We start from the raw sequence: 57671 nt of genomic DNA, 5'->3' as shown, positions 1-57671 counted from the left end.
TCTAAATTAAGCTTTTTAATTCAAAAAGATTTTCGTTGATACTAAATTGATACTAAAAAGATATACAAATTTAAACCACAATAAAATAAGGCAGGCGAAGAAGCCCACAAACCATCTTTGATTTTTAGCCGAACTATTACTCCTAAAAACATCAATAAAGCCAAGCCTCCCGAGGATATCAGTAACATAATGTTAGACATTAATCCTACCAATAAACCTAAACCTCCCAAAATTTCTAAAACAGCAGTAAGTGTTCCAAATCTACGCAGTCCAAATCGTATAAATTCTTCTTTCATTTTTGAAGTTGTAAAATAAGCTACACCGTAAGCTAAAAAAGAGAGACTTGAAAAAAGAATTAAAACTTGTAATAAACGCATTAGGCAATTAAATTAAGAGTTACGCCAGCAATAAAAAGACATAGTAGCAAAAGAAACAACGAGGGTATACGTTTTTGCCAAGGGTTATTCACTTTGAAATGAAAATACTGTGCGCTTATCATAAGGAAAGCCATCAAAAGTGCGGGAATTAGAACCAGTGAAGGATACCAGATACCAGCCACAAGTAATGTTGCCAAAGCTATTTTAGTGGCCCCTACAATCGTGCGTGTTAGATCACTTAAGCCATATTGTTTAAATTCTTTCACGATATTATCGAAACGAAATACCCATACAATAATAATAGAAATAGCAACAATCAGTTGCGCAATAATTGATAAATTTACCATCTTAGTTTTTTTAAATTTCCGTACTCATTTGGCTTTTTAGATGCTGCCCCGTTATTTTTAAGTGATTTCTGGTCTTCACTTTATAATTCGCGTCTGTGATTACTTTTTACAATGGCCCTATAATTTTATGTTCACTTATTCGAGTCATAACAGCGTTTCGGTTAAAAAGTCTGGCCAACCTTGCTTCTGGGTGTCATACAATTACTCGTGGACACTTCGCAAACTCGTACTTTTCATTAGAAAAAACGAAGTTAGGAAAAGAAACATTCTGAAAATTAAAACGTAACCACGAGATGTAAAATGTATTTCAATCATACGATACTGTTTTATTTTTCGACTTCGTTACTTATTCAGAAAAGAAGAATACATCCATACCAATTTTTCTTGCAATCTTATGTAGTCACTCATTAAGGCGTTCGTTCCTTCGTCTTGTGCGTCGTCAGAAATTGTAAGTAGCTCTCGTTGCAGTATTATTATGGTTTGAAATGAAGTTAAAATATCTTCGACCGCTTTTATACCATCACTCACTAGAACACTTTCTTTAATTTTAGATGTACTACGGTAGTCCGTGTAGTTATGCTTTGGCGTATGTCCCAATGTTAAAATTCTTTCTGCAACTTCGTCTATTTTCAACAGCAAGTCATTATATAGTTCTTCAAACTTTACATGAAGTTCAAAAAATTTTTCGCCTTTAATATTCCAATGATAACCTCTCGTGTTTTGGTAAAATATGGAATAGTTGGCCAAAAGATCATTTAGTTTTTCGGCCAAATGTTTTGCTTTGTCAGTGTCAAGTCCAATTCGATTTGTAGTATTCATTTTATATATTTTGGTGAATGATTTGAATTATTTGTATAAAAGTAGCACTTATTTTTTCAATAAATGTAACAAAGGCTACACAAGTGTAATATTCTACATTTATTATTTTTCACTGTTTGTAGTATGCCATTTTACGCTGGTAAATAAGTTTCCCCTGCTTCATCAAATTGGAGATTTTACTACAGAATATTATTGCCGAAACCAGAATGTAAATAAAAACGGGAATTTCACTGAATTCCAGCTAGCTCAAAATGGCTGTTAGCCTAGGTATTTTTACGATATCCAAGTATCTTCCATTTTTTCGATTATCCACTTTCCGTTAATTTCCATTATATATATTCGGTAACCTCTTCCGCATCTTCCATAATAACTAAAACTACCTTCTAAAACTCCATTTTTTTTATTCTTGTCGAATTTTATTCTTGAAATTTCAAGTAAACCAGAAAATACAAAATTATATTTTTGTTCATATAATAAAACTCTATGATGTTTTAATAGAATTTCTGCTTTTGGAAATTCAGATATATCTTTTATTTTAAATTTTCTATTTAATTTAATTTTTGAAAAGTCAAATTTAAAATTACTGTAATTTGAATTTAATAATTTTGATTCACCAGCTAATCTTCCTTGTCCATAATTTAATAAATATTGGTCGAAACCAATAATTATTTTAGATGTATCATTATCAACTCTTTTTTGTTCTGCTTTCCACTTCTGATATTTAATTCTTTCTTTACTTGTAACTTTTGAAGTGTCAACTTTTATAATTTCTCCTTTATTCCAAGTTTCTATTCCAAATGTCGGTGGTGGGTTCATTTTCCTACTATCAAGACAAATGGAGTCAACTATTTTCGGAAAAATTTCAGTCATACATTTTTTTCAAATTCTACTTCATCAATTTTCTTTTCACAGTTCATAAAAAGAATTAAAAATGTTAGTAACAATATTGTTTTTAGCAGTTTTTTCATAATTTGTAGGCTAAAGTCAGTTCCTCTAAAAACCTTTTAAGTTTCTCAAACTGTGTTGTGAATTGGTAAATATAGTTGATTTGTCGTACAAAAGAAAGTCTCTGTAAAAAGAGGCTGATAATAATTCGTGAATAATTTCAAGTGGCAAAATGCCCTTAATAGTGCTTCAATACAGTTTAAAAACACTATCAATAAGTTTTAACTCATTTGGATCAATCAAGTTGAAGATTCTCTTGAGATCGTTGGCAGTAAAAATGAGTCCAACATCGGCAGAGGGTAATTGAACCGGATTATAGATGCTTCGGTTTCGTTTTTAAAGAAAGTAGGTACTCGTTGAAAACGAGCACAAGAGTGAATATTTCTTGCGAAACGTGAATGTGAATTTAGCACAAAATCTCCAATCTTGGGAAACGGCTGTTGTGCGATCGTGCTTATTCTATATCAATAATAATCGCAATATTTTCTTTTATTTTTTCTATCAAATCAGTTGGTAATTTTCCAACCTTTTTAATCAATCTTTTGTTGTCGATTGCTCGAATTTGGTCAATCATTATGTCGCAATTATCGTGTAAATTTGCTATTCCTTTCTTAAGATGAACTCTTAAAATTTCAGAATCATCTTGAACATTTGTAGTTATTGGACAAACGATTGTTGATGGGTGTGATATTTTATTTAGTAAGTTTGTTTGAACTATAAGGACTTGTCTAGATTTACCTGCTTCAGTTCCTATTTGTGGATTCAAGTCAGCAATCCAAATTTCATATTGATTAATCTGCATAGTCAATTCTTTCAAATTCTTTTAAAATGTTCATTGACTCTTTTTTGACTAACTCGGATTCGGCTTTAAGTTGTTTTTCTAAAATTTGTCTTTTCTGTACTTTATTATAATATTCAATTGCTTCGTTGATATATCTATTTCTAGAAATACTGATTCTAGAAAGAATTTTTTCAGTTTCTCCGAATATTGAATCATCTATTTTAAGCGATACTGTTTTCATGTGTTGTAATTTGATATTACAAAGGTATATCTTTTTTAGATATCAAATTGTTTAACGCGATTTTTTTCGCATTACCGCTAACGTCAGTTCGTCTAAAAACCTTCAAAGTTTCTCAAACTGCATTGGGAATTTGTAAATATAGTTGATATGTCGTACAAAAGAAAGTCTCTTTAAAAAGAGGCTGACAATGATTCGTGAATAATTTTAAGTGGCAAAATGCCCTTAATAGTGCTTCAATACAGTTTAAAAACACTATCAATAAGTTTTAACTCATTTGGATCAATCAAGTTGAAGATTCTCTTGGAATTGTAGTAAGTAAAAATGAGTCCCACATCGTCAAAGGGTAATTGAACCGCATTGAACCTGATTTGATTTTCTTTTTAAAGAAATTAGGTACTCCTTGAAAACGAGGACCAGAGTGAATTATATCTGGCACGATTGGAAAAAACCCGAAAGGAAAAGGAAAAACCTGATCGTATTGGGCGTTGACCAAGAGTATGACTTTGCTTGGATTCGAACCAGGAACGGAGGTTGGGCGATAGCGTAGAGTCTCATTATAGAAACAAATATTACGCTTAAACGCTTGGAAAAACGAGGGTAACAATCATTGACCGATGTTTACATCTAACTCAATCCATCTCTCTGCGAACCGTGTCGTCCCAAAACACGAGATGGTGTGCGAGGCGCACTCCGTTCCATTAGGTGGGGAGCCGTCTACGCGATTGTACGGTTATTCTTCTCTGTCCACAAAGCGATTTACATTAGTTTGTGTGCCTGTACAAGATCGCACTATTTAGTTTTTAATAAGCTAACTATTTTACTGTATAATATTCTTTCATCAAGAGGTTTTGAAATATAATCATTCATTCCAGCAAGTTTACATTTTTCTAGATCAACTGTTGTCACATCTGCTGTTAGAGCAATAATTGGAATATTTGAATTCAGTGTATTTCGAATATATTCTGTGGTTGCAAATCCATCCATCACTGGCATTTGTAAATCCATTAAAATAATATCGTAAATCTCTGTTTGCATTTTTTCAATTGCAATTTTTCCGTTGTCGGCAATATCATGCTTAAATTGGAAATCGTCTAAAATTATTCGCATCAACATTTGATTGAGTTTAACGTCTTCAACCACTAATACTTTTATGTCCTTAATTTCACTGTATAAAATATCCTCTGTATCTGTTAGTTTAATTGCTGTAAGGGCTTTTTTAAAAGTTAAAGAAAAACTAAAAGATGAACCTTCATTAACTTTACTTTTTACTGAAATTGTTCCGCCTTGTTTTTCTACTAACTGTTTACAGATCGCAAGACCTAATCCTGTTCCTCCGTATATTCTTGAAGTGGAACTTGTTGCTTGCTGAAAATTTTCAAAAATGGATTCTATTTTATCTTCTGGTATCCCAATTCCTGTGTCGGTTATTGCAAAATCAATGGTCACATTCTCTTCGTCTTCCTTCAACAAACGAACCATTATGTTAATTTTCCCTTTGGTTGTAAACTTTAAAGCATTACTCAAAAGATTTAAAATAATTTGCTGCAAACGCACTGCATCGCCCAACAATAACTCTGGAATATTTTTATCGTATTCTTCAATCAACGCTAAATTCTTTTCCTGGCTTTTCAATTCAAACAATAGAATTATGTTTGATATTAATAAGTCCATTTTGAATGGTGTCTCTTCAAATGTCATTTTTCCTGTATCTACTTTTGCTAAATCAAGTATATCATTAATTAGGACAATGAGTGCATCACCACTAGTTTTTATGGCTTTTACATATTCTTTTTGTTTTACCGATAAATCTGATTTTAGTAACACTTTTGTAAATCCAACAATGGCAGTCATTGGTGTGCGGATTTCGTGGCTCATGTTTGCTAAAAATTGTTGCTTGGAGTACAAGGCAGTTTCTGCTTTTGCATTTGCTTCTGTCAATTCTTCGCTAAATCTTTTCTGTTCATCAATATCGGTATTTGTTCCTATCCATCGCTCAATATTTCCTTTGGCATCTTTTACAGGATAGGCACGGGTTAAAAACCAATAATATTTGCCATCATGCCTGCGAAGCGGGAAGGTCAATTCCCAGGCTTCGCCTTTCTTCCATGCTTCTTTAATAAACTCCACAACTTTATTTACGTAGTCGGGATGATGGACTTTTTCCCATCCCCAACCTTGCATTTCTTCCAGCGTGGTTCCAGTGTAATCATGCCATCGCTGGTTATACCAGTAAATCCATCCGTCACCACTCGCGATCCATGCAAGATTTTGAATGCTGTTTGCAAAAGTGCGGAATTGGTTTTCGCTTTCTGCAATTTTTTCTTCTGCTTCTTTCTGTTCAGTAATGTCTAAGCTTATTCCGGTAAGCGTTATAGATTCTCCGGCTTCGTTATAATGGTACCGGCCAACGGCTTTCATCCAGCGAATGACTTTGTCATTTGCTCTTTCAATCCGGTATTCTACTTCATAAATAGAGTGATTTGTTCTTGCTTCTTCTACTTTTCTAAAAGTATTTTCTTTATCCTCATTAACAATAATTTTATACCAGTCTACATATTCAAGGTCTTCTTGCTTTTCATCATATCCCCACATTTTTTTATGCAGGGCACTCCATTCTAATTTTTGTGTTTTTATGTCTAACGACCAGGTGCCAACATTTGCCGAATCGGTGGAAAGCTTTAAGTGCGTGGCCATTTTTTCTAATGCTTCTTCCGATTTCTTTTTTTCGGTAATGTCTCTTGAAACGGAAATGAGCTGCTGCACGGGTTCACCAGGTTTACCAATAGGCGATAACACCACATCCCACCATTTGGGTGTACCTTTAACAGTAGGGCAAAATGCTGTGAAGTTTGCGGTTTCTCCTGTCAATGCTTTGTCAACCGAAGCTTTTACTAATGCTTCATTTTCACTGCCCCAAAGCGTAAACCAATTTGTGTTTTTAACCGTGGAAAAGTCATCTATCTCCATCTGGCAAAGCCCATTGAAGTTCATAAATTGAATACGACCTTCCATATCTAATACTTTTAAACAATCAGGGCTACTTTCTAAAATGGTGCGGTTAAACTCTTCGTTTGCTTCAATTTGTTTTTTTGCAAGCACTTGTTCGGTTACTTCAAAGGCGAATACGGTAATGCCTGTAATGGTTTCATCAAAATCCTTGTAAGGCTGATATATAAAATTGAAATAAGCATCAACGGGTATTCCGTTGCGCACCAGTATGGTTTTGGTTTCGGATGCTTCAAAAGGAACTCCGGTAGCGTAAACACCGGCAAGCAACTGAGGAAACACCTGGTCTTTTAATTCGGGTACTCCTTCTAACAGCGGTTTATTAAGTATAGTAGTTCCTTTTCCCAGCACATTAAACATTGAATCATTTGCAAATTCTAATACCATTTCAGATCCTTTAAAAATAGCAATTGCCATAAGGGATTGCGAAAGAATATTGCTGAGAAGCTTTTCGCTTTCTTCAATTTGTTTGCGGGCGTTCACAGAATCTGTTACCTCTGTTGTTACTACTGTGATGCCGTAAATTTTATTGTTTAAATCTCGCAATGCTTGATAAATCGAATTAAAGTAACCATTTTCTATTTTTCCATTACGGTTAACTTGAAGTAGTATTTCATTAGAGATAAATTGGTTACCAGTACTATACACTTGGTCGAATATTTGTTTTAAGCCAACTTCCAATTCAGGTGAAATTTCTAAAAGAGTTTTATGAAGTACCTCCTCCTGTGTTTTTCCCCAAATTTCGAGTGCAGTTTTATTAACTGTTTGTAAAATAAAAGTTGGACCAAGAAATGTGGTTATAGCTACTGGAGCTTGCGAAATAAGGCCTTGGAATGTCAATTCAATAGCATCCATAGACAATGGCTCTGTGTGATGTGCTTTGCCCTGATTTTTTTTGTCCATTTTATTTTTTTAATAGTTTATTCTTTTTCTAAGCAGTTCTATAAACTAAACCTTCGGTAGTGTTTTTCCTGAAAATGTTACTCCTGTGTAAATATATATATAAAACCAATTAAGATGACAAAAAAAAGAAGATGAAGTAGTTGTACCAACTGCTATCATCAGGCGAGCCGTTTCAGAAGTTCCTGATTTTGATGATTTATTTCATGGTTTTAAACGAACTACTTCCGTTTTAGGCAGAAGTGAAAATACCTGTAGAAACTACGGTCAGCATTTTGCGGCTATGGCATTGCATTTCGGAAAAATCCCAACGGAGTTAGAAATTGAGCAAGTGCAAGAATACTGGTTTATGCTTCAAAAACGCTCAAAAACGCCTTCGCAAACGTACTTTAAACATTGTGTTTATGGTCTTTGATTCTTGCTTAAATCAGAGGGCTTGCCTTATGAATACCTACATTTACCCCCGATAAAGCACGATCAAAAAATCCCTACGATTCTCAGTAAAGAAGAAGTTTGGCGGTTGCTTACTAGTTGCCAACTCCTGAAACATAGAATGCTTATTGGACTTTTGTATGGCTGTGGATTACGTTGCATGGAAGCCCGAAGTGTGCGTTTGCAAGACTTGGATTTTGATCGCGAGCAACTCAAAGTGGTGCAAGGCAAAGGTAAAAAAGACCGCTATGTTCCGCTATCCAAACATTTAATTAGAGGACTCTAAACTTATATTGAAGCCGAGAAACCCAAAGTGTATCTATTTAACGGACAACCTCAAGGTAGAGCAGGCGGTGATTTCGATAGTCGCTATTCCCAGCGTGGCTTCATTGTTGGCTTTTCAAGCCCAACGAAGCTTTAGCTGTTGGTGGATGTACTTCTTTTAGGTATTTAGATCCTTCTTCTTATCAGCTTTCTTTTTTGTTTGTTTTTTCTTTTGAAAAAAATCACTCAAAGCTTTTTCTTCAGCTAAAGTTAAAGAATCTAGTCCTCCAATTGTATCAATTTCTATATCAGATTTTTTCGCTTTCATAACTATTTATTTTGAAAATATTTATTGATTAATTTCAAAGCTGATTTTGTTTCAATTATCATAACTCTGCCGCCAAAATGAAAAGCTCCAAGTGTTTTTTCATAATGTTCAACTAATTGTGATTTTGAAAGGAAAGAAACATTTCCATCGTGTCCACGTTGAAAAGATAATTTACAAGCATAAGCTACTAAATTGCCAGCTACGCCAGCATAAACTTTTGTTTGTCCTTTGTTGAATGGTGCATTTTCAACAAGATGCATATAAACGTGGTCAGATTTAACTTCTAGACTGACCAATCCTTGAATGATTTTCGAATTACCCGAAATAGTTAGTTTATAAATATCTCTTACAGGATTTTTAAATTCTTCATTCCAATTAAAAAGCCAGCCATTTTTCTTTGTTACAGATTTTAAATCAGAGTTTTGAAGAATAGAAATTTCAGTCTGAAAACTGTCTCCAGTAATCACGTTTTCTATTGAGTTTGTTAACTTATCAATTACAAAATCTAGTCCTGTTTCAGCTTCTTTATCCATTCAGCTAATTTAATCAAAATATTCTAATTCTGAAAATATTACGTTTTTCCGATTTCTGTGGGCGTATATCCACCAACTTCTCGTGGCTTGCACTAGTGTTGAACTTCGTAGCCGCATATTTGCCATTAGGATAGTTTTTCTTGCGGAAAATAAACGTGAATTTACCACTTTTCTTGCCATTTCTTGTAACCGCTGTTATATGCCGTTTCTATCTTTTGTTATTTCATTAAGTGTCATTTTAGAGCATACAATAAACCAATCTCTACAATAACGCAAATGAAAAAAGAATGACTGCAAATTTGTTTGCGATTTTATATCATTTTCAATATTGTCTTTTGTGCTTGCTAACATTATGTCTGGGTTATCGTTTAGGAAATCGTCTAATTGGGATAGAATTAAATCTTCACCTTTTCCAAATTCTATGTCGTCAATTAAGTTAAAAGAAGTGATATCTTGAAGAGCCTGAAAAACGATTCCGAAAAACTTCAATTCTGACAAAATATATGTATCTACATCCCATTGTTTGATAACAATTGTTGTAGTTTTTAAATCATTTTCAACAAGAATTTTTTCAACGATTCCGTCATAATCTTCACCGCCATTTAATGTTATTTTGATTGTATTCATACTTACTTTATTAGTTGTCGTTGGCTATGCAATGGCATATAACGTTCCCTTGCTACAAGAGGTTTGGGATTAAATTAAGCCTTATTTTCGGATTTGCCTAAACTTCCCAAATACAAGACCATTTTTAAATTAAACCAAATGCCCAAATCTCTTGTAGCAAGTGTTCGCAAACGTTATTTTGTGTTCAATCCCTTATTTATAAATTTCATAAAGTTATCTTTATCAGTCAAATAGCTTTCTGTTGCAATAATATGCCCGTTTGAATCAAGGATAGCAAAATATGGTTGCATATTCACACTAAATTTTTCGATTTGTAAATTTGAATGTTTCTGCCCAATAGTTGTAATTAATATTCCGGTAGATGTTGATGTAAATTTTTCAGAATTTGCTAATTGGGTTTTATCATCTAGATAAAGACTCACAAAATAAAACTGATTTTTAAGTTTTTCGTAAATCACATCTTCAGATAATATGTTTTTTTCAATCTTCCTTGAATTTATGCAACCATAACCTGTAAAATAGATTATTAGTGGTTTATTTAAAGTATTAGCTTTTTTTAATAAATCCGCTAAATCCGCGTTTCCATAATTTGTAAAAATATCTGAATAATCCTCTGATTTTTTTAAAGTAGTAACTTTATTTTTATTTTGTTCTTCATTAAGAACCATGAAAATTTCTTTATACGTTTTTGACTCTGAATTTTCTTTTACAAAATCATGCATTTTAACTAAATAACTTTCAGAAATTTCGAGTTTTTTAAGTTTTATTTTGTCCTCATTCCAATTTTCGATTCTAGCAATCTTAGTTGAAAGTTCTTTTGAAATCAATGTTACTTCTCTAATTTTTGGATATTGCTCACTTTTTTTAAAATCCAAAAGTTTACTCAATAAAGTTCCGTAAGTTATTTTTTCATTTTTATTTTCGGATGTAAGTGTGATGAGTATTGTAGCTAAAATTGAATTGTTTGAGAAAATCTCTAAGTCAACAGAATCTAATCCACAATTTTTAAAATTAGAAAAATCACTTTGAAATTTTTCTAAGTCATTTATTTCGATATCAATTTCTTTTGATAATAATTTGTCGCATTCAACTTTATTTTGAGCAACTATATTCAAAAAAAATAATGAGAGTAATATTGTAATCGTGTTTTTCATCTATAATGTTTGCTAACGTCAGTTCGTCTAAAAACCTTCAAAGTTTCTCAAACTGCGTTGTGAGTTTGTAAATATAGTTGATTTGTCGTACAAAAGAAAGTCTCTTTAAAAAGAGGCTGACAATGATTCGTCAATAATTTCAAGTGGCAAAAGGCCTTTAAATAGGCTTTAATAGAGTTGAAAAACACGGTCAATACTTTTAGATACTGCTTTAACTCATTTGGATCAATCAAGTTGAAAATTCTCCTGAGATTATAGGCTGTAAAAATCAATCCCACATCGGCAGAGGCGTGTTTTATGGTTTTCTTGGTCATGAAATAAAAATCCCATTGCCGTTTAATAACTCCGTAGGGATGCTCCACAATGGCTTGTCGCCTGCGATAGATTTCATAGTTATTCTCGATTCGAACTTTGTTTTCGTAAATTAAGTCGGCATATTGGGAGCGTTCTATGAGTCTTCCTTTAACATTTTTAGTGCATTTCTTAAAGAGTTCGCAATTCAAACAGGCACTAGTTTTATAATGCTTCATTTGGGTTATTGATTTCCCGTTTTTTTTGGAATACCAATTCCCATTAGTGGTTAGGATTTCATTAGCGGGACACGTATAAGAATCAGTGTCTTTATTGTATTTAAAATGTTCTACATCAAAAGCAGTATCGGGTGCATGTGCGGCAACCCCTGGAATGGCAACCAAGACAGCAACGCCTAGTTTATTAGCATACTCAAACTCGCTTCCGGTGTGGTATCCTTTGTCATAAATGGCGGTAAAATTGTTATGTCCCAAAATGACTTTACTACGGCGCAGCATGCCTCCCATAGCTTTAGAATCATTTTCATTAGTGACCTTAAAATCAATTGGGATATTGTGCAAAGCATCTACTGTTGTTTGTACAGTATAGGCTACTTCAGAGATGTTATTTCGAGTCATTATTTGGCGACTATCGGGATCTGAAGTAGAGATTTGGGTAATACCGGTTGTCTCAATTGTATTCTTGTATTGAATGTATTTTTGTTTTTGGATAGTATGTTTTCTAACCTTTGTTTCTATCTTTTTCTTTTCAGTTTCATCGCCGTCCGCTTTTGCTAAAGCCAGATTGTATTCTTCTAATCTAGCATCGATATAAGCAATATGCCGTTCTATTTTACTGGGATTGAAATTGTTTTTCTTAGAGTTTTGGGCTCTAAGTTTAGTACTGTCACCCGCGACAAGGCTTCCGCCAATCAGTTCAAAATGGGAAGCCATCTTCACCGTTGCTCGAAAGACACGCGCAATGGCTTTGGGATTGTCTTTTCTGAAATTGGCGATGGTGTTGTGATCTGGAACAAGTGCTTTTAGCAACCACATGAGTTCGATGTTGCGGGAACATTCTTTTTCGAGAGTTCGCGACGAACGCATGCGATTGAGATAACCGTAAATAAAAAGTTTGAGTAAATCCGACGGGTGATAGGCAGGTCTTCCGTTTTCGACAAAGTCGAAAGCAAAACCAAAATCACTCAATTTTAAACTATCCACAAAAAGGTCGATGAGCCTAATTTCATTGTCTTGCGCAATGGCATCATCAATTGATGAGGCAAAAAGTGGCAGTTGGTTTCTGTTGGTTCCGTTGATGAATTTCATACTTAAATGTACAAAAAATCAATCGTATTACAAAATATTTTGAAAGATTTTTAATACAAATAAGTTAGCGAGAGCTAAAGAGGTTATTAGACAGTTTGACGTCCCGCTGCTTTGAGATGGTGGGGAATTCGTAACCTTTCAATTTTCTGCTTTGCAGAATTATGATGCGAAACGGTAATTCCACTAAAACCCCACTATATCAAAACAGCTGTTGGCGGTTCGGTTTTATTTATTTGTAATATTCTAGCATAAATGAATTCAAGATGTTTTTAATTTCTAATTTATAATTATCTTTTTGTTCTATTTCACGTTTAAATATTAAATGATAAATTCTGTCATCATATATAAAAACATACGATTCTATATAAAAATTTAGCATTTCATTTAAATGACTATAAGATAAAGTAAAGGCATTATATTTTGTTTTCTGATTTGCTAAGGTTGTCAGTTTTGATTCTATAGTCTTCATTTTGTACGCACGCTTGTTTTCTAGAAATTTTAAAAAAAAGTTATCTGGTAAATTGTCAATGTCAATTTTGTTATTATGTAAATTACAAATCTGTAAAATGAAAATACCTCCATTGTCTGGAGCTAAAGCACTAATTTCAGTTCCAAGAACTTGTCCTTTTTGCAAAGTCCAATTTTCTGGAATCTGAAGTCTGAAATTATTAATTTTACTATGATAATACCCAATTTCGTTTAACTTGATATCTAGACTAGAATAATCTTTAAATTCAATATTAGTTTCAACAACTACTTTTTCATTCATTTTATATTTGTTTTGAATTAGCAAACAAAACAACCAAGTAATAGATATTAAAATTATAAAAATTTTATTATTCCATTTTCTACTAAAAAGCCAATAGATTAAATACAAAATGGAACCATAAACTAAACCAGCCAACAATGCAGTTAAAGTGTAAAAAAAATAGCCATAGTCTTTATTTTCAAACGTGGAGGGAAAACCAAATATTGAAAAATTAATTAAACTCAAAACAGCCATAACTAACCACCATTTTTGAAATGGTTTATGGAAAATAGGGTGAAATTTCATTTTATATTGGTTTAAGGTTAAAATTATGTGGTTAATCATTCCGCCACTTTAATGGAATGAAAGGTTAAATTACTTTAAATACTTAAAGCCAAAATAACCTAAAATTAAAGATATTATTATGAGTATAATTTGTGCAATTAGTTTGTGGTCGGTAAATTTCCAAATCCTAAACCATATTGATTTCGGTTCGTTTTTGCTTGGAATGGCATTTGTATTATTGTTAATAGGAATTTTTTTTAAAAGTGAACCTTGATTTATTTGACCATTAACGGTAGAGTCTTTTATAGATAATTTATTTTTTACAGATGTTTTACTCTTCTCTTTCATAGATAATTGTTTTGTAAATCCGCCATCATTTAATATTTCTTTTGCTGATTCTGATGCCACATAATAAACATAACTATATTTTTGTCCGTTATCATTAATGCCTTTAGAATTAGAACGTAAAACATAACCGTTAGAAATTAAAACATCGAGAGCATATTTAGTTTCAATTAAATTTATGTTAGACAATTCGCTAATACTTTTTTTGTCTAACATAAAATTTGTTATGACTTTTAAAATACCGTTTAAAGTTTTAGTACTTACCATTAAATTATTCATTATGTATTTTAAATATAACTACTCTTTCTCCACGTTCTGCTAAACTGACCGCCAACGTTCTCGCGCCTTGCGCAGTTTGCGACTTACGAAGACGAGTATTTTCGGCTAAACGAAAATACGATAAAAAACGGTAATTCCACTAAATTAGCAAATTGCGCAAGACGTGTGTTAGCGGTTCGGGCTTCTTTGTCAGTGAAGGGTAGAAGTGTCAATTTTGCAGTTATACAATATATTGTCAAATAGATTGTGGGTTTATGATTTTAAGTTCAACAAGTCTTTTCTGTTTCCAAGGCTGTGCAGAGCCGTATTTATTTCTTTGCCCTGATTCCCAATTAAGAACTTTTACAAATGGTTTTCTTGCTTCTCCTTTTGGGTTTTCAATTGGATAAAGATTTTTCATATCTAACCAGTCGAGCACATCAAACTCAAAGTTATTCTTTTCCAATTATTGTGTCAATTCCTAGATCGCTTAAATCCTTTGACCTTGATTTTGCAAGTTCAGGTTGTGTTCCATTTTTTGTATGGTTTCTAATAAATGTGAGATTGTCAGCCAGCCAGCCACCTAATTCTGCTACTATTGGGTTAGGGTCAGTCTGCGAAGGAATCCATCTTCGTATTCCTGCTTTCAAACATTTATTTTTTAAATTTTCCAAATCAATCAAGCGTTGAATAAATCCATCTTGATTTACTATGCCACCTTCATTTTCAGATTCAGTTAAAAATTTAATTTCTTTGAGTCTTGTGATTTCATACTCAGTAATTTTTCGTCTTTTGGTTTTATAGTTTTTTTCGTTTTCCAGTTGCGCCAATCTTAACCTTTGATCCATACACCATTGTGCTAAGTCATTCAAAGGATTTTGCTTATTTTTTTTATCTACTTTAATCCAGGAAAACTCTTGATTAATTGATTTGCAATAAGTATCTAATCTTGCTAGTTTATTTTCCCATTTTTGCATCCATATAATTTCATTAGGGTTACCCCAAAAGAAATTTTCTTTATTTAATAATTCCAAGTGTTCAGGAAAAATTGCCCTAATACCATTTTCGTCTATTTGACCATAAAACTCTCTTTGTCTTTTATACCATTTATGTAGTTTGTGTGATGGAGGTATTATGGTGTTTCCATTATTTTCAATTTTGAATTGTTTAAATTCTTCAAAAAATAGTGGCCAACTTTTTTTATAATCATCAGATATTGCAAATCTGTCTTTTATTGTGTTGGAATCAGAAGTTGGATTTTTTCTTTTTTCTTTTTCTTGTTCTATTTTTAGTAATCTTTCTTCTCTTTTGCGTTCTGCTTCAGCAATTTTCTCTTCTTCTTTTTCAAATGCTTTATCAGCAATTTGATGCTTTTCTTTATATATTTTATATCTTTTTTCGTAATCTAAAATTGTTTCAAGTCTTTCAATTCTTTTTGATTTAGTTCTGAAATAATTTAGTTGCTCTAATATATCATTATGAAGCATTGAATCTATTGTTGTATTGCATTCAATTGATGTTTCAATATTTGTTTCTAAACCACCGCTTGTCAAATTCGCAGAACCAATAAATACTTTCACTTCATTTTGAGTTCTAAATAAGAATATTTTTGGGTGAAAAGTCGTTAATTTTTCTGTGTTAAGGTAAATAGTATGACCGTCATTAAAAAGTTGCTTTAAAGCACTTGGTTCGGTCTGATAAAAATTTGTCCCAACAAAGAATATAGTTTTAGTTTTTTTTTGATTTATTAATTCTAATAAACTTTTCAGTCCCGAAAATTTAAGAAATGCAGTGCAAATTGTAATTTCTTCTGCAAGTTCAATTGCATTTGAAATTTCAGTTTTGTGATTTATAACTTCGTTATTTGAAAGTAGTTTCATTGGTGGTGTCGTCTTTTAGCCTGACCGCTAACGGTTCTCGGCTTTGCGAAGTGGCGGATTTTTAGCACAAATGTTCAATTGAAAAACCGAACTTGAACCTTGCACTAAACTGTCATAGAAGCACTGAACCCGCCATTTTGCAAAACCGATGTTAGCACTTCGCCCTTCTTTTCTGTCGTGTTTGTTCGTTGTCGTTTGTGTCTGTCTTGGTGCGTTGGCTTGGTGGCTCTTTTGGATTTTTTAGGGTTGGTCTGTGCTGTTGCAAAAAATACAAATGTGCCACCAAATGCGTTGGCTATCTTATCTGTTTTTCATTTCTACACGATTTTTAATTGTCTCGGTCAAAATAGAATACAATTGTGGAAGAGAGTCTGTCTTAAAGCCGTAAGATTTTAATATTTCTTCATCGAAAGCTATCCTGTCTTTTTGTTTGTATTCGTTTTCGTAATCCTGTATTTGTCGTTTGTTAAGCGTTTCAAATTTTCCGAGGATGTTTTCTATTTGTTTTTCAGTTAGTAAACTTGGGTCGAAAATTTTCATTTTTGTCTTGAAAAAGTCAGCGTTCAAGTCCAATGCTCCCAAGTTTCTTGAAACTCCATTTAATTCAACAATCAAAAGAGAAACGATTGAATTTAGCAATGCCGATACAATTTCAACGTCTTTTTTCTTTACACGAATTGCAACCAATCTTTGATTGAGATACAAAGGCGATTTGCTGAACGAAAAGAATAATCGTTGGCTTGGATTTAGGGAAATGAAAATATTTGCCGATTGTTCAGGTGCAAGCGAATACCAAAACGGTTTTCTTGTTTTCAAAACATCGGACAATGCAATTCCTGTCTTGTTTGTAGTTGTTTCAAACTTTTTGATGTGTTTGTAAGCATTTGGATACTTTGCTTTCAATGTCTTTTCATCTTCGTTGCATACAAAAAGATTGTATTCCGATTTGTTGCTGTAAGCAACTGTTTTAAGTTCCTGACTTGTTTTTAAAATCGGCAACAAAAAGTCTTTTTCTATTTTCAATGATTTGTTTTCCTCATTGGAAATAATGTGCATTTCGTCCCAACCTGTTCGTGTTCCTCTGCCTGTATCATAAATGCTTGGAAAAGGATTTATGAGTTTTTTCTCAAAAACACCTAATGGATTTTGGCTAACAAAATAAGTTGCCCAATTTTCTTGTGAAACAAGAGAATTTTTCAAATGTGATTGCTCAACAATACTAACTATAATTGTTTTATCTGTTTTATGAAATACGTTTTTGAATTGGCCATCTTCTTGCCAATTGGCGTTTTTGGAATTGTTGCAATTATCTACTTCGGTATAAAAATCTTCAAACTGTTGTAATGAATTCTCTTTAAAAAGATTTTCCAACTTCTCGTTTACTGTAATAAATTTAGTTGGCTCTTTGCTTGCCCCTTTTTCAAGTGTTATAAAAATAGTACTTACTTTAGAATCTTTGAACCAATGCTCCGCATTGCTTTTTACAATGTATCTGATGTGAAAATTATCCAATAGGAATTTCTTGAACTGTAACCCATAATTCTTGCCTAACCAAGCGTTTGAGGTAATTGCTGATAGAGTTCCATTGTCTTTAAGAAACTTAAATGAGTTGTAAAAGCAATAAATGTAATAATCGCTTTTCCCGTTTATGTCAAACTTATTACCGTTCATAAAGGCAGTTTGGGTTTTCGCAAACTCGCTTTCAAACTGCGTATTCAAAATTTCATTCGGAATATCCTCTTGTTGAATGAAAGGAAAATTTGAAATAACAGCGTCAAATTTCGGAATGGGAATTTGATTGATTTTATCAATGTCTTTGTTGTCGGGAATTGCTATTGTCTGACTAGGCGTAATCGTGAAAAAATCTTTTCGGATTATTCTCGGAAAATTTGCTGTATCATCAACTTTCTGTTTGTATAAACTAATAACTGAAAGTGTTGCAGGAAAATGAGATATGTCGTTACCCCAAATTTGATTTAAAATTTGTTGGTGGCTTTTGTTCCCAAAAAATTGCAATGTGTTGTAAAACGAATTTAAGAAAGTTCCTGTACCTGATGTCGGGTCAATCACAACATCATTTCTGCTTTTAATTGCTGAAAATGTAACAAGATTTGCTAAAGTTTCCGAAGTAAAGTATTGCCCGAATTTTTGTTTTTCTTCTTGCGGAACTAAGTTTTCCAATATGTAGCCGATTACTTCGGTTGGTAAAACTTTAAAATCAAATTCGTTAAAAACTCCAACAAGTCTAAAGAGTAACTCATCTATTGTTTCATTGAATGGAATTTTGTCTGTAAAATCGCTTTCAAAAACAGCCTGATAATCTATTTTCTTTGCTTGATTGAAAAATTCATTTAGTTGTTTTTGAACTTGTTTGCTGTTTTTTAACTCTAATTTAGAAACTTTGCCTGACAAGTTTTCGGAAAGAGTCAAATAAAACAAAACTTTACCAATCAATTTATAGTAAGTGAACTTTGCTAAAACTTCTTCGGGTTCAACTTTTTCAACTCGTCTTGATGAAGTTGAAAGGATTTTAAGTGTAGCACTTTCAATTATTTTCCACTGATTAAATTCGGTTCTGAAAGCTTTATCATCTCCTTTAAGTTCGTTGATTTCATTTTTTAGTTGTGGAACAAAATGCAATGCAGTTTGTGTTACCGCTTCAACAATATTTGACGAAATGTTTATCGCATTTTTAAGTTCTCCATTCTCGTATAATTGTCCTAAATCGTGTAAAATTTCATTTAGCCTTTTTTGAAGTTTAGCTTCGTGTTTGTTGTAGTTGTTTCTATCGGCTAAATCATTTCTTTTTACAATGTCTTTTTCTTTTGGATAAACTTTTAGTTTCTCCAAACCTGAAAGCGAATAATTATCGTCATTGATTTTCCAAATGATTGCCTCAGTACCATTCCAAGTAACGAAAGAATTTGATTTTAAACGCTCGGCTTTTTCCAAAGCGTTCTCAAGCATTTCAGAATCGTCCGCAGACGTATCAGGAAATTTTAATTCCCAACCGTTGAAAACAACACCTGAAATTTTATCAGTAAATAAAAGAACATCAGGGAATTTTGTTCTACCTGAGGCAACTTTCAAGCCTTCATCGTTGGTGGCGTCTTGAAATATTGTAGTACTGTCATTGATGGATTGTTTTATCCAACTAATTATTTGCCCTGCCCAAGCTCTTTCATTTAACTTCATAATTCAGTGTGTGATATTTTGCAATTGGTTCTTTGAAAAGTCTTAAAGTTGACTCTTCAACTTCTTTTCTTTTTAATATTTCTTTAATTCTGTCTGAACACACTTTTATGTAATCAGTTGGTTTTACTTTATGCAATAATACATCTTCATTTTTTTCAATACCTATAAATTTTCTGTTTTCTAAAATTGCAGAAAGCAACAAGCTACCGCTTCCACAAGCGTTATCTAAAACAATATCGCCTGGATTTGTAAAAGTTTTAATTAAGTAACGACCTAATTCAATTGGCTTTTGGGTTGGATGGTAAACAGTTCCTTCTGATTCTGCTGTTTTAATGTACACAAAATCATCAATATTTTGTTCTTCGTAAAATACTATGTCATTTGGATAGCGTTCGCCATTGCTCTTTACGTGTTTTGGTTTAAAATCCCCGTAACTTCCTGTATATTGGTCTTTGCGAATACCTTTATCGTATGCCTCACCTTCGGACATCTGAGGATTGTATGTGGGTTGTTTTTTGTAAAAAACGCAAATATCTTCGTGTTTACGAAGTGGTTGTTTTTTAGCGTTTAGAAAGTTGGTTGATTTAGATTTTATCCAAGTGATTTTGTATTTAAATAATTTCTCGTTGCTCAAAATCAACTTTGCTGTAAAAATTCCCTGTGAAGTCAAAACAATTGCTCCGTCATCTTTTATTATTCTTTCGTATTCTACCCAAAGTTTCTTTAAGTCTATTACTGAATCCCATTTGTTTTGCGTTGTGCCATATGGCAAATCGCATAGAATCATATTTACTGATTTATCAGGAATTAATTGCATAACTTCTAAACAATCACCTTGAACAACTTTGTTTACGAAGTCGTCAATATTTCTTTTTTGTTTGTGTTCGTTTAGAGATAAAATATAATTATTTGTATGTGCATACCCGTTCGTACCGTATTTTATTTTTTCTTCTGCAACTTGCATTGCTTCCAAAGCGAAATCTTCGTCTTGAACTTCGTATACAAGTTTGTCGCTAAGCCATTGAACAATAATTTCATTTTTTTCAGCTTTATAATATTGACAAAGTTGGTTTACTTGTTCTCTTGTCGGCAGTCGTTTACCATTTTCAATACGACTTAACACCGCTTTACTTATGCCTGTTTTTTTGGTTAAGTCTTCTAAAAGAAGATTCCGTTCTTCTCGTATATTTTTGAATGTTGTTCCGATTGTTTGCATAATAATTAAGTTGCCAAATTTTGGCAAATTTAGTCATTTTGTTTCTGATGTCAAAGTTTTAGTTGAAAATTTTTAAGGGTGGTGGTGGGCTTTGGGTGCGGATGGGTAAAATTAAATGTGCTGCAAAAGCGTTGGGTTGTGGGTCGGCTTGCAACTCTTTTAATTTTACGAAGCGTTGGCATTTCCCTGTCATTTTTTCGGTCGTTTGTTGTCGGTCGTGTCGGTCTTTTAGGGTGAGTGCTAACGTTCCCTCGCTTGCTCGACGTTGCGGAGTTCGTAACGATAAACTTTCTAATTAAAACAAATATGATGCGAAATAAAAGTATGATTGAACCACAAGACCCGCAATGCGTGCAAACGAGTGTTAGGAGCATACCACGAACGAATATCAATTAACAAATTAAAACAAGAATAAGATGAAAAAATACCCAAGTATTGAGCAGTTTAGAAATGTGATTAGAACTGTAAAAACAAATCACGATTATCAAGGGAAAGACGAAAAAGGAGAAAGTGTTTATTCTCATAATTCAAATTACCCAACATTAAAATTTAAAGGAACTGTAAAACTTCACGGAACAAATGCAGGAATTGTAAAATATCCTGATGGTAAAATAGAATTTCAATCAAGAGAAAGAGTTTTAGAATTAGAATCTGACAATGCTGGATTTATGAATAAAATGCACTTACTTGATTTTGATAAGTTTTTTAACAAATTATCATTTAATGAATTTGGTGCAATTTATGGAGAATGGTGCGGTGGAAATGTTCAAAAAGGAGTTGCTATTAATGGATTGGAAAAAATGTTTGTGATTTTCGGTGTAAAAGTAGATGATGAATGGGTTGAAATTCCTGAAGCATTCAAAGATGAGGAAAACAAAATATTTAATATTAACCAATTTAAAACATCCGAGGTTGAAATAGATTTTAATAGTCCTGAATTAATTCAAAATAGATTGATTGAATTAACTATCGATGTTGAAAATGAATGCCCTGTTGGAAAGCATTTTGGAAATATTGGAATTGGAGAAGGAATTGTTTTTACATCAGTAGATTTCCCTGATTTAAAATTCAAATCAAAAGGCGAAAAACATTCTGCATCAAAAGTAAAAGTATTAAACGAAATTGATGTTGTAGCAATGGAAAGTATTAATGAATTTGTAGAATTGTCAGTAACCGAAAACAGATTGAAACAAGGATTGGAAGTTCTAAAAGAAAACGGAATCTCAATTGAAACAAAATCTATTGGAGAGTTTTTAAGATGGATTGTAACCGATATTTTAAAAGAGGAAAAAGATACTTTAGAAACAAGCGGATTAGATGAAAAGAAAGTGAAAGGAGCTATTGTAAATAAAGCAAGATTTTGGTTTTTAAATAATTTTTAACCACTCCAATTGGCGGTTGCTCCTAACGTTCCCTCGCTTGCTCGACGTTGCGGAGTTCGTAACGATAAATTTTCTAACTTAAATAAATATGATGCGAAATAAAAATATGATTGAACCACAAGACCCGCAATGCGTGCAAACGAGTGTTATCAGCATACCACGAATTACTAATTTAAAACAAAACAAAATGGAAAATAATATTTTAACTCCAGAAATAAAAGATAAGTTAATTTCGTGGTGCAAAGCTGAAAAATACTCACAAGGCGATAATTATAATTGCTATGTAAATACGAAAGGTAAATTTGTAGTTGGGTACTCAAACGACTACCCAATGCAACACGGTAAAGGAAAAGATTATATTTTAACTGATGAAGAATTTACATACGCAATGAATAGACCGTTGACTGAAATTGAATTAATGGAAAAATTTTGGTATCCTAAAACGATGGATGAAAGACAAAAATTATGTGATAAGTATTTTAATGACAAAATAGCCATGTGTTTATGGGATGGCGAATTAATTCATATTTTTAAAGCAGAAGCTATTAACCACAAAGTGTAGCTTAGGTTGCTGATAACTAGTATATAGGCGAAATAAAACTTCGTATATACACCCAATTCTGGGTAGATTGGCGAAGTTTTGTTTCGCTTTATTTATTTTCAAATATATTAAAAAATTCTTACAAATCATCAAAAGGACTTTTAATTTGTTGAATGCTTTTTGTACTTACATGTGTGTAGATTTCAGTAGTTTTGCTACTGTTGTGACCTAATAGTTCTTGTATATATCTTAAATCCGTACCACTTTCTAATAAATGAGTGGCATAACTATGGCGCAACCAATGTAGCGTAACGGGCTTTTTAATATTGGCTTTTACTATGGCTTGTTTTAGGATGAGTTGCAAACTCCTAGCGTCATAGGGTTGTCCTGTTCCTCGTCCTTCAAATAAATAAGCAGTTGGTTTATAAACGGTATAATAGTCACGCAGCATTTCTAAAATTTTAGGACTCAAAGGTACAATTCGGTCTTTTTTTCCTTTGGCATTTTTGAGTAATACAATATTCCTTTGCGAGTCAATATGAACGGGCTGCAGTGCCAATAATTCACCGCAACGTAAGCCGCAACTGTAAATTAATGATAGCATCATTTTATGTTTGATATTGCTGTGGGCATTCAAGATTAATTTTATTTCCTCTTTACTTAAAACATTAGGTAATAGTTTAGCTCGTTTTGGCCGGTGAATTTTGTCAATATCGATTTTGGTTTCTCTAACTGTTATGAAAAATAATTTGATAGCGTTGACCGTTTGATTCTGGTAGGAAGCCGAAAGATTGTTTTTTAAAATATACTCGTTATTATATATTATCACGTCCTCATTATTGATTTCTACAACTGGTTTTTCGCTGTGGAAAATCAAGAAAGATTTTAAGGCTTCGCTATAGGTAGTTATGGTACTTTCGCTATAGCGTTTGGAACGCATCCATTGTTTGAATTTTTGTATTTGAACAATTCCTTCGGGTGAAGGGAGCGAATATGACGGAGGTTCTATCTTGAAACGTTCTCGGTTTTCGATTGTATCTGGGATGTGCCAAACCGTTTTCTGATGACTCCATCGTGCTCCTTCTATTTGTTTTATACGGGTAATTAGGTCTTGACTTTTTTCAAAATAAACGGCAATTCTATTTTCGCTATTGTGTTGTATCAATTTTGCTGCCCAATTCATATCGTGTTGATTTTCTGATTGAAAGATACTATTTTTTTACAAATATTCCTTTATTACAGCAATGGTTCTTGCAGTATAGCAGCTTTTTTGCGTGAGGGATAGCAGTGAAAATCCTTTTTCGTCAGTTCGAGTTTCCGCTTTTTAGCGGAAGTATCGAGAACAAGAAAAAGATTGCAACGGATAGCCCGACCCGTAGTCTCGTTTTTTGGGACGAGACGTAGGGGCACGCCCAAATGATTTAAGATTGTCGATCAATGATTTTTGATTTTACAGTTGATACTAACGATTCCTTACATACATCAGAAAGTTTTGTGTTACCGCCCCATTTTGTGAGGAAATCCCAAATCTGAATTAATTTTTCCAGTTATCTAATTATCTAATTTTCAAATTAACCTATCTTTGCCCGCCGAACAATCGGTAGAAAAACGTTACTATGAAGTTTGATTTATTGAAAACAGACCCGCAGTCAAAAGCTAGAGCGGGAACCATTACTACTGATCACGGTGTGATTGAAACACCTATTTTTATGCCTGTGGGTACGGTAGCCTCTGTAAAAGGGGTGCATCAACGGGAATTGAAAGAAGATATAAACCCAGATATTATTCTGGGAAACACCTATCATTTATACTTGCGTCCGCAAACTGAAATTCTGGAGAAAGCCGGTGGATTGCATAAATTCATGAACTGGGACCGTAATATTTTGACGGATTCTGGTGGTTATCAAGTGTATTCGCTTTCGGCCAACCGAAAAATTAAGGAAGAAGGGGTGAAGTTCAAATCGCATATTGACGGTTCGTACCACTTTTTTACGCCAGAGAATGTCATGGAAATTCAACGTACCATAGGTGCCGATATTATCATGGCTTTTGATGAGTGTACGCCTTATCCTTGCGATTACCGTTATGCACAACGCTCCATGCACATGACGCATCGCTGGTTAGACCGTTGCATCAGTCACTTGGATAAAGTGCCATTGAAATACGGTTACGACCAGACGTTTTTCCCAATTATTCAGGGAAGTACGTACAAAGATTTACGAAGACAATCAGCCGAATATATTGCGAATTCCAATCAACAGGGAAATGCCATCGGTGGACTTTCAGTTGGGGAACCGGCAGAGGAAATGTACGCGATGACGGAAGTAGTTTGTGAAATTTTACCCGAAGACAAACCGCGTTACCTGATGGGCGTGGGAACTCCAATAAATATTCTCGAAAATATTGCGCTTGGAATCGACATGTTTGACTGTGTGATGCCTACGCGTAACGCCAGAAACGGAATGCTTTTTACGGCGAACGGTTCTATAAATATCAAAAACAAAAAATGGGCGGATGATTTTTCTCCTATCGACGAAATGGCCATCACTTATGTAGATACGGAATACACCAAAGCGTATTTGCGTCACCTTTTTGCTGCCAATGAATACCTAGGGAAACAAATTGCCACGATTCATAATCTTGGGTTTTATATGTGGTTGGTTCGTGAGGCTAGAAAACATATCTTAGCAGGCGATTTCAAACCTTGGAAAGAAATGATGGTGAAGAATATGAGCCAAAGATTGTAAATTCGTTGATTTGTTTATTCGTTGATTTGTTTAACCGAATAACCTATTAATTGATTTAACTGTTTAAGCGTTTAACTGTTAAACCGAATAACAAAATTAACGAATAACCGATTCACCATTTTAACGAATAACCAAATAAACGATTAACCCAATAAACCTTTATGTTAACAATAATAGACAAATACATCCTAAAAAGATATTTAGCCACGTTTTCGGCTATGTTGTTAATGTTCATACCTATAGGAATTGTTATTGATGTTTCGGAAAAGATCAATTTCATGTTGGAGAATAAAGTTCCGTTTGTGGAAATTGCCATCTATTATTATAATTTCACGATTTATTTTGCAAATTCCTTATTTCCGATCTTTTTGTTTTTATCGATTATCTGGTTTACTTCAAAATTAGCTAATAACACCGAGATTATTGCTGTTTTAAGTTCGGGTATTTCGTTTACCCGATTTTTAAGACCTTACGTGATTGGCGCTTCCATTGTTTCGGTTTTTGTTTTATTGATGGGATTTTTTATTGTTCCAAAAGCCAGCGAAGGCTTCAATAACTTTAGATACACCTATTTGAAAACGGGAGGAAGAGAAGCCATGCGAGGCGATGACACTGATGTTTACAGACAAATTAGCGATACTGAATTTATCTATGTTAATAGCTTTAATCCATTGTCTAAGATTGCTTTTAATTTTTCATTGGAGAAATTTAAAGAGCAAAAATTAGTTTACAAAATTACCGCAAGCAGAATAAAATGGAACCCAAAGACGCGCAATTATACGATGTATGATTATACCAAAAGAACAGTCGGGGTATTGAATGATAAAATTGAAAAGGCACCGGAAAAATTAGCGAAGTTTAATTTTGATTTAGAAGATTTAGCACCTGTGGTCTATATTGCCGAGACTTTGACTTTGAATAAATTAATCAAATTTATTGACAAAGAACGAAAGCGTGGCTCCTCGAACATCAATGTCTATTTAGTGGTTTTGTACAAAAAATTTAGTGTTCCGGTATCAGCCTTTATTCTTACGATTATTGCAGTTTCGGTATCATCGATGAAACGTCGAGGCGGAATGGGAATAAATCTTGCCATAGGAATTGCATTGGCTTTTGCCTTTGTTTTCTTTGATAAAATATTTGGAGTATTGGCAGAGAAATCGAGTATTCCCCCATTTTTGGCCGTTTGGTTGCCCAATGTTGGTTTTGGGATATTAGCCATTTATTTATTACGGAATGCAAAACGATAAACTCAAGAGTTACTTAAACCTCCATTTGATTGTCTTTATTTGGGGTTTTACCGCCATTTTAGGCGCTTTAATCACCATAACTGCCGATGCTTTAGTTTGGTATCGAATGTTTTTTGCCAGTGCCTTTTTATCGCTGTTTATTATATTCAAAAAGAAATCATTTCGGATTCCAATGAAATCTTTTCTGAAATTGATTTTTGTGGGCTTATTGATAGCGCTGCATTGGATCTTTTTTTTCAAAGCTATTCATGTTTCAAATGTCTCGATTACGCTTTCGGTTTTCTCGTTGGGCGCTTTTTTTGCTTCGATTTTGGAACCTATTTTTTATGGCAGAAAAGTGCTTTGGTATGAAGTGTTTTTTGGACTCATTATCATTGCCGGTCTTGGACTGATTATGAAAGTTGAGGTGAATTACTTAGAAGGCATGTTGTATGCGTTGGTGGCCATTATATTAGGTGTTTTGTTTACCCTTATGAATGGGAAATTAATAGAAAACCACGATCCTTCGGTTATTTCTTTTTATGAATTTCTGGCCGGTGTTTTCTTTATCACCATTTACTTTATATTTCAACAAAAATTCTCTTTAGATTTCTTTGTTTTAACAGCCAATAATTGGATTTTAATTCTGATTTTAGCTTCTATTTGTACGGCTTATGCTTTTACAGCATCAGTAAAAGTCATGCAAAAACTGACGCCGTATACGGTAATGTTGACTACCAATTTAGAACCGGTTTATGGAATTGTTTTGGCGTATTTTATCCTTGGAGGAAAAGAAAAAATGAGTGTTGAATTTTATATTGGAGCCGTAATAATTGTCATCACCGTCATCCTAAATGGCGTGATTAAACATTATAAAAAAGACGATTAAATTGGTTTTTTGGTACTAGTTTTTTTTAAAAAATTTGTAATTTTCCCGTTGGGTGTAATTATAAAGAATAGACGTTGATAACTGAACATAAAATTTAACCAGATCGAAATGTAGAAAAAAAGAGATGAATAGCCCAATGATTAGGTTCACGTAGCTATGTTTTCTTTATATAGGGTGAAAACAACTTTCAAAATCCACAAAAACTATTTTTCTATGTGGTAAAAAAAAATTGAACTGGACCCAACAGGTTTATTATTTATTGTTTCTTTCCATGGGCTTTATTTTATGATTATATAAAACAAGTAGTTGAATCGAAACTCCGCGTTAAACAGCTCTATTCCAATATTAAATCAGACCTTTGTACTATGGAAAAAAATAAAAAGATAATAGGGTTTTCAATACTTGCTATAATTTTATTCTTTGTGGGGAAAGAGATTTATGATATGAATATCAATCATAATTTTGAGACGATTACGGAAGGAAAAGTATACAAATCTGGGGTTATTCCGCCGGAGGAATTAGAAAGTTATGTTACCAAATATCATATAAAATCTATTGTTGATTTGCGTTTTCCGGGAACGACAGATTTAAAAAATAATCCTGAAATCCCTGCGGAGTTAACCGCTGAAAAAGAGGTCGTATCTAAAATCAAAGGCGTTAACTATTTTAATAATGGTTCCGATCAGGTTCCAAAACAAGAAAATTTGGACCTGTTTTTTAAAATAATGGACAACAAGGATAATTATCCGGTCTTGATCCATTGTTATCATGGTATCGGTCGTGCCGAAATGTATTCCGCACTGTACCGAATTGAGTATGAAAATTTCACCAATGAAGCCGCGCGTCAGGGAGTACGAACACTAATAAAATTCAGCTCGTTTGATGATGGGACTCCAAAAGGGGAATATTTAAAAGCCTATCAATCCAGAAAAGAAGTAGCAGCAAAGAAGAACTAATTTATAATCCAAAAGGCATTCAAATTGAATTAGTTAAGCCTCTATTTTTAATTTTCGAAAAGAAAGTAAATGTAGCTTTCGTAGGATTTATAATCCAATATTTATCCTTTACAAAGTGTAGTAGGAGACATAAATTAGAAAATAGCCATTTTGAACGATTTAAAATTTTATATTTGCCGTTCGAATTAAAAACAAAACGTAGAAATCCTATGGAATATTTAGATTTTGAACTTCCAATAAAAGAACTAGAAGATCAGTTAGATAAATGTCTAGTTATTGGTCAAGAATCAGATGTTGATGTAACGAATACTTGCAAGCAAATCAACAAAAAACTAGAAGAAACTAAAAGGAGTATTTATAAAAATTTAACAGCTTGGCAACGTGTTCAACTATCGAGACACCCAAGCCGTCCTTATACAATGGACCATGTTCGGGCGCTATGTGGCGAAACTTTCCTGGAACTTTTTGGTGACAGAGGTTTTAAAGATGATAAAGCCATGATTGGTGGTTTAGGAAAAATTGATGGTCAGTCTTTTATGATTGTAGGTCAACAAAAAGGATTTAATACTAAAACGCGTCAGTTCCGCAATTTCGGAATGGCGAATCCGGAAGGGTACCGCAAAGCATTGCGATTGATGAAAATGGCAGAGAAATTTGGCATTCCTGTTTTGACTTTAGTTGATACTCCGGGAGCCTATCCAGGTCTTGAAGCAGAGGAACGCGGACAAGGTGAAGCAATTGCTAGAAACATTTTTGAAATGGTTCGTTTAAAAGTGCCAATTATTACGGTTATTGTTGGAGAAGGAGCATCAGGTGGAGCATTAGGAATAGGTGTGGGAGATAGAGTATACATGATGGAAAACACATGGTATTCTGTTATTTCACCGGAATCATGTTCTTCTATTCTTTGGAAAAGTTGGGAGTATAAAGAGCAAGCTGCTGAAGCTTTGAAATTAACTTCCACTGACATGAAAAAACAAAAATTAGTCGATGATATTATCCCGGAACCATTAGGTGGAGCGCATTACGATAGACAAACTGCTTTCAAAACCGTGGAGCAATATATAATGAAAGGTTTTAATGAATTGAAAGACTTATCAACAGAGGAATTAATTGCCCAAAGAATGGATAAATACAGTAAAATGGGCGAGTACAAGGAATAAATTTTTATGAAATTAAATTTAATCTGTCTCGTTGACAAACGAGACGGATTTTTTTTTGGTTATAAACAAAAAATAGTTACTTATCAACATTTATTCGTAACAACTCAAACACTATAATTTTTTAATTTTAGCTACTTTCGCTACATGGAAAACTTCAAAAACATAAACCCAGTAAAGATCGATAAATCAACAATAATAAACCTGGAAAAAGGGAAATTACCTCCTCAAGTTTTAGATTTGGAAGAGGCAGTCCTTGGTGCCATGATGATTGATAAAAAAGGGGTTGATGATGTAATTGACATTTTACAGCCTGACGCATTTTATAAAGATGCACATAAATATATTTTTGAAGCTATTGTTCAGCTTTTTACAGAAACGCAGCCTATTGACTTATTGACCGTTTCTGCCCAACTTAGAAAAAATGCGAAATTAGATTTAGCGGGCGGTGATTTTTACTTAATCCAGCTTACGCAAAAGATTTCCTCTTCGGCTCATATCGAATTTCACTCGAGAATTATTCTTCAAAAATACATTCAACGGAGTTTGATTCGGATTTCATCAGAAATCATTGAAGAATCCTACGATGAAACGACTGATGTTTTTGAATTATTAGATAAAGCCGAATCTAAATTATACGAAGTTACTCAAGGAAATGTAAAAAGAAGTTCCGAAACGGCTCAGAGTTTAGTATTGCAAGCCAAAAAACGAATTGAAGAAATTGCCGGTCAAGAGGGATTAAGTGGAGTAGAAACTGGTTTTGAAAAATTAGACAAAGTTACTTCAGGGTGGCAACCAAGTGATTTAATTATTATTGCGGCGAGACCGGGTATGGGTAAAACGGCATTTGTACTTTCTATGGCAAGAAACGTTGCGATAGATTCAGGGAAAGCGGTCGCCTTATTTTCGCTAGAGATGTCCTCTGTTCAGTTGATTACAAGATTGATTTCATCTGAAACTGGCTTGTCGTCTGAAAAGCTTAGAACTGGAAAATTAGAAAAACATGAATGGGAGCAATTAAGTACCAAAGTAAAAGACTTAGAAAAAGCACCACTATATATTGATGATTCACCGTCGCTTTCCATTTTTGATTTAAGAGCAAAAGCAAGACGTTTGGTTTCACAACATGATGTAAAAATTATTATTGTAGATTATTTGCAATTGATGACGGCCGGTGGAAACGGAAAAGGAGGAGGAAACCGTGAACAGGAAATCTCGACCATTTCCAGAAACTTAAAAGCATTGGCAAAGGAACTAAATGTTCCCGTAATTGCACTTTCTCAGTTGTCGCGTGCTGTTGAGACTCGTGGATCCAGTAAAAGACCATTGCTTTCCGATTTACGTGAATCGGGTGCAATCGAGCAAGATGCTGATATTGTTTCGTTTATTTATCGACCTGAATATTATAAAATTGACGAGTGGGATGATGATGAACAATCACCAACTGCTGGTCAAGCCGAATTTATTATTGCCAAGCACAGGAATGGTAGTTTAGAAAACGTTCGTTTGAAGTTTATAGGAAATCTGGGTAAATTTGATAACCTGGAAGATCACAGTGGCGGTTATGATGATTTGCCTTCAAAAATGAATCATGATGAAAACGCTTTTATAACCAAATCTTTTCCTTCGGCAAATGAAGCTTTTGGAAGTAATTTGAATGATGATGACGATAGTGATGTCCCGTTTTAGAAAAATAAAATAAATTTTTTGGTTCTTATATAGTACCACTAGAAAAGCCTAAATCATTGAAATGATTTAGGCTTTTTTTTAATAGTATAAATAGGCAATTTGTTTTGTTAAGGTATAATTAATTAGTAGTTTAGCGAATAATTGTTTTTATTTTAAATTACGTAGAAATATGTCTGAAGAAAATTTTACTGAAAACATAGCCCCAAATAAAATAACAAACGCAATATCACTTGATGAAGCACAACGCTGGGCTAAGCGTTGGTCTAAAGTAGAGGGTCAATACAATAAACATCATCAGGTGCATGCTTTTCTAATTCCAAAAAAAGACATTCAGGAAGTCTTGACTGAAGGTATAGATGCTGTGAGAGCTTATATTGGTGTGGATGATAAAGGCGTTGAAAAATTAATGATTGTAGGTACTAAATACGATCCTGAAACAAAAATTTATGTAGATATGATCACGAAGCTTGATGTTGAAAATAATACTGTAGTAGCTGATAGTATTTATGATTTTACTCAACTTTGTCCACCAGAGGGTGACCCAAATAGCCCTTTAAATGTTTACAACTAAATGTATTATTTATTTGTATATATCGGAGAATTAATTTTACTGCTTAATCTAATCCTGTTTATAAAAGGCTTTCCCAATCAAGGAAGAGCCTTTAGAATTTTTACTGGATATTTGGGGATAATTTTAATTATTGAAGTTTTATCGGGGATATTAAAAAGACTACATATTCACAATCTATTCTTATCCCATTTTTATTTTATAGGACAGTTTATTATACTGAGTTTTTTTTACCTGTCGATTTTAAAGGATACTCATCAAAAAAAAATAATCCAGATTAGTTTTGTCATCGGTTTATTGGCTTTAACGATCCAGTACGGGTATGATTCCAGTTTGTTTTTTGCATTCAATTTATTCGAAATAGTAATTACCTCCTTTTTGCTAATTGTGTTTGCTACCTTTCATTTTTACAATATGTTAAATGGAAAAAAAGAGTTCTATTACATCAATACGGGAATTCTAATGTATTTATTTGGAAGTACCATTTTATTTCTTGTAGGGAATTTAACAGCGAAATTAAGTCCTACAATGAGCTATATTACATGGACTTTGAATGCTTTTTTATACATTGTTTACCAATTTTTTGTATTTGTAGAGTGGAAAAAGAGTTTTTCAAATAAGACAGGTCAATAATAAAAGTGATGATGATGAATCAGGCATACGAAAAAGAAATTGTTGCAATCATTTTATATACCTCGGCATTTTTTATAATAATGTCTGTGGTTTTAGTCCTATTTTTTTATTTTTCGAGAAAGAAAATTATCCAAAAGGAATTGGAAAAAAAAGATTTAGAAATCCAGTATCAAAAAGAGCTTTTAAGTGCCGTAATTATTACTCAAGAAGACGAACGTAAACGAATAGCTCAGGATTTACACGATGATATTAGTTCTAAACTTAATATCGTTTCGTTGAATAGTCATTTGCTAACGACGCCCAACTTGTCAGAAGCAGAAGTAAAAGAAATTACAGGGAATATTATCAATCTTACGGGTAAAGCATTGGACAACTCGAGGAAAATTGCTCATGGTTTGTTACCTCCAGTTTTAGATAAATTTGGTCTTCATGCCGGTGTCGAAGAACTATGTTTGGAATTTTGCAGCAGTAAATCAGTAGAGGTCAATTACCAGAATAATGTTCAGTTTAATGATTCAGATAAGGACAAGCATTTGCATGTTTTTAGAGTGTTACAAGAATTAATGAATAATTCATTGCGTCATGGAAAAGCGAGCATAGTTTCCATTCTTTTTGAAGAAAACAATAATGTAAAAACCTGTCGGTATTCTGATAACGGAATTGGATTTGATTTAAAAAACAGTATAAATCAGAAAGGACTTGGGATGAAAAATATTGAAAGTAGGATCGCTTTTTTAAATGGCGTGATCACAATAGATTCGCAGATTAACAAAGGAATTACAGTTGTATTTAATTTTTAAAGTATGAATGATTCTATTAAAATAGTTTTAGTCGATGACGAAATCCTGTTCCGAAAAGGGATTTCTTTCTTGTTGCAAAGAGAGAAAAATTTAGAAATAATATTCGAAGCCTCGAATGGAAGTGAACTTATAACTTTCTTAAAAGAGACGGCTATTTTTCCTGATATTATTATAATGGATCTAAAAATGCCAGAGATAAACGGTGTTGAAGCCACAAAAATCATACACAAAGATTTCCCGGAAATCAAAATTATTGCGTTAACCAGTTATGATTCGAAATCTTTTGTGGCAAATATGATTGATGTGGGGGCAGTTTCTTATCTTATTAAAAATGCTACTCCACAAGAATTAATAACAACCATAAACGAGGTTGCAATAAAAGGGTTTTATTACACAGATTATGTGATGAAAATCATTCAAGATGACGTCTTAACTGTTAAGAAAACCAAAAGTAATTTTGACATTAATTTTCTGACTAGCCGTGAAATTGAAGTACTACAACTCATTTGCAAACAGAAAAATACGGTAGAAATAGGCAGGCAACTTTTTATAAGTCCACGTACTGTTGAGGGACATCGAAATAATTTATTACTTAAAACAGAATCCAGAAATATAGCTGGATTGGTAGTTTATGCCATTCAAAATGAAATCATAGTCCTCGAAGAATAAGGCAAAGTACATTTTGAAAAAATACTTATATTATCAATTAGAATAGTATTAAATACTGAGAAATTGAAAACATAATATATAAAAGGTTATAATTAGTGCAACCAATAAACACAATCCTATTTTTTTAATAATGTTCATGCCATTAAATGGGCTATTATTTTCGTTTAGACTCATCACAAAATTTTTCATTTACTAGATTTATTTAAATTCGATTAGCTAAATTATAAATTATACTTTTCTTGCATATACGTAATTATACGTGTTTTTAGTTTTTTTTAAATGGACAAAATATTTTATAAAGGGAATTAGACATTTTAAATCTTAAATAGGATGCTTGTTATTTTTATTGACTAAATAAATGATTAAATTTGATTACTTTAAATGGCTACTTTATATCTTTTAAGCTAAATGTAATGACCAAACGATTCGTGTATATATTCTTTTTTTTACTTTCCATTGCCGCAAAAGCCTCTTTTATTTTGTTGCCGATGGATGAAACTACGCAACAAAACCATCTTAAAGCATACGGAATTACCTATTGGTGTTTAGACAAAAATTATAAGGCGAGCTGGTTACTGAATTATCGTGGAGGATCATTTCTATTACCCGATGCGCCTGAAATACGCAAAGAATGTCAGATTCGGGGAGTAAGTTTTGAAATCCTTTCCGATAGCGAAGAAGCCAGAATTTTAGATGAAATTTCTAGTCCTTCGCAAAATATGGAAACAGTTATTCTGGAAAAAGCCCCGAAAATTGCTGTTTATACACCCAAAGGAAAACAACCTTGGGATGATGCTGTGACAATGGTTTTGACTTATGCCGAAATTCCATTTACGCCTATTTATGATGAAGAAGTTTTAAGCGACCAACTGCTGCTTTATGATTGGTTGCATTTACATCATGAAGATTTTACCGGTCAATATGGTAAGTTTTTTGGTGCTTACAGAAATGCACCGTGGTATATTGAGCAAAAGAAAGATGCTGAAGCTTTGGCGGCAAAATTAGGATACGCAAAAGTATCTCAAGAAAAAGGAGCGGTTGCTAAAAAAATTAGAGACTTCGTTATAGGTGGCGGATTCATGTTTGCCATGTGTTCCGCGACCGATAGTTTTGATATTGCTTTGGCGGCGGATGGTGTTGATATTTGCGAACCCATGTTTGATGGCGATGCCAGTGCTCCCAATTATCAATCAAAGATTAATTATAGCAATACCTTTGCTTTTAAAGATTTTATTTTAGAGCGAAGACCAGAACAATATGAGTTTTCAGACATTGATATGACTTTGAAAAGAAGAATTCCAATGGAGAAAGATTATTTTACTTTGATGGAATTTTCGGCAAAATGGGATCCAATTCCAAGTATGTTATGTCAAAATCATACGCAACTTGTAAAAGGTTTTATGGGACAAACCACTTCATTCGATACTGCCCTTATAAAATCTAATGTTTTGGTTATGGGAACTTGTGAACTGAACGGTGAAGCGCGATACATTCATGGCGAAAAAGGAAAAGGTATGTATACGTTTTATGGAGGTCACGATCCCGAGGATTTTCAGCACCAAGTGGGTGATCCGCCGACAGTTTTGGATTTGCATCCCAATTCTCCGGGATATCGATTGATTTTGAATAATGTCTTGTTTCCTGCAGCAAGGAAGAAAAAACAGAAAACATAGTCCTATATTTTACTTTACAAAATTCTTTCAACGCTATTGAACGCATGGACTACTCTTTAATTTTACAGGAAATTTATCAAGAAGCTAAAGCAGCTCCTATTATTGGAACAGTCGCCAAAACCATTCCCGAATTGGCTAAAGTAGATCCAAATAAATTCGGAATTCATTTAACGACTATTAATGGAGAAGATTTTGGCATAGGTGACAGTAACGAAAAGTTTTCCATTCAGAGTGTTTCCAAAGCATTGACTTTGACATTAGCTTTTTCTTTTTTGGATGAAAAAATGTGGAAAAGAGTTGGCGTAGAGCCATCAGGTGATCCGTTTAATTCCTTAGTGCAACTGGAATACGAAAAAGGAATTCCAAGAAACCCGTTTATTAATGCCGGAGCAATAGTTATTGCGGATATATTGGTGTCACATTTAAAAAATCCTAAAGAAGAATTCTTAAACTTTATCCGAATGATTTCCGGTAGTCCAACTATTGATTTTAATTTAAAAGTGGCGCAGTCTGAAAAAGAAACTGGTTTTAGAAATGCGGCTTTGGCCAATTTTTTGAAATCATTTGGTACTATAGATAATGATGTTGAAACGGTTTTGGATTTTTATTTCCATCAATGTTCCATTGAAATGACCTGTAAAGAATTGGCGCATTCTTTTTTCTTTCTTGCCAATGAAGGAAAAACCCAAGCCGGAAAGCAAATAGTCTCCAAAAGTCAAGTAAAAAGACTCAATGCTTTAATGCAAACTTGTGGCTTCTATGATGAGTCAGGAGAATTCACTTATAAAGTGGGATTGCCCGGTAAAAGCGGAATTGGCGGCGGAATTGCGGCTTTGTATCCTAAAAATTTTGTGGTTGCTACATGGAGTCCCAGACTTAACGAAAAAGGAAATTCAGAGTTGGGAATGAATGCTTTAGAGTTATTGACCACTAAAACTGGGATGTCAATTTTTTAGATATTTAAATTATTTGCAACGACTGTTTTTCTAGCCCTGATAACAGCGGTATCCTTTTTCACGTCAGTTCGAGTTCGCTTGAAAAGCGAGTATCGAGAACAAGTGAAAAAGATATAGCGGATAGCAGGAAATAGCTCCTAAAGTAAATCATGATTTATTGGGTTTAAAGTTAATAATGACACCAAAAAAAAGCCACCTGTTAAAGTGGCTTTTGTTATTTAAAGAGAAATATTATAGAATTTCACTCTCGTTTTCTTTGTCTAAATATTCTTGTACAATACCTATGGCGTTCGTGACTACATCACTTAGCGCCGTGATAAAACTACCTTCTTCAGCACAATCAATAGCATGTCTAATCGCTTCCGTTTCTTTAGGGATTATCTCATAAGTTATCACTTTACCAGAATTTTTAATTCCTTCAAGGATTAAATTTATAATTTCCTCTTCGGTTCTTCCTCTAAGGTATTTTTCCTGACGAATAATAATGTGGTCAAACATCCTCGCGGCAATCGAAGCACATTCTTTGATGTCTTCGTCGCGGCGATCACCAACACCTGCGATAATTCCAATTTTTTTGGTTGCATCAACACTTTGTAAATAATCCTCAATGCCTTTATAACCAGAAGGATTATGAGCAAAATCAATTAATACCTTGAATTTTTTGAATTCAAAAATATTCATACGACCCGGAGTTTGTGCGGCACTTGGAATAAAAGTTTGTAATGACAAACTGATATCTTCGGTTTTAAATCCCCATAAATAACTTGCCAAAGTTGCAGCAAGCACATTGGCAATCATAAATTTAGCTTTTCCTCCCATCGTTAAAGGAACGTGACTTGCGCGTTCGATACGGATTTTCCACTCTCCTTTTTTGACGGTAATAAAACCATTTTCATAGACTGCAACTGTTTTTCCTTCAGAGCACAATTTTTTAATTAAAGGATTATCTTCACTCAAACTGAAATAAGCCACATTACAATTTAAATCAGCTCCTACTTTTATACAATATTCATCGTCCGCATTCAAAATTGCCCAACCGTCTTTCTTGATACTTTTTACAACTGTTGCTTTTACTCTTGTTAAATCGTCAAGTGTGTGAATATCACTTAAACCCAAATGATCTTCTTGAATATTAGTTATAATTCCGATATCGCAACGACTAAAACCTAAACCTGAACGCAGAATTCCGCCACGGGCAGTTTCTAGTACAGCAAATTCTACCGTTGGATCCTTGAGAATATACTCGGCGCTAAGTGGTCCTGTTGTATCTCCTTTTTCCATCATGTGATTTTGAATATAAATCCCATCTGATGTGGTAAATCCAACTTTGTATCCATTATTTTTTACAATATGAGCTATAAGTCGGGTAGTTGTAGTTTTTCCATTAGTTCCTGTAATCGCAATAATAGGAATTCGACTTTGTTTTCCCGGAGGATACAACATATCGATAACAGGCGATGCTACATTCCTAGGTAAACCTTCGGATGGAGCCAAGTGCATACGGAAACCCGGTGCAGCATTGACTTCAAGTATAACTCCGCCATTTTCTTTCAAAGGTTGGGTAAGGTTTTCTGCCATAATATCTACACCACAAATATCCAGACCAATTATTCTTGAAATTCTTTCGGCAAGAAAAATATTTTCAGGATGCATCAGGTCGGTTACATCTACAGAAGTACCGCCTGTGCTTAAATTTGCAGTAGATTTTAAATATAAGATTTCACCACTTTCAGGAATCGTTTCTAAGGTGTATTTTAATCGGTCCAATAAATCCAAAGTATCTCTGTCTACAGTAATTTCAGTTAGTACATTTTCGTGACCGTATCCTCTGTTTGGATCTAAATTTACAATATTAATCAATTCTTGAATATTGTTTTTACCATCCCCGATCACATGGGCTGGAACTCTTTTGGCAGCAGCCACTAGTTTATTGTCAATTACCAAAACCCTGAAATCAAATCCTATGATGAATTTTTCTACAATCACTCTTCGACTGTATTCTTTGGCGAAAGCCAAACCAGATTTTGCGTCTTCCCAATTGTTTACATTAATAGAAGCTCCCTTTCCGTGATTTCCATCCAATGGTTTTATTACAATTGGATAACCAATTTGTTTAATGGTTGCTTCTAACTCAGCTTCTTCGGAACATATACTTCCACTTGCGACAGGAATTGAAGCACCGTGTAACATACGTTTGGTTTCTTCTTTGTTGCAGGCGATACCCACCGCAATGTTACTCGTTTTGCAAGTGATTGTCGCTTGAAAGCGCATTTGATTTATACCGTAACCCAATTGAATTAATGAATTAGTACCCAAACGAATCCACGGAATATCTCGTGCAACTGCTTCTTCCACTATGCTCGCGGTACTTGGTCCAAGACGAACAATTTGACGAATTTCACGCATTTTTTGTAAATCGGCCTCTAAGTCATATTCGGTTCCAGCGATTAAGGCTTCGGCGATTGCAACGGAAGATTCAGCAGCAAATAGTCCTACATTTTCTTCTGTATAACTGAAAACAACATTATAAGTTCCAGGAGTTTTGGTTTCACGAGTTCTTCCAAATCCGGTTTCCATACCTGCTAACGATTGAATTTCGAGTGCAATATGTTCAATTACGTGGCCCATCCACGTACCGCGTTCCACTCTGGAAAAAAAACCACCACGACATCCTTCAGAACAGCGATGTTCAATCATGCTAGGAAACATGGCTTCGATCCGTTCTCTAAATCCGTCGATTTTATTTGTTGGGAATTGTTCCATTTCCTCCAAATCCAATCGCATTTGGATTAATTTTTTTCTTTGTATGCTCCAAATATTTGGTCCACGAAGGGCTTGTACTTTTACTATTTTCATAAACGGAAATATTGATTTTTTAAACAAAATGATTTTGTGATATTGTAAATTGTTTTTATTTAAAATGAATTATGAAATTAGAATTGAGGCCTAATACACAAGTAAGTTTGTGATAAAAATACAATATTATGCACCTAAAGTATAGTTTTATAAATCCAAATCAAAATTTATTATTTTTAAATTAACAAATAGTGTAAGGCCTAAAATTATTCAAAAAAATAGTAAAGTTCAAGTGCTTCTTTTATCTTTTTGGTTATTTTTACAAAATGAATATATTAGGAAAACTTATAATAATAGGAGGTGCGGTAGATAAAGGAAGTTTTACTGAAACCAATTTGGATAAAAATGCGGTAAGCAATTTAAATTTTTTTGAAACTGGCATTTTGAAAAGGATTATTAATGAATCAAAGCATAAAGAGAATTCTCGTATAGAAGTCATTACAACAGCTTCGGTTATTCCAAAAGAAATTGGTCCTGAATATATTAAAGCATTTGCATATTTGAATGCTAAAAACATTGATATACTTGACATTGTACGAAGAGAACAAGCATCGGATGAGACTATTTTAAATCGTTTAAAAGCGGCCGATATTGTGATGTTTACTGGAGGAGATCAATTGCGATTGTCATCGATACTTGGAGGGACGCCTTTTCATGATATTTTATTGGATAAGTACCACAACGAAGAATTTATTTATGCAGGAACATCTGCGGGAGCAGCGGCAGCTTCTAATAATATGATTTACCAAGGAAGTAGTTCAGAAGCTTTATTGAAAGGTGAAGTGAAAATTAGTAGCGGATTAGGATTGATAGATGGGGTAATTATTGATACGCATTTTGTACAACGCGGAAGAATAGGAAGGCTTTTTCAAGCAGTTGTTGGCAATCCTAGAATACTGGGAATTGGACTTGGAGAGGACACTGGTTTATTGATTACGAATAACAAGGATATGGAGGCGATAGGTTCCGGGTTAGTAATTTTAGTAGATGGGCGTGAGATAAAAGACACGAATTTGACACAAGTTGAATTAGGTCAACCCATTTCAATTTCGCATTTAGTGACACATGTCATGAGTAAATTTGATACTTATAATCTTGAAACGCATAAAATGCATATTCATTCTTCGCAATACACTTAATTTTAGATCTGACAATATCATTGATGAAAGATAAAGGAAATGGATACTTCATATTTATAAATTTGTTGGACGCTTTTTACTTTAACACTGATTTTAACTTTAAATTTTTACTTTGAAAATAATTATACATGGTGGTTTTTTTTCGGAATCATCAACCAATCACGAGACAAAAGTAGCCAAGCAAAATGCCTTAGAGAGAATCGCTAAAGATTCTTATGAATTTTTAAAAACGCATTCTGCAGTAGAAACGGTGGTTTTTGCTGTTTCATTACTTGAAGATGATGAGTTGTTTAATGCAGGAATTGGTTCCCAAATACAAAGCGACGGAAAAATCAGAATGAGTGCGGCAATAATGGATGGTGAAACTCAGAAAATGAGTGGCGTTATCAATATTGAAGAAGTTCGAAATCCAGTTCAAGTTGCTCAATTATTGATGGAATATGACGATAGAGTGCTGGGCGGAAGTGGAGCCACTAATTTTGCTAGACAAAATGGGTTTCCTGCTTTTTCAACTGAAATTCCACAACGTCGAACTGAATTTGAAGCAAAACTAAAAGCCAGCGGAACAGGAACTGTGGGTTGTGTGGCATTAGATAAAAATAATAAAATTGCGGTTGCCACCTCTACAGGAGGAAAAGGTTTCGAAATTCCAGGAAGAATCTCAGATTCGGCAACGGTTGCAGGAAATTATGCCAATGCATTTTGCGGGGTAAGTTTAACTGGAGTGGGAGAGGACATTGTGAGCAATGCTACAGCTGCAAAAATTGTGACCAGAGTTACTGATGGTTTTTCTTTGCAAGAAGCCTTTACTAAAACCTTCGAAGAACTCAAACCGTATGATGGTTTTGCAGGTGCAATTGCTATCGATAATAATGGAAATGTGTATCACCAAGACTCACATCCCACTATGTTTTTTGCCAGTTTTGACGGGGATAATTTTGAAGTTTTTGAGTAGTTAATTCAAGGAAAATTCAAACCAAATAGGAATATGATCCGAAATTATTCTAGCTTCTTGAAGTGAATTGAAATTTTTATAAAACGAAATAATTCCGGAATTTATGCTGTTGATTTTGGAGTCATTATAATACATATTGTCAAATTCTGAAGCTAAGCATTTCTCGTTTTTACATTCTTTTTTCAATGAGGTTTTCTGGTTCTCCAAAATCGATTGATAACCCATTTTTTTCAAAGGATTAAAAACGGTATGCGATTGCGGACAATTAAAATCTCCTGCGAAAATTAAATTCAAGGTAGGATATTCTGCTGGTATAAATTTGAAATATTTAATCTCTGTTTCGGGCTGTTTATTTTTGGTAATCGCGTGAAAATTAGCAACTGTAAATTGCTTGCTCTCATATTGAAACGTGCAAAAATAAGGCTCTCTATCAATCTCCAAATGGTATTTTTTTTCGAGCCAAGCGCTCCCAATTTTCTTAATTTTGCTCGATTTCCAAATAAAAGCGTAGCGCTCCGTTTTATAAGCACTACTGCTTGTTGGATCACTAATCACATAATCCCATTTTTCTCCTTTACGATTAAGTTCATCGGCTAGTTTTGCAACTGCTTGAGCACCGCCGTAACCAGCAACAACTTCCTGTATAGCAATAATATCATAGCATCTTAATGTACTGGCGATATAATTTATCGTTTCTTCTGATTTTGATTTGCCAAAATTTTCTAGGTTCCAAGATAGGAGTGTCGTTTGTGAGAATCCAACAGAGTAAATTAGAAAAAGCAGGAGGAAAAAGTGAGGTTTCATTTATGGAGATGTTCCTTTAATAGATGATTCAAATTAACGCTTTTTATTTATTAAAAGGAAGAAAACTACTTGATATAGTTTTTGTCTAAATATACTGTTTTAAAATAATAATGACGTTTTACTTTTAAATCGGTTCATGAGAAGAAGCTACCATTTATTAGAAGTACTTGATACGACTATTATTTTAGCTATTAATTTTATAATTATAAATTTCTTTTCGAACTTCATTAACAATATCAATCGTTTCATGTTTTAATTTTAATGGTACTTGCTTTTTCAAACATGTGCCATTTTTCAAACGAATTTTTAATTCGTAACTTTTGTAGCTGGTCATTTTTGCAATAGAAACGATAATTATTAAAGGTGGTAAAAATAAGATTAGGTCAAGCGATAGATACAAAAGGAATGAAGCGATAATTACAATTGAAAATAAAAGTGGTACACATTCAGAAAATGAAGGGAATTTATTTACAGAGATATAAATTGAATCTAATTCAGTAAATAAAATTTCTCTACTCTCTATTTTTTTAGAACTTAAAATCAGTTTGTTTTCTTCTAAATTCAGGACTTCAAATGTATAATTTAAATTCATTTTTATCGAATTGTGATTGTTGGTTGAATCTCAGCTAATTTTTTAGCTACTAGAATTGCTATATTGTTATTTAATTTTTTGCCGTAAGTCGATCAAATGGTATTTTAATCTTATATCTATTTTGTATTTCGATATTCATCTAATTTTTTGAAAACGCTATCTTATTATCTATTTCTCCAAATTTTATAGATCAAAAATAGTATGCACGTTGCGCCAAAACCCATCACTACCAGCTGAATCGTTTGTAATATATTTGGTATGTAAAAAAGAAATAGTTTCATCGTTTTGCTTGCATTTTACTACTGCAAAGTTACTTTCTTTAAAAAGCAATATTATACGGTAAACCTCATTTTAGGTAAAAAAAACATATATTCTTTCATAAAATGAACCCCTCTTTTTTTTACTTCATTCCGTATAAGTTCCCCTTATTCAACTTAATTTTTGTGCATTATTTGATCATCATCATATTTAAATTGAATATTGTAATATATCTGATGTTCTTGTTTCTTGGGTTTTGCAATAAATGATGATTTGGTGAAAAGTAGCGTAAGCGTTATCAATATAATTTTTCTCATTCGTTTTTAATAATTAGACTTATTCACAACAGGTATTAATTATTTTTAAATTAATTTTTGATTTTCTTAGCATTTGCTTTTCCGTTAACAGTTGCTTCTTTTCTGCTTTATTCAATTTTAAACCTATTTCCTCCGATTTTGATTTCATATAAGGATATTTTAATAATGAAATTGAATTGCCTCTTATCGACTTTTTGTAATGTGTAATGTATTCTTTTACATAATTATCAAAATCGTCTAGTCTTTTATTCCATTTTTCATTTAAAGTATCTATTTTTTTTTCTGTATTTTTCAGTGGTAATTTCGTGCTTTTCTTAATCATCGCTATGTGGATTTTTAGTAATCAAAAAATTATGCTATAAATCAAGTTAGGTTTTGTACAGATCTTAGTGCCAAATAAAAGTGAGGGCAGTTACCAATAGTATTTAATAAATAATTTATATTTTAACCCAGTTACTAGCAATCCAATCCAATAATCCTTCTCTGTACACTTCATTTTCTAGGTTAGAATTTTGCAATAAACTCTCGACTTTTTGAAAACTTATTCTTGTTTGTGGGACCTTATATTTCTCTAAAAATTGATTACAGAAATGAACTACTTCAAATTCTTCCGTCTTATCTATATATAAACGTTGTTGAATGTCATTAAATTTAAGAGAAGTGCTCACATCAACCGTTTGTGAATATCCTGTAAATGCTAAATCTTCATTTGTAAAATTGGCCATTTTATTTAGTTTTAAAGTTCAGATTTCAAATCTAAGACCAAAAAAAATAGGTACTTTACGGGAAACCGTAATGAGGTCAATTATTTTACAAAAAAAAGGAAAAGTTATTTTTATCAAAGTCTCTCAGCTATAATTGGTATAAAACTATAGATGTTGTTTGGTTTTGCTATCAGGTTGGCACTCTTTAGGAAAGGTCCTGACTCTTTGGGATATTGGTTAGGATTATACTAATCCTAAATCTTTAGTTAAGGCTATAAGATGAACATTGTTATTAGCCTTAAAGTATACTTTAAGTTTATTGATTCGTTTTTCTATACTGCTGCTACCATTGGGAATTATTCCGGATTCTTTGAAATTTTCTGATATTTCTTCAAGAATAAGTCCTTTAGATAACAATTTTAAAAGGGAAATGTCATACGCTTCTATTTCAAAAATGGATTTGTCTTTCAAAGTATGAGATAATTCTGATGAGATTATTTTTTCGTCAGTGCAATGAATACGTTGAATTGCGTTTTGAAGTTCCGGAATACTTTTCCTTCCTTTGGAAACATAAGCATTAATTCCTAAATTATTAAAGAGAGATTGTATTCTAAATGATTTATCTTCAATCGAAAATACTATGGTCTTGATATCTGGTTGTACATTTTTTACTGCTTCAATCAGTTCTTCACCGGAGTTTAATCTATTTTCTCGATGGTCTGTTTTGAATGATAAATCACTAATTAATAAGTCATAGGGTACATTATCATGAAGTGCTTTTTTTACTTTCAAAAAGGCATCATCACAATATTTAGAATGATGAATTTCTACAATAGAAATTTCTTCTAGTGCTTGAACAACCGCAATGCTAATACTATCTAAATCTTCTGCAACTAAAACTTTATTAAACATAATGATATCGATTATAGTGGGAATAGGATATTTACTTTAAATCCTTTTCCTGATTTAGTATCAAAAGTAATTGTTCCTTTTATAGCAAGAATACGGTTTTCCACATTTTGTAGTCCTTTTTTGAAATTTAATTCTTCCAAAGTAGCTCCGACACCATTATCACTGTAATCTATTTGTATTTTTTTATCATTTTTTTTGAAAGAAATTAAGACTAAACTAGATTTACTGTGTTTTTTCATGTTAACTAACAGTTCCTGAAGGATTCGATATACGGTAATTTTTTTAGTATCTTCAACAACAGACCAATTGATGATATCCAATCCATTTATTAAAACATGGATTGCAGTAGTATTAAATCCGGACATCATTTCCTTTAAGTTGGGTATAAAAGACAAACCTGTTTCGATCGTACTGTTTTTTCTAGAAATGTTTCGGGTTCTAGAATAAATATTGTCTAGATTGTTTAGTAAGATTTCTTTATTATCGGCGGTAGATAGATCTTGTGTTTCGGCGAAAGCCATGGCCTGATATACATCATTTGCGAGTTCGTCATGGAGTTTTTTTGCTATTCGAACTTCGGTATTGTAGGAAGTTTTAATATTTTCTCTTTTGTGTTTTGTAACCAAATAATAATATATAAAACCAGTGAAGGCAATAATAATTCCGACAATTAAAAAGAGAATTAGAGTTTTATTTTTTTGTTGCTCTAATTGAAGTTCATTCTTAACCTTTTGGGATTTTAGTTTTAGGTTTTCATCTCGTTCTTTCTTGGAATCGTATTTGATTTTTGCAAATTGATTTTTCGCATTTTGTCTTATTTTATGGATACTGTCATTAATGCGAATGTAATCGAGAGAATATTTTTTTATTTGATTGCTCGAACTAATTTGTATTAATTGTTCTAAACATTTTAGTCGATCATCTACTGCATTATATCTAGTTGTTTTCTCGTAAGCTAATTTAGCATAAGCTATAGCTAAATTTGGATTACTTTTTTTGTAAAAAGTGGAGAGGTTATAATAACTCCCGACAATTCCCAGCTCATCTTTTATTTGTAATCGAATTTTTAAAGATCTATTCAAATAGTAAAATGCTTTTGGACTTGACATTTTGTTATAACAGTAACCTATGTTGGAAATCGTTCTAATATAATTAATTGAATCTTTTATGACTTCTATTTCTGAAGTCATAGGTATTAGAATTTGTATTGCTTTCTTGTAGTTCTCATTTTCTATATGAACTAAAGCAATATTATTTTTAGTACCATTTTTTCGGTATGCATCGGTTTTTAAATTCAGTGCTTTGGAAAAATAATATAATGCTGTTTTATTATCCAATGTATTCAAATAGTTCAGACCTAGTATGGTATAGATGTTCCATTTGTATTTGGGATTTGTGGTCGTTTCTAGGATAGGGAAAGCCTCCATTGCAGTAGCCTCACTTCCAGAGTAATCTCCTTGGTTCTGTTGAATGGTAGCTAAATTCGAAATGACATAAATAATTTTAGATTGGTCTTTTTTGGGATCGCATATGGATTTCGCTTTTAAGAAATAGTAATAGGAACTATCATATTTACCACTTTCAAAATATTTGTCTCCAAGGTCAATAAGACGATTAATCGCAGCTACATTGTGATTTTTTTTAGGAATATGTTGCGTTTTCTTTTCACAGGATTGAAAAGAGAGAATCAGAAGAAGCAGTAAAATAAAAACCGGAAAATGTGACTTTTGTCGTACCATTCATCGAAAATACAATTTTTAATTATTATACAAAAATGATTTCTCTGTTTTAAAATTAAAACAGAATTTCTTTAATTTTTAGCCTCTAAAAACAAAATACCCCAAAGTTTCGAATGGGGTTTTAGAATATGAAATAAGTTCATATTTAATAAGAAAATTTGTTTTACACCATCCCGAAGGTTACTAACAGTTTTAGTTTTTGAGGTCAATCAGAATACTTGATTATAAGGACCGTAAGCCGGTTTATAAAATCTTATAAATTTACTTTTGGTAAAGAAAAATATGATGCTTTATTTATGCTAACGGGCGCTATAAGAATTGAAAATAGATACAATTCATTTCCGTCAGTGAAGGAGTACCAGCGAATACCTTTAAGTTTCGTGAGATTCGTTATTTCGTGGAGTTGCGGTACTTCTTTCTAAAAATGAATCGCTTTATCACTGCCTTCTATTGATAATGCAATCGGATTAAAAATAAATGTTCTTGTTTCTTGTATCCCAAAAGAAGTCTCAAATTATAAATAAAAACAGGAGTAATATTGATTTTTGCACAAATTATAAAGTTATAATTAGTAGTTAAAGTCATTATTTGCTGTTTGCATCATTTAATTTTTTTGTATCAACATATTGCTGAAATGCAATCACTTTTCCGTTTTTTAAAGACCAAAGATGCGCTGCTTGTGCATCAAATTCAGTCCCATTTTTTTTAAGTTTTGCTTTATATCGCAGTGTTGCCAATACTTGATTATTATCCATGTTGTGTAATTTAATATCGGTAAGAGTAAAGTATTCATGTTCTGCACCTATACGAGCAAAAATACCATTTAAAACAGCTTCCGGCCCAATGTAGGGATTGCCATCAGCATAAGCATTTCCTTCAGCTTCATTCCAAACAATTTTAGCATCCATGCTAGCCAAAACCGTAGGAATATCACCAGTTGCAAATGCTTTGTATAAGTTGTCAATAATTGCAATATTTTCAATCATTGAAGTTGCTTTTTTAACTTCTCTTTTACCTTGAGCAAACACTGTTGCTATGCTTAAAAAAGCTAAAGTTAATAAGATTGATTTTTTCATTTTTGAATAATTTTTTAGTTTGAGTAATTAGTAAGCAAAATCAATCTGTGCCAAAGTGCAATTCTTCGGTACAGATTGATTTGCAGAGGATGTTTTTTTAGTCCTTTGGCATTGGGTCTGCAGCAAAATTAGCATGCACTAATTTCCATTTCCCATTTATTTTTGCATACACACGTGTTGATTTTGCACGTGTTGGTTTAACTTCGCCATCTTTGTTTTTTACTTCACCAGCAAAATTATAGGAAAGAATCGCCACGTCACCATAAACTTGTACTTTAGGATTTAGCATTTCTGCAGCAAGTCTACGAGACGGATCTTTTCCTGATGCTTCAGCTAATCTGGATGATAATGCTTTGCCATCAATGCGTGTGGCAAAACTCGCATTAAATTCAGTGTAATCATCGGCAGTGTTTTTGTCCATTTCAGCAGCATTGGTTGGGTCAGCGGCTTGAGCAGCCCATTGTGCTTTAACCATGTTCATTACTTCATCTGCAATTTGTTGATTGTTTCCTTGTGCATTAGAAATGGAGGGCAAGATGGTCATACCAAGTATAACCAGTCCAAATAATATGTTTTTCATTTTAATTTTGTCAGTGATTATCGTGCTGACGCCGCACTTTTTTACTTTTTCTATTTAATTTTCGGCTACTTTGGTTTCAGTTTCAGTAATTGTGCAATGTTTCTTTTGTCTGTTTAAATTGGACTCTCAAATCCTTCTTTGCCAAATCATTTTTATAAATAATGCTTGATTTTTCGATTGGTTCTTCTAGATTAAGCAGCATATTCATTGCGGATATAGAATAAGTTTCGCTACTCAACAAATAATTCTTCCCGTGCAATCATTTGGTAATGGCTGTTTTACAATTAGCTTGAGCAACAACTTCAACATTTACGATGGCAAAAGCCACATCGTTGTCGTATAACGCTTGTACAAATGAATCTGGTGCTATTTTTTTTTATCTAAAACTGTAATCAAGTGGAAGCGGAATCTTCTCGATTTGACATTGATTTTCCACCGACAAAAACAGGCGAAACCGAACTGATTTCGAAAGATATAGGGCTATTATCGTTAATGAATTTTTCGACCTTTTCGTTGGCATAAACTTAGCTTGCGCATACGGATGACTTTCATAACTTGTAAATTTGGTATCGCTTTCGTCAAAAGCATCTGTAAAACTTTTTCCTCCTGCTGGCAATGGAAAATTAGTATTCCAAGCTGCGACCGAAGCAATAAAAACTAATTTCTCAATTCCGGATTTGTTTTTTAATGTCTTCCAGAATATTTTCGGTTCCGTTTATAGTTGGATCAAATAATTCGGTTTTTAGATCATGAACGTCCAAAATAAAGGGCAATCCACCGTGAATGACAATATCACAATCTGAAACAAAATCCAGTAAAATCGTCTTTTATTCCACATTCGCCTTGCTGATGTATAAATTCTTTGCGTTATTTAGTACCATTTATCCTTACGAGTACTACCTGTTGCCGATAATTTGACTACAAAACCATTGTCTAAAAATGCCTTGGTGATATCTCTTCCTATGGATCCTGCACCACCAATGATGCCTACTTTTTTCATAAAATTAAATTTAAAAATAAACCTATTCACCTCTTTATCATGAACAGTTTTGGAATTAATAATTATTTTTGTGTTTTAGTAGTTTCAGAAGTAGGAGTTTTAGCCACTGATAACATATCGGTTACAATTTCTGAATTATTCCAATAGCCATTTTCTTGAACAATTTTACCATCGATAAATCGTGCTGTATTATGAAAAGGAATTTCATAAACTTTTTTGGTGGATTTTAATGTTCCTGTCCATAAACCCCAATAGTTAACCCAAGTTTCACCTTTGTCAGTTACCACCATTTCGTAATCATCATCTTTTACAACCCAAGTAAATAATTTTGCATCTTCTTTGCTTTTTTCAATGGCTTGCGCCACCGTTAGAGCTTTTTTTCGGGTTACATTACTCATTACTTTTGCTGTATCTGCGTAGTGTTTTGGATAATCTTCCCAGTTTTGGTTTTTGTAATCCTCCATAACTTTTTTATAGGTGTCAATTTCTGCAGATTTTTGTGTGTAGCGTACTTCTTGTTTACATGCTACGAAAAGGATTGTTGCAAATCCTAATAAGAATAGTTTTTTCATTTTTTCCATTTTTAAATTAGAGTTATAAGGACTTTTATTTATTGTAGGTATCGAATGGAGCTTTATTTTTTTTGTAGCGTAACTGAATTCTGGATCCCCTCAATTATCATCTCATCTGTAACAATCAAAATGGTGAGGATTTTGAAAGTATTGGCTTTCTTTTACTTAATGAAAAGCATTAAACTGATATAAAGATAAAAAATAAATTTTAAAAATTAAAATATATATATCTGATATTCAATATATTATATGAATATTTGGTTTTTATACTTTTTATAAAATTTTAGATATTTCATTGATTGCATGAGCTATGGCAGCGGCAACTCGCGATTTTGTAAAACAAGGTACAGTCGTAGGTTTGTAAATGGCGAATACAACGAACAGCGTGATCCGCCTTTTTGGCCAAGGCGCGCCAAAATTATTCAAAAAAAAACCCCAATCTTTCGATTGAGGTTTCTATATAAGTAAGTAATCTAAATTGAGTTGATAAAACGTTTATTTTACTTTATTAAGTACAGCTTTGAAAGCTTCAGGGTGGTTCATAGCTAAATCTGCAAGAACTTTACGGTTCAATTCGATTCCGTTAGCTTTTACTTTACCCATGAATTGTGAATAAGACATTCCTTCCAATCTAGCTCCAGCGTTGATACGTTGAATCCATAAAGCACGGAAATTTCTTTTGTTCACTTTTCTGTCACGGTAAGCGTAGCACATTGCTTTCTCTACCGCATTCTTAGCAACTGTCCAAACGTTTTTACGACGACCAAAGAAACCTTTGGCTTGCTTCATTATTTTTTTTCTTCTTGCTCTTTTAGCAACTGAATTTACCGCTCTTGGCATAATTTTTATTGTTTTTTTGTAGCAGGCGTCCCGAATTGAATCAAGAGAACTTAAAGGCCTTACTCCAAGGTTATTTTAAATTTTTTTAACCTAAAGAAAATCTATAAGCTTTTGTCTTAATACTTAATTCTCAAGACTTGATACTTTTATTAGATAATTCTTAATTGTTGTTTGATGCTTTTCATATCCGTTTTGTGAACTAGCGCTGAATGTGTCAAAGCTAATTTACGTTTTTTAGATTTTTTAGTCAAGATGTGACTTTTAAAAGCGTGCTTTCTTTTAATCTTTCCAGAACCAGTAACTTTAAAACGTTTCTTGGCGCTAGATTTGGTTTTCATTTTAGGCATTTTTTCCTAGTGTTTTAATTTATTCTTACTTACTTATTTTTTAGTTTTCAGTCTCTGTTTTCAGTTTACAGTCTGAAAACTGAAAACAGAGACTGCTAACTGCTTACTTCTTTTTCTTCGGAGCAATGAACATAATCATTCTCTTTCCTTCAAGAACCGGCATCGCTTCCACTTTACCAAATTCTTCTAAATCTGTCGCTAATCTCAATAATAAGATTTGACCTTGATCTTTGTAGATAATTGAACGTCCTTTAAAGAATACAAAAGCTTTCAATTTTGCACCTTCTTTCAAGAATTTCTCAGCATTCTTTCTTTTAAACTCATAATCATGCTCATCAGTTTGAGGACCAAAACGAATTTCTTTAACGACTACTTGCGTAGATTTCGCTTTTAGAATTTTATCACGTTTCTTTTGTTCGTAAACAAATTTCTTGTAATCCATGATTTTACAAACCGGTGGCTCTGCATTAGGCGAAATCTCAACTAGATCTAATTCAAATTGATCAGCTAATCTTAGAGCTTCAGAAAGTTTAAAAACTCCTGGCTCAATATTTTCACCTACAAGACGTACTTCTTGTACACCACGAATAAGATTGTTTATTCTGTGTGCATCCTTTTTTTCTACGCGAGGTTGATAACCTCTGTTGCTTCTTATTGCTATGACTTTATAATTTAAGTTAAACTGTAAATACTTTTAATGTTTTTTTGATTTCTTCGTCCACTATTGCAGCAAACTCTTCAATCGTAACGCTGATGTTGCCTTTTCCTTCCTGTCCATGGCGACGGATAGAAATAGTGCCGTTTTTCTCTTCTTCCTCGCCTACAATCAGCATAAACGGGATTTTTTGCATTTCAGCGTCTCTAATTTTCTTGCCTATTGTCTCACTTCTGTTGTCAACGAGGGCGCGAATTTCGTGATTTTCTAGCAAATCTAAAACTTTTTTCGCATATATTTCATATTTCTCACTCAAAGACAATATAATAGCCTGTTCCGGCATCAACCAAAGCGGGAAATTTCCTGCAGTGTGCTCTAATAATATAGCAATAAAACGTTCCATTGAACCAAAAGGCGCACGGTGAATCATTACAGGTCTATGTAATTCGTTATCAGAACCTTTGTAGGTCAAATCAAAACGTTCAGGCAGGTTGTAATCTACTTGAATTGTTCCTAATTGCCATTGTCTACCCAAAGCATCTTTTACCATGAAGTCCAATTTTGGACCATAGAAAGCAGCTTCGCCATATTCAACAACAGTATCTAGGTTTTTATCTTTAGCAGCGTTAATAATCGCATTTTCTGCTTTTTCCCAGTTTTCATCAGAACCTATATATTTATCCCTGTTTTCTTTATCTCTTAGTGAAATCTGAGCGGTGAAGTTCTCGAATCCTAATGAAGAAAACACGTAGAGTACTAAATCAATTACTTTCTTAAATTCCTCGTCAAGCTGATCTGGCGTACAAAAGATATGGGCATCATCCTGAGTAAACCCACGAACGCGTGTTAAGCCATGCAGCTCTCCACTTTGTTCGTATCTGTATACAGTACCAAATTCAGCATAACGTTTTGGTAAATCTTTGTATGACCAAGGTCTTACATTATATATTTCACAGTGATGTGGGCAATTCATTGGTTTCAATAGAAATTCTTCCCCTTCAGCCGGAGTGCTTATCGGTTGGAAGCTATCGGCACCATATTTTGCATAATGACCAGAAGTTACATATAATTCTTTTTGACCAATATGTGGAGTAACTACTTGTTCGTAACCTGCTTTCTTTTGTGCTTTTTTCAAAAACTGCTCTAATCTGTCACGAAGTGCAGCGCCTTTTGGCAACCACAACGGAAGTCCTTGACCTACTTTTGCTGAAAAAGCAAACAGTTCAAGCTCTTTACCCAGTTTTCTGTGATCACGACGTTTTGCTTCTTCCAGTAGTAATAAGTATTCCGTCAAATCTTTTTGTTTCGGAAACGAAGTACCGTAAACGCGTGTCAATTGCTTATTTTTTTCATCACCACGCCAGTAAGCACCTGCAACACTCATGATTTTCATCGCCTTGATAATTCCAGTATTCGGAATATGACCACCACGACATAAGTCAGTAAAAGTATCATGATCACAAAACGTGATTGTGCCGTCTTCCAGATTCGTGATTAATTCTGTTTTATAAACATTGTCTTTGTATAGCTCTAATGCGTCTGCTTTGGAAACAGGACGAAGTTTAAATTCATGTTTTCCTCTAGAAATCTCAAGAACGCGATCCTCAATTTTCTTGAAGTCAGCATCTGTGATTTTTTGATCTTCAAAATCTACGTCATAGTAAAACCCATTCGAGATTGGTGGTCCAAGGGTTAATTTTATTCCTGGATACATTTCCTCCAGAACCTGCGCCATTACGTGAGAAGTAGAATGCCAGAATGCCTTTTTTCCGCCTTCGTCATTCCATGTATATAATATAAGACTGCCATCCGTCGTCAAAGGAGTTGTAGTTTCAACAGTTGTACCATTGAAAGAAGCCGAAATTACATTTCTGGCAAATCCTTCACTAATGCTTTTAGCAACATCCATGGGAGTTACCCCTGAAGCATACTCTCTAACTGACCCATCGGGCAAAGTAATCTTAATCATTGTTTGATATTTTAAGAATGCAAATATAAAGGATTACGAAAACACATACAATATATATGTAAGGTTTGTTACTATATAGGTGTAAAACAAAAACAACACTCATTATATAGTAGTTAAAAAAGAACAGTATTTTTATATGGGAGCTATTTCCCGCTATTCGTTTCAATCTTTTCTCTCGTCAAAGAAACTCGATAAAAGGATTTTTACTGCTATCGGGGCTAGGGCGTCATGTTTTATCTTGTTCTTTCTTGTTTTATCGACTTTGTCATTTCGACAAAGGAGAGATTTCATTGACTAGTATTCATTTGTTACCTTATATATAGGAGCGGAGCATTTATTTAGAATACTTTATTTCCACTACCTATATATAATGATATCGACGGTTTTTGCTGATAAAGTCATCCTTTTCGTGGGTGAGTCCCGTCCCGAAGTTTCGGGATCGGGAGGGGAGCTGAAAAACTTTTTCTTTCAAAATTCACGTTTTCAGCGCTTTAAAGCAAACATTAAGAAAACGACAAAAAAAAGGTTTAAAAAAGCTTGAATAACGCGATAAAGGTGGTACTTTTGCACCCGCAACAGCGAATAAGTTCATTAAAAGATTGGCAAGTGAGTATAGGGTTTAGAATTAGAAATTATTTCTAAAAATAAATCAAAAAAAGCTTGTGAGATTTGATTTTGATTATTACTTTTGCACCCCGCAAAACATGCAAAGTTCCTTGAAAGACTGGTAAGAAAAGATAAAGAAATGGAGGTTTTAAATCTTCAAAAAAAACTTTAAATTTTTCTTGCGAGATTAGAAAAGAAGTTGCACTTTTGCACCCGCTTTGAGAGATACTTTAAGTAGTTTGAATCACGGCAAAGAAACTGAAATAAATTCGGTTTAAAAAAAGAAGAACACGTTCCTAGACATATTGAATTGACAGCCGTCTCGTCCGAAAGGCGAGACAAATAATAAAGAGTAATAGAATCGAAAGATTTGAAAAAACCACTAGAGACTTCAGTCAAATAAACAAAGAGAACGGATTTATCCGAACTCACACAATATACGATGAAGAGTTTGATCCTGGCTCAGGATGAACGCTAGCGGCAGGCTTAACACATGCAAGTCGAGGGGTATAGTTCTTCGGAATTAGAGACCGGCGCACGGGTGCGTAACGCGTATGCAATCTACCTTTCACAAAGGGATAGCCCAGAGAAATTTGGATTAATACCTTATAGTAATACGACTTGGCATCAAGATGTATTTAAAGATTTATCGGTGAAAGATGAGCATGCGTCCCATTAGCTAGTTGGTATGGTAACGGCATACCAAGGCAACGATGGGTAGGGGTCCTGAGAGGGAGATCCCCCACACTGGTACTGAGACACGGACCAGACTCCTACGGGAGGCAGCAGTGAGGAATATTGGACAATGGGCGCAAGCCTGATCCAGCCATGCCGCGTGCAGGATGACGGTCCTATGGATTGTAAACTGCTTTTGTACAGGAAGAAACCCTTTCACGTGTGGAAGATTGACGGTACTGTAAGAATAAGGATCGGCTAACTCCGTGCCAGCAGCCGCGGTAATACGGAGGATCCAAGCGTTATCCGGAATCATTGGGTTTAAAGGGTCCGTAGGCGGTCTAGTAAGTCAGTGGTGAAAGCCCATCGCTCAACGGTGGAACGGCCATTGATACTGCTAGACTTGAATTATTAGGAAGTAACTAGAATATGTAGTGTAGCGGTGAAATGCTTAGAGATTACATGGAATACCAATTGCGAAGGCAGGTTACTACTAATGGATTGACGCTGATGGACGAAAGCGTGGGTAGCGAACAGGATTAGATACCCTGGTAGTCCACGCCGTAAACGATGGATACTAGCTGTTGGGAGCAATCTCAGTGGCTAAGCGAAAGTGATAAGTATCCCACCTGGGGAGTACGTTCGCAAGAATGAAACTCAAAGGAATTGACGGGGGCCCGCACAAGCGGTGGAGCATGTGGTTTAATTCGATGATACGCGAGGAACCTTACCAAGGCTTAAATGTAGATTGACCGGTTTGGAAACAGACTTTTCGCAAGACAATTTACAAGGTGCTGCATGGTTGTCGTCAGCTCGTGCCGTGAGGTGTCAGGTTAAGTCCTATAACGAGCGCAACCCCTGTCGTTAGTTGCCAGCGAGTCATGTCGGGAACTCTAACGAGACTGCCAGTGCAAACTGAGAGGAAGGTGGGGATGACGTCAAATCATCACGGCCCTTACGCCTTGGGCTACACACGTGCTACAATGGCCGGTACAGAGAGCAGCCACTGGGCGACCAGGAGCGAATCTACAAAACCGGTCACAGTTCGGATCGGAGTCTGCAACTCGACTCCGTGAAGCTGGAATCGCTAGTAATCGGATATCAGCCATGATCCGGTGAATACGTTCCCGGGCCTTGTACACACCGCCCGTCAAGCCATGGAAGCTGGGGGTGCCTGAAGTCGGTGACCGCAAGGAGCTGCCTAGGGTAAAACTGGTAACTAGGGCTAAGTCGTAACAAGGTAGCCGTACCGGAAGGTGCGGCTGGAACACCTCCTTTCTAGAGCCTTAGTGTTAGTAGTAATACACGCTAGGGAAAGAAGACGAAAAGTCGAAGTGGAAACAAATAAAGACATTATATTACTCTTGCTGTTAGTTCAAATAATACAATTTAAGTTAAAGATAACGATTTAGGATTTAAGATTTAAGATTTGGGATTTAAGATGTGAAAACATCAAAAATCAGGAATCAACAATCAAAAATCAGAAATCACCTTGTCTCGTAGCTCAGCTGGTTAGAGTATTACACTGATAATGTAGGGGTCGACAGTTCGAGTCTGTCCGAGACAACAAAACAATTACGAATTCAGAATTATGAATTACGAATTGAGAATAAAAAGTTCATATAAATAGATTCAAAGGAAATTCTAGGGTTGAAAGATTACGAATTACATTAATTCATAATTCATAATTCACAATTCATAATTAAAAAAGATTGGGGGATTAGCTCAGCTGGCTAGAGCGCCTGCCTTGCACGCAGGAGGTCAACGGTTCGACTCCGTTATTCTCCACAAAAGAAGTACAAAGAAAAAAGTACCAAGTATCAAGATAAATCTTAATACTTAATACAAAAATCTTGATACTTATTAAAGTTCATTGACATATTGAGATAAGAAAATAATAAAAAGTAGAAAGCATTTTTTGCTTGTTTATCATTAGACAAGTAAAAGAAACGGTCTCGTTTTAATTAACGAGATTGGTACAATAAGCAAAATAAGGGCGTATGGGGGATGCCTTGGCTCTCAGAGGCGATGAAAGGCGTGATAAGCTGCGAAAAGCTACGGGGATTGGCACACACGAATTGATCCGTAGATACCTGAATGGGGCAACCCACTATGTTGAAGACATAGTACACCGATAGGTGGGCAAACCCGCTGAACTGAAACATCTAAGTAGGCGGAGGAGAAGAAAACAAAAGTGATTCCGTAAGTAGTGGCGAGCGAACGCGGATTAGCCCAAACCAAACATGTTACGGCATATTTGGGGTTGTAGGACCACGACATTTGTTGCGGATAGAATTAGAATCTACTGGAAAGTAGAGCCAAAGAAGGTGATAGCCCTGTATAAGTAATAGAAGATAACGATAGTGGTATCCTGAGTAGGGCGGGACACGAGAAATCCTGTCTGAATTTGGCGGGACCATCCGCTAAGGCTAAATACTCCTGAGAGACCGATAGTGAACCAGTACCGTGAGGGAAAGGTGAAAAGAACCGTGAATAACGGAGTGAAATAGATCCTGAAACCATACGCTTACAAGCGGTCGGAGCCCTTTCGTGGGGTGACGGCGTGCCTTTTGCATAATGAGCCTACGAGTTAACGTTGCTGGCAAGGATAAGTGGTTAAGCCACGGATCCGTAGCGAAAGCGAGTCTGAATAGGGCGCTTTAGTCAGTAGTGTTAGACGCGAAACCGTGTGATCTACCCATGGGCAGGATGAAGCGCTGGTAACACAGTGTGGAGGTCCGAACCGGTTGACGTTGAAAAGTCTTCGGATGACCTGTGGGTAGGGGTGAAAGGCCAATCAAACTCGGAAATAGCTCGTACTCCCCGAAATGCATTTAGGTGCAGCGTTATGCGTAAAGTTATATAGAGGTAGAGCTACTGATT

Annotated in this window: 52 protein-coding genes, 2 tRNA genes and 2 rRNA genes (1 of these 56 cut by a window edge); 21 read left to right on the top strand and 35 right to left on the bottom strand. The window is 33.9% G+C overall.

Going from position 1 to position 57671, the window contains the following annotated elements; translation table 11 throughout:
• Positions 1 to 41 precede the first annotated feature (41 nt).
• From H4V97_RS05495 to H4V97_RS05465, 7 genes are all read right to left on the bottom strand, one after another.
• Complete coding sequence (locus H4V97_RS05495; RefSeq protein ID WP_196851486.1) at positions 42 to 377, bottom strand: hypothetical protein; 336 nt, start codon at positions 375 to 377, stop codon at positions 42 to 44.
• A complete protein-coding gene (locus H4V97_RS05490; protein ID WP_196851485.1) occupies positions 377 to 724 on the bottom strand; it encodes a DoxX family protein in 348 nt (115 codons plus the stop codon). Before H4V97_RS05490 ends, H4V97_RS05495 begins: the two co-directional genes overlap by 1 nt.
• 342 nt (positions 725 to 1066) lie before the next feature.
• Positions 1067 to 1543, bottom strand: coding sequence for a Dps family protein (locus H4V97_RS05485; RefSeq protein WP_196851484.1), 477 nt, complete (start codon positions 1541 to 1543; stop codon positions 1067 to 1069).
• A gap of 273 nt (positions 1544 to 1816) precedes the next feature.
• Positions 1817 to 2413 carry a hypothetical protein gene (locus H4V97_RS05480; protein WP_196851483.1) on the bottom strand — a complete coding sequence of 199 codons (597 nt, stop codon included), beginning with the start codon at positions 2411 to 2413 and terminating at the stop codon, positions 1817 to 1819.
• Positions 2414 to 2942: 529 nt separating this feature from the next.
• Positions 2943 to 3290 (bottom strand): type II toxin-antitoxin system PemK/MazF family toxin, encoded by a 348-nt coding sequence (locus tag H4V97_RS05475; protein ID WP_196851482.1) that lies wholly within the window; start codon positions 3288 to 3290, stop codon positions 2943 to 2945.
• Positions 3280 to 3510 (bottom strand): hypothetical protein, encoded by a 231-nt coding sequence (locus tag H4V97_RS05470; RefSeq protein WP_196851481.1) that lies wholly within the window; start codon positions 3508 to 3510, stop codon positions 3280 to 3282. The genes H4V97_RS05475 and H4V97_RS05470 overlap by 11 nt, the downstream gene beginning before the upstream one ends.
• Before the next feature lie 789 nt (positions 3511 to 4299).
• A complete protein-coding gene (locus tag H4V97_RS05465; RefSeq protein WP_196851480.1) occupies positions 4300 to 7419 on the bottom strand; it encodes a PAS domain S-box protein in 3120 nt (1039 codons plus the stop codon).
• Positions 7420 to 7834: 415 nt separating this feature from the next.
• Between H4V97_RS05465 and H4V97_RS15940 the strand changes: the two genes are divergently transcribed.
• A complete protein-coding gene (locus tag H4V97_RS15940) occupies positions 7835 to 8134 on the top strand; it encodes a tyrosine-type recombinase/integrase (RefSeq protein WP_317192122.1) in 300 nt (99 codons plus the stop codon).
• A 156-nt stretch (positions 8135 to 8290) separates the two neighbouring features.
• On the opposite strand, the gene H4V97_RS05455 is transcribed toward H4V97_RS15940, so the two are convergent.
• From H4V97_RS05455 to H4V97_RS05405, 11 genes are all read right to left on the bottom strand, one after another.
• Positions 8291 to 8440, bottom strand: a complete 150-nt coding sequence (locus H4V97_RS05455; RefSeq protein ID WP_196851479.1) for a hypothetical protein — start codon at positions 8438 to 8440, stop codon at positions 8291 to 8293.
• A 2-nt stretch (positions 8441 to 8442) separates the two neighbouring features.
• Complete coding sequence (locus H4V97_RS05450; protein WP_196851478.1) at positions 8443 to 8973, bottom strand: hypothetical protein; 531 nt, start codon at positions 8971 to 8973, stop codon at positions 8443 to 8445.
• Between the two features lie 195 nt (positions 8974 to 9168).
• Positions 9169 to 9600, bottom strand: coding sequence for a hypothetical protein (locus H4V97_RS05445; RefSeq protein ID WP_196851477.1), 432 nt, complete (start codon positions 9598 to 9600; stop codon positions 9169 to 9171).
• 173 nt (positions 9601 to 9773) lie between these two features.
• Complete coding sequence (locus tag H4V97_RS05440) at positions 9774 to 10754, bottom strand: thioredoxin-like domain-containing protein (protein ID WP_196851476.1); 981 nt, start codon at positions 10752 to 10754, stop codon at positions 9774 to 9776.
• A gap of 47 nt (positions 10755 to 10801) precedes the next feature.
• Complete coding sequence (locus H4V97_RS05435; RefSeq protein ID WP_245345195.1) at positions 10802 to 12373, bottom strand: IS1182 family transposase; 1572 nt, start codon at positions 12371 to 12373, stop codon at positions 10802 to 10804.
• Between the two features lie 229 nt (positions 12374 to 12602).
• Complete coding sequence (locus H4V97_RS05430) at positions 12603 to 13427, bottom strand: hypothetical protein (protein ID WP_209549142.1); 825 nt, start codon at positions 13425 to 13427, stop codon at positions 12603 to 12605.
• A 69-nt stretch (positions 13428 to 13496) separates the two neighbouring features.
• Positions 13497 to 14030, bottom strand: coding sequence for a hypothetical protein (locus H4V97_RS05425; protein ID WP_209549141.1), 534 nt, complete (start codon positions 14028 to 14030; stop codon positions 13497 to 13499).
• 235 nt (positions 14031 to 14265) lie between these two features.
• On the bottom strand, positions 14266 to 14475 hold the full coding sequence (locus tag H4V97_RS05420; protein WP_209549140.1) for a hypothetical protein: 210 nt from the start codon (positions 14473 to 14475) through the stop codon (positions 14266 to 14268).
• Complete coding sequence (locus H4V97_RS05415; protein ID WP_209549139.1) at positions 14462 to 15889, bottom strand: phospholipase D family protein; 1428 nt, start codon at positions 15887 to 15889, stop codon at positions 14462 to 14464. Before H4V97_RS05415 ends, H4V97_RS05420 begins: the two co-directional genes overlap by 14 nt.
• Positions 15890 to 16189: 300 nt before the next feature.
• Entirely contained in the window at positions 16190 to 19084 is a 2895-nt protein-coding gene (locus H4V97_RS05410; protein WP_209549138.1) for an Eco57I restriction-modification methylase domain-containing protein, read from the bottom strand.
• Positions 19071 to 20300 (bottom strand): DNA methyltransferase, encoded by a 1230-nt coding sequence (locus H4V97_RS05405; protein ID WP_209549137.1) that lies wholly within the window; start codon positions 20298 to 20300, stop codon positions 19071 to 19073. The genes H4V97_RS05410 and H4V97_RS05405 overlap by 14 nt, the downstream gene beginning before the upstream one ends.
• 416 nt (positions 20301 to 20716) lie before the next feature.
• Between H4V97_RS05405 and H4V97_RS05400 the strand changes: the two genes are divergently transcribed.
• A complete protein-coding gene (locus H4V97_RS05400) occupies positions 20717 to 21682 on the top strand; it encodes an RNA ligase family protein (RefSeq protein WP_209549136.1) in 966 nt (321 codons plus the stop codon).
• An 88-nt stretch (positions 21683 to 21770) separates the two neighbouring features.
• The gene (locus tag H4V97_RS05395; protein WP_209549135.1) at positions 21771 to 22244 is read left to right on the top strand and encodes a hypothetical protein; all 474 of its coding nucleotides are present in this window, start codon (positions 21771 to 21773) and stop codon (positions 22242 to 22244) included.
• A gap of 118 nt (positions 22245 to 22362) precedes the next feature.
• Here H4V97_RS05395 and H4V97_RS05390 read toward each other — a convergent pair whose 3' ends face one another.
• Entirely contained in the window at positions 22363 to 23406 is a 1044-nt protein-coding gene (locus tag H4V97_RS05390; RefSeq protein ID WP_209549134.1) for a tyrosine-type recombinase/integrase, read from the bottom strand.
• 433 nt (positions 23407 to 23839) lie between these two features.
• Here H4V97_RS05390 and tgt point away from each other — a divergent pair, with 433 nt between their 5' ends.
• From tgt to H4V97_RS05330, 12 genes are all read left to right on the top strand, one after another.
• Positions 23840 to 24970 (top strand): tRNA guanosine(34) transglycosylase Tgt, encoded by a 1131-nt coding sequence (tgt, locus tag H4V97_RS05385; protein ID WP_196851445.1) that lies wholly within the window; start codon positions 23840 to 23842, stop codon positions 24968 to 24970.
• A gap of 161 nt (positions 24971 to 25131) precedes the next feature.
• Positions 25132 to 26220 (top strand): LptF/LptG family permease, encoded by a 1089-nt coding sequence (locus H4V97_RS05380; RefSeq protein WP_196851444.1) that lies wholly within the window; start codon positions 25132 to 25134, stop codon positions 26218 to 26220.
• Positions 26207 to 27088 (top strand): DMT family transporter, encoded by an 882-nt coding sequence (locus tag H4V97_RS05375; protein ID WP_209549133.1) that lies wholly within the window; start codon positions 26207 to 26209, stop codon positions 27086 to 27088. The genes H4V97_RS05380 and H4V97_RS05375 overlap by 14 nt, the downstream gene beginning before the upstream one ends.
• A 365-nt stretch (positions 27089 to 27453) precedes the next feature.
• Positions 27454 to 28044: a dual specificity protein phosphatase family protein gene (locus tag H4V97_RS05370; protein WP_209549132.1), complete on the top strand. Its 591-nt coding sequence runs from the start codon at positions 27454 to 27456 to the stop codon at positions 28042 to 28044.
• Positions 28045 to 28253: 209 nt separating this feature from the next.
• Complete coding sequence (locus tag H4V97_RS05365; protein ID WP_209549131.1) at positions 28254 to 29207, top strand: acetyl-CoA carboxylase carboxyltransferase subunit alpha; 954 nt, start codon at positions 28254 to 28256, stop codon at positions 29205 to 29207.
• A 144-nt stretch (positions 29208 to 29351) separates the two neighbouring features.
• Entirely contained in the window at positions 29352 to 30893 is a 1542-nt protein-coding gene (dnaB, locus tag H4V97_RS05360; RefSeq protein ID WP_209549130.1) for a replicative DNA helicase, read from the top strand.
• Positions 30894 to 31062: 169 nt separating this feature from the next.
• Positions 31063 to 31464: a hypothetical protein gene (locus H4V97_RS05355; protein ID WP_209549129.1), complete on the top strand. Its 402-nt coding sequence runs from the start codon at positions 31063 to 31065 to the stop codon at positions 31462 to 31464.
• A gap of 411 nt (positions 31465 to 31875) precedes the next feature.
• On the top strand, positions 31876 to 32094 hold the full coding sequence (locus H4V97_RS15825; RefSeq protein WP_245345194.1) for a hypothetical protein: 219 nt from the start codon (positions 31876 to 31878) through the stop codon (positions 32092 to 32094).
• Positions 32095 to 32102: 8 nt separating this feature from the next.
• Positions 32103 to 32894, top strand: a complete 792-nt coding sequence (locus H4V97_RS05345; RefSeq protein ID WP_209549127.1) for a sensor histidine kinase — start codon at positions 32103 to 32105, stop codon at positions 32892 to 32894.
• Between the two features lie 3 nt (positions 32895 to 32897).
• A complete protein-coding gene (locus tag H4V97_RS05340) occupies positions 32898 to 33563 on the top strand; it encodes a response regulator transcription factor (protein WP_196851436.1) in 666 nt (221 codons plus the stop codon).
• A 413-nt stretch (positions 33564 to 33976) separates the two neighbouring features.
• On the top strand, positions 33977 to 35236 hold the full coding sequence (locus H4V97_RS05335; protein WP_196851435.1) for an asparagine synthetase B: 1260 nt from the start codon (positions 33977 to 33979) through the stop codon (positions 35234 to 35236).
• 44 nt (positions 35237 to 35280) lie between these two features.
• Positions 35281 to 36192: a glutaminase gene (locus H4V97_RS05330; RefSeq protein WP_196851434.1), complete on the top strand. Its 912-nt coding sequence runs from the start codon at positions 35281 to 35283 to the stop codon at positions 36190 to 36192.
• 231 nt (positions 36193 to 36423) lie between these two features.
• Here H4V97_RS05330 and cphA read toward each other — a convergent pair whose 3' ends face one another.
• The gene (gene cphA, locus H4V97_RS05325; protein ID WP_196851433.1) at positions 36424 to 39048 is read right to left on the bottom strand and encodes a cyanophycin synthetase; all 2625 of its coding nucleotides are present in this window, start codon (positions 39046 to 39048) and stop codon (positions 36424 to 36426) included.
• A 266-nt stretch (positions 39049 to 39314) separates the two neighbouring features.
• Between cphA and H4V97_RS05320 the strand changes: the two genes are divergently transcribed.
• Together H4V97_RS05320 and H4V97_RS05315 are read left to right on the top strand one after the other, a co-directional pair.
• Positions 39315 to 40187, top strand: a complete 873-nt coding sequence (locus H4V97_RS05320) for a cyanophycinase (protein WP_196851432.1) — start codon at positions 39315 to 39317, stop codon at positions 40185 to 40187.
• 112 nt (positions 40188 to 40299) lie between these two features.
• Positions 40300 to 41142 (top strand): isoaspartyl peptidase/L-asparaginase, encoded by an 843-nt coding sequence (locus tag H4V97_RS05315; protein WP_196851431.1) that lies wholly within the window; start codon positions 40300 to 40302, stop codon positions 41140 to 41142.
• Here the strand turns inward: H4V97_RS05315 and H4V97_RS05310 are convergent, their stop codons facing one another.
• The 15 genes from H4V97_RS05310 to thrS all read right to left on the bottom strand — a co-directional run bounded on the left by H4V97_RS05310 (position 41143) and on the right by thrS (position 53507).
• Complete coding sequence (locus tag H4V97_RS05310; protein ID WP_196851430.1) at positions 41143 to 41946, bottom strand: endonuclease/exonuclease/phosphatase family protein; 804 nt, start codon at positions 41944 to 41946, stop codon at positions 41143 to 41145. It lies immediately after the preceding gene.
• 184 nt (positions 41947 to 42130) lie between these two features.
• Positions 42131 to 42538, bottom strand: a complete 408-nt coding sequence (locus H4V97_RS05305) for a hypothetical protein (protein WP_196851429.1) — start codon at positions 42536 to 42538, stop codon at positions 42131 to 42133.
• A 434-nt stretch (positions 42539 to 42972) separates the two neighbouring features.
• Complete coding sequence (locus tag H4V97_RS05300) at positions 42973 to 43113, bottom strand: hypothetical protein (protein ID WP_196851428.1); 141 nt, start codon at positions 43111 to 43113, stop codon at positions 42973 to 42975.
• 19 nt (positions 43114 to 43132) lie between these two features.
• Entirely contained in the window at positions 43133 to 43435 is a 303-nt protein-coding gene (locus H4V97_RS05295; protein WP_196851427.1) for a hypothetical protein, read from the bottom strand.
• A gap of 115 nt (positions 43436 to 43550) precedes the next feature.
• A complete protein-coding gene (locus H4V97_RS05290; RefSeq protein WP_196851426.1) occupies positions 43551 to 43838 on the bottom strand; it encodes a hypothetical protein in 288 nt (95 codons plus the stop codon).
• A gap of 222 nt (positions 43839 to 44060) precedes the next feature.
• Positions 44061 to 44729, bottom strand: a complete 669-nt coding sequence (locus H4V97_RS05285; protein ID WP_196851425.1) for a response regulator transcription factor — start codon at positions 44727 to 44729, stop codon at positions 44061 to 44063.
• A gap of 11 nt (positions 44730 to 44740) precedes the next feature.
• Positions 44741 to 46468, bottom strand: coding sequence for a tetratricopeptide repeat-containing sensor histidine kinase (locus tag H4V97_RS05280; RefSeq protein WP_196851424.1), 1728 nt, complete (start codon positions 46466 to 46468; stop codon positions 44741 to 44743).
• A 584-nt stretch (positions 46469 to 47052) separates the two neighbouring features.
• Positions 47053 to 47544 carry a nuclear transport factor 2 family protein gene (locus tag H4V97_RS05275; RefSeq protein ID WP_209549126.1) on the bottom strand — a complete coding sequence of 164 codons (492 nt, stop codon included), beginning with the start codon at positions 47542 to 47544 and terminating at the stop codon, positions 47053 to 47055.
• Positions 47545 to 47641: 97 nt separating this feature from the next.
• Positions 47642 to 48124, bottom strand: coding sequence for a nuclear transport factor 2 family protein (locus tag H4V97_RS05270; protein WP_196851422.1), 483 nt, complete (start codon positions 48122 to 48124; stop codon positions 47642 to 47644).
• Between the two features lie 871 nt (positions 48125 to 48995).
• Positions 48996 to 49124: a hypothetical protein gene (locus H4V97_RS15935; protein WP_255549347.1), complete on the bottom strand. Its 129-nt coding sequence runs from the start codon at positions 49122 to 49124 to the stop codon at positions 48996 to 48998.
• 62 nt (positions 49125 to 49186) lie between these two features.
• On the bottom strand, positions 49187 to 49696 hold the full coding sequence (locus H4V97_RS05260; RefSeq protein ID WP_196851421.1) for a nuclear transport factor 2 family protein: 510 nt from the start codon (positions 49694 to 49696) through the stop codon (positions 49187 to 49189).
• 495 nt (positions 49697 to 50191) lie between these two features.
• Positions 50192 to 50536, bottom strand: coding sequence for a 50S ribosomal protein L20 (gene rplT, locus H4V97_RS05255; RefSeq protein WP_091205336.1), 345 nt, complete (start codon positions 50534 to 50536; stop codon positions 50192 to 50194).
• A gap of 149 nt (positions 50537 to 50685) precedes the next feature.
• Positions 50686 to 50883, bottom strand: a complete 198-nt coding sequence (gene rpmI, locus H4V97_RS05250; RefSeq protein WP_022827375.1) for a 50S ribosomal protein L35 — start codon at positions 50881 to 50883, stop codon at positions 50686 to 50688.
• 103 nt (positions 50884 to 50986) lie between these two features.
• Complete coding sequence (gene infC, locus H4V97_RS05245) at positions 50987 to 51544, bottom strand: translation initiation factor IF-3 (RefSeq protein ID WP_379852977.1); 558 nt, start codon at positions 51542 to 51544, stop codon at positions 50987 to 50989.
• 16 nt (positions 51545 to 51560) lie between these two features.
• Positions 51561 to 53507: a threonine--tRNA ligase gene (gene thrS / locus H4V97_RS05240; protein ID WP_196851420.1), complete on the bottom strand. Its 1947-nt coding sequence runs from the start codon at positions 53505 to 53507 to the stop codon at positions 51561 to 51563.
• A gap of 1045 nt (positions 53508 to 54552) precedes the next feature.
• On the opposite strand from thrS, the gene H4V97_RS05235 reads away from it, so the two are divergent.
• From H4V97_RS05235 to H4V97_RS05220, 4 genes are all read left to right on the top strand, one after another.
• Positions 54553 to 56066: ribosomal RNA gene (locus H4V97_RS05235) — 16S ribosomal RNA — on the top strand.
• 215 nt (positions 56067 to 56281) lie between these two features.
• Positions 56282 to 56355, top strand: a tRNA-Ile gene (locus tag H4V97_RS05230).
• 147 nt (positions 56356 to 56502) lie between these two features.
• A tRNA-Ala gene (locus H4V97_RS05225) sits at positions 56503 to 56576 on the top strand.
• A gap of 191 nt (positions 56577 to 56767) precedes the next feature.
• Positions 56768 to 57671: ribosomal RNA gene (locus H4V97_RS05220) — 23S ribosomal RNA — on the top strand; it runs 1983 nt beyond the window's last position.
• Together the 16S and 23S rRNA genes with 2 tRNA genes alongside form the textbook arrangement of a ribosomal RNA operon.

It is taken from the genome of Flavobacterium sp. CG_23.5, assembly GCF_017875765.1.
Classification (GTDB): domain Bacteria; phylum Bacteroidota; class Bacteroidia; order Flavobacteriales; family Flavobacteriaceae; genus Flavobacterium.
Note: the sequence above shows the minus strand (reverse complement) of the source record. Positions and strands in the feature narration are given on the sequence as shown.

What these genes read in the sequence shown, in the direction of transcription:
- H4V97_RS05410 (WP_209549138.1), bottom strand. Translation starts at nt 19,084, where the DNA reads ATGAAGTTAAATGAAAGAGCTTGGGCAGGGCAAATAATTAGTTGGATA.
- H4V97_RS05380 (WP_196851444.1), top strand. Translation starts at nt 25,132, where the DNA reads ATGTTAACAATAATAGACAAATACATCCTAAAAAGATATTTAGCCACG.
- H4V97_RS05305 (WP_196851429.1), bottom strand. Translation starts at nt 42,538, where the DNA reads ATGAATTTAAATTATACATTTGAAGTCCTGAATTTAGAAGAAAACAAA.
- H4V97_RS05465 (WP_196851480.1), bottom strand. Translation starts at nt 7,419, where the DNA reads ATGGACAAAAAAAATCAGGGCAAAGCACATCACACAGAGCCATTGTCT.
- H4V97_RS05270 (WP_196851422.1), bottom strand. Translation starts at nt 48,124, where the DNA reads ATGAAAAACATATTATTTGGACTGGTTATACTTGGTATGACCATCTTG.
- H4V97_RS05485 (WP_196851484.1), bottom strand. Translation starts at nt 1,543, where the DNA reads ATGAATACTACAAATCGAATTGGACTTGACACTGACAAAGCAAAACAT.
- H4V97_RS05445 (WP_196851477.1), bottom strand. Translation starts at nt 9,600, where the DNA reads ATGAATACAATCAAAATAACATTAAATGGCGGTGAAGATTATGACGGA.
- H4V97_RS05260 (WP_196851421.1), bottom strand. Translation starts at nt 49,696, where the DNA reads ATGAAAAAACTATTCTTATTAGGATTTGCAACAATCCTTTTCGTAGCA.
- H4V97_RS05490 (WP_196851485.1), bottom strand. Translation starts at nt 724, where the DNA reads ATGGTAAATTTATCAATTATTGCGCAACTGATTGTTGCTATTTCTATT.
- H4V97_RS05440 (WP_196851476.1), bottom strand. Translation starts at nt 10,754, where the DNA reads ATGAAAAACACGATTACAATATTACTCTCATTATTTTTTTTGAATATA.
- H4V97_RS15935 (WP_255549347.1), bottom strand. Translation starts at nt 49,124, where the DNA reads ATGAAAAAAGTAGGCATCATTGGTGGTGCAGGATCCATAGGAAGAGAT.
- H4V97_RS05415 (WP_209549139.1), bottom strand. Translation starts at nt 15,889, where the DNA reads ATGAAACTACTTTCAAATAACGAAGTTATAAATCACAAAACTGAAATT.
- thrS (WP_196851420.1), bottom strand. Translation starts at nt 53,507, where the DNA reads ATGATTAAGATTACTTTGCCCGATGGGTCAGTTAGAGAGTATGCTTCA.
- H4V97_RS05335 (WP_196851435.1), top strand. Translation starts at nt 33,977, where the DNA reads ATGACCAAACGATTCGTGTATATATTCTTTTTTTTACTTTCCATTGCC.
- H4V97_RS05425 (WP_209549141.1), bottom strand. Translation starts at nt 14,030, where the DNA reads ATGAATAATTTAATGGTAAGTACTAAAACTTTAAACGGTATTTTAAAA.
- H4V97_RS05320 (WP_196851432.1), top strand. Translation starts at nt 39,315, where the DNA reads ATGAATATATTAGGAAAACTTATAATAATAGGAGGTGCGGTAGATAAA.
- H4V97_RS05345 (WP_209549127.1), top strand. Translation starts at nt 32,103, where the DNA reads ATGATGATGAATCAGGCATACGAAAAAGAAATTGTTGCAATCATTTTA.
- H4V97_RS05365 (WP_209549131.1), top strand. Translation starts at nt 28,254, where the DNA reads ATGGAATATTTAGATTTTGAACTTCCAATAAAAGAACTAGAAGATCAG.
- H4V97_RS05480 (WP_196851483.1), bottom strand. Translation starts at nt 2,413, where the DNA reads ATGACTGAAATTTTTCCGAAAATAGTTGACTCCATTTGTCTTGATAGT.
- H4V97_RS05355 (WP_209549129.1), top strand. Translation starts at nt 31,063, where the DNA reads ATGTCTGAAGAAAATTTTACTGAAAACATAGCCCCAAATAAAATAACA.
- rpmI (WP_022827375.1), bottom strand. Translation starts at nt 50,883, where the DNA reads ATGCCTAAAATGAAAACCAAATCTAGCGCCAAGAAACGTTTTAAAGTT.
- H4V97_RS05370 (WP_209549132.1), top strand. Translation starts at nt 27,454, where the DNA reads ATGGAAAAAAATAAAAAGATAATAGGGTTTTCAATACTTGCTATAATT.
- H4V97_RS05290 (WP_196851426.1), bottom strand. Translation starts at nt 43,838, where the DNA reads ATGGCCAATTTTACAAATGAAGATTTAGCATTTACAGGATATTCACAA.
- H4V97_RS05405 (WP_209549137.1), bottom strand. Translation starts at nt 20,300, where the DNA reads ATGCAAACAATCGGAACAACATTCAAAAATATACGAGAAGAACGGAAT.
- cphA (WP_196851433.1), bottom strand. Translation starts at nt 39,048, where the DNA reads ATGAAAATAGTAAAAGTACAAGCCCTTCGTGGACCAAATATTTGGAGC.
- H4V97_RS05285 (WP_196851425.1), bottom strand. Translation starts at nt 44,729, where the DNA reads ATGTTTAATAAAGTTTTAGTTGCAGAAGATTTAGATAGTATTAGCATT.
- H4V97_RS05280 (WP_196851424.1), bottom strand. Translation starts at nt 46,468, where the DNA reads ATGGTACGACAAAAGTCACATTTTCCGGTTTTTATTTTACTGCTTCTT.
- H4V97_RS05330 (WP_196851434.1), top strand. Translation starts at nt 35,281, where the DNA reads ATGGACTACTCTTTAATTTTACAGGAAATTTATCAAGAAGCTAAAGCA.
- H4V97_RS05495 (WP_196851486.1), bottom strand. Translation starts at nt 377, where the DNA reads ATGCGTTTATTACAAGTTTTAATTCTTTTTTCAAGTCTCTCTTTTTTA.
- H4V97_RS05455 (WP_196851479.1), bottom strand. Translation starts at nt 8,440, where the DNA reads ATGAAAGCGAAAAAATCTGATATAGAAATTGATACAATTGGAGGACTA.
- H4V97_RS05430 (WP_209549142.1), bottom strand. Translation starts at nt 13,427, where the DNA reads ATGAAATTTCACCCTATTTTCCATAAACCATTTCAAAAATGGTGGTTA.
- rplT (WP_091205336.1), bottom strand. Translation starts at nt 50,536, where the DNA reads ATGCCAAGAGCGGTAAATTCAGTTGCTAAAAGAGCAAGAAGAAAAAAA.
- H4V97_RS05400 (WP_209549136.1), top strand. Translation starts at nt 20,717, where the DNA reads ATGAAAAAATACCCAAGTATTGAGCAGTTTAGAAATGTGATTAGAACT.
- H4V97_RS05340 (WP_196851436.1), top strand. Translation starts at nt 32,898, where the DNA reads ATGAATGATTCTATTAAAATAGTTTTAGTCGATGACGAAATCCTGTTC.
- dnaB (WP_209549130.1), top strand. Translation starts at nt 29,352, where the DNA reads ATGGAAAACTTCAAAAACATAAACCCAGTAAAGATCGATAAATCAACA.
- H4V97_RS05310 (WP_196851430.1), bottom strand. Translation starts at nt 41,946, where the DNA reads ATGAAACCTCACTTTTTCCTCCTGCTTTTTCTAATTTACTCTGTTGGA.
- H4V97_RS05375 (WP_209549133.1), top strand. Translation starts at nt 26,207, where the DNA reads ATGCAAAACGATAAACTCAAGAGTTACTTAAACCTCCATTTGATTGTC.
- H4V97_RS15825 (WP_245345194.1), top strand. Translation starts at nt 31,876, where the DNA reads ATGTTAAATGGAAAAAAAGAGTTCTATTACATCAATACGGGAATTCTA.
- H4V97_RS05395 (WP_209549135.1), top strand. Translation starts at nt 21,771, where the DNA reads ATGATGCGAAATAAAAATATGATTGAACCACAAGACCCGCAATGCGTG.
- H4V97_RS05435 (WP_245345195.1), bottom strand. Translation starts at nt 12,373, where the DNA reads ATGAAATTCATCAACGGAACCAACAGAAACCAACTGCCACTTTTTGCC.
- H4V97_RS05300 (WP_196851428.1), bottom strand. Translation starts at nt 43,113, where the DNA reads ATGAGAAAAATTATATTGATAACGCTTACGCTACTTTTCACCAAATCA.
- H4V97_RS05470 (WP_196851481.1), bottom strand. Translation starts at nt 3,510, where the DNA reads ATGAAAACAGTATCGCTTAAAATAGATGATTCAATATTCGGAGAAACT.
- H4V97_RS05295 (WP_196851427.1), bottom strand. Translation starts at nt 43,435, where the DNA reads ATGATTAAGAAAAGCACGAAATTACCACTGAAAAATACAGAAAAAAAA.
- H4V97_RS05475 (WP_196851482.1), bottom strand. Translation starts at nt 3,290, where the DNA reads ATGCAGATTAATCAATATGAAATTTGGATTGCTGACTTGAATCCACAA.
- tgt (WP_196851445.1), top strand. Translation starts at nt 23,840, where the DNA reads ATGAAGTTTGATTTATTGAAAACAGACCCGCAGTCAAAAGCTAGAGCG.
- H4V97_RS05390 (WP_209549134.1), bottom strand. Translation starts at nt 23,406, where the DNA reads ATGAATTGGGCAGCAAAATTGATACAACACAATAGCGAAAATAGAATT.
- H4V97_RS05450 (WP_196851478.1), bottom strand. Translation starts at nt 8,973, where the DNA reads ATGGATAAAGAAGCTGAAACAGGACTAGATTTTGTAATTGATAAGTTA.
- H4V97_RS05275 (WP_209549126.1), bottom strand. Translation starts at nt 47,544, where the DNA reads ATGAAAAAATCAATCTTATTAACTTTAGCTTTTTTAAGCATAGCAACA.